Here is a 57,671-nt window from a genome sequence, read left to right on the forward strand (position 1 = left end):
AACTCGTCGAGGTTCGACGCGACAATCGCGACATACCGCAGTCGCTCCAGGAGCGGCGTTCTCTCGTCTTGCGCGACGGCGAGGACGCGCGTGTTGAAGGCCAGCAAACTCGCGTCCCCATCGAGCAGGGCAAGGGTCTCGCGCGTGGTCGCCTCGGGGCGTCGCACCGGCGGCACGCGGGGCCCCGTGTCGGAGAGCGGCGTCGACACCAGCCGATGCAATACATCGGATCGCGCCAGCGTGGTGAGCGCCGCCAGCGTCGCGGTGTCGGCGATCTCGGGCGTGCCGATCCTCGCAAGCACTTCCTCGACCGGCAGCCAGGCGACCGACCCCGCGCCGACCGACCGCGTCGACTGGTCCACGCGTGTGCACGTCCAGATCTCGAGCGCCTTGAGCCGACCCTCACCCGTGGTGGTTGCGAGCAGATGGAGGTCGCCCACACTCGTACCGAGCGCGCGACGCATCAGATGGCGGCAGGCGTCTTCGCCGCTCCCTTCGGTGATCGGCAGCTTCCATCCGGCACCTTCGCGAAGGACGGCGACCCGCGTGCCGTCGATCGCTACGACCGCCACCCAGCGGCCACTCCCCACGCGCCGGGCGAGTGCCTCGCTTTCGAGGGCGTCGCGGAGTTGCTCGCCACGGTGCCGCCGATCGAGCGTAAGCGACCGCAGCGCGAAGGAATCGCGGAGAGCGCTCCCGACGTCGTCGCGCGTCGGTCTCCCGGCCTTCACGACGTGGAGCGACAGTTCGTGAAAAGCGCGAGCGAGTCCCGACGCTCGCACCGTGATGGTGTCGTAGGCGAGCGCAAATCGGGCCGGGCGCCACCATCCCGCCGCGGTCGCGAGGCGCGTGAGCCGCTCCACCTCCAGTTCGAGCGTTGGCGCGAGCCACGCCGGATTCACGATCGACCGCAGGAGGCGAGCGGGTTCGCTGTCGCCGCCAATACCGGCGCGCTCGTCGCCACCCGGGAGGTCGGCCATCACGTGCCGCAGACTCGCTGCGCCATCGTGCTCGGAGACGATCGTGACCAGGAGCCGATGTCGGCCCTCGGAGTCGTGACGCACGAGGCAAGAAACTCCGCGACCCTGCAGCGAACCATCGTCGCTGTCAAAATACACGTCCCGGTGGAACGCCCGGTGCGTCGCCGTGATGCGGAGGTCGAGCGGCCCCGTTGCCGTCGTCAGGCGTTTGAAGACCTCGACGCTCGGCACGTCCCAGCGGCCATCGTCCCCAACGTCCGGCAGCGGGGGCAGCGTCATCGCAGTTCGACGCCGACCGTCCTCGGCACCGCCTGCAGCGCGTCCAGCAGCTCGCCGCGGCCCTCGCGACGGACGCGCACCCGGTAGGTGAGTGTGGTCGTGCCCTGCTCCGCTGGTGTGATGCCCCGAAGCTCCCAGCGACGCGTCCGCGCTTCCATCACCTCTTCCAGCGCCGATCGTGCCTCGGCGCCGTCCGTCGTGCGGATCCGGAGCGTGGCGTTGAAACGATCTTCGCCGGCCTGCACCTGCTGCTCGGCGGTGATCTGCAGCTGACGGCGCCAGGCCCGTGCCGCGGAGGCGAAGACCTCGTCGCCGGCCTCCGGCGGCACTTTGCGCTCGCGCACCGGCGCCACGCGTGGCAATCGCGCGAGCGTGCGCCATCCCCTGCGCTTGCCCTCAACCGGGCGTCGGGCGAAGTCCAGCCACCACAGGACCGTCACGCACACCGCAAAGATCGACGAGGTGAGAATGCCGATCATCAGCGCACCGAGCGACGCCGAGATGCCGATGCTGACGGCAACAAAGATGTAGACACCGTCCTTCACGTCATCGAGGGAATTCCGGAAACGCAGCACTGCCACGATCCCGGCCAGGCTGAACGCCAGGGCGAGGCTGTTCTGGATCAGCATGACCATGCCGGCGACCGCCACCGGCAGCAGCACGAGGATGTGCACCATCGACTGCGAGAAGCCGCGCCGCCGTCGCGTCAGCGAATACACCCACGCCAGCGGGAGGGCCGTCGCCAGGGCACCGACCAGTACCAGCAGCGTCGTGGTGACCGTATGCTGCAGCCCTCCGAACGCGGGGCCCGCAGTGTCCGCCCGGAGCGCGGCCCCGGACGGCAACGCCGCGAGATCCTGCGGGCGGGCCCCGGCGAGCAACTCGCGCACGGCCGGGTACTGGCGCCACGCGAGGAACCCGATGAGCGTGCCAACCGCATAATAAGCCACGATCGCCAGCAGGCGACGCGCCGCGACCGAAAGGCCTGGGGCGGTCTCGCTCTCGGCTCGACTCATGTCAGGAAACTCCAACGACCAGCAGTCGTCGGCAAGGCCCGGACGAATCAGGAACGCCGGAGCGGGACAGGCGGTGAAACCCGTTCCGCGTCACGCGCGGCGACCCACTGCCGAGCATCCCGCATGAGTTCCGTGACGCCTTCGGGTACGGGCGCGGACACGGGACCCACCAGCCTCCCGCGTGGACGCAACGCCACCACAAGCGCCGACAGCATCACCGCGGTCACGCCCTCGCCAGCGATCGCGCCACGCAGGCAGTCCGGCGCTAGCGGCAACCGTTCCGTCGCATGGACGATCGAATAGCCCGGGCCCGCGGGCCCACCCACCGGGTTCACCAGCAGGAGCGAGACGCCAGCGCTGTCGTCCAGCACTGTGGCCAGCGGCGCCGCATGTCCCTCCAGGACGACCACGCCGCCTGGCTCAACCAGGTCGAGCTGTGCGCGCGCGCGCCACGACTCCGCCTCAGGCGCCTGGAGGGCCCGCGGGAGGGAGGGCATCAGCGCGCGCCCGCCTCCGGTGAAGTCCACACCGCCTTCCGCAATCAGGTACTGCGTACGACAGATCGGACAACCTAACGATCCGGCCACCACGTGGCGCCCGTGAACCTCGGTCACGGCGGCCACGAGCCACGTGGACTCGTGAGGTTCCGGGCAACGGAGAATGTCGACGAGTTCGATGTACACGCGGGCTCGAAGGGATCGGTGAAATGTCGACGACGCGACCGGTGGGCGCCATCGCCCGACCGATGCCGTCGGCGGAAGTCGAACGGAGCGTGACGCCGCAACCGCTGCGCCGGCCCGAAGCACGACCGTCACGACGCCAGGTCGTGATGAACACGATCACCAGGGAACCCGCCGACCCCCTGCGTCGACATCGTCATTTTCGCGAATGGGAGAGTTTGGGTCCGAGGATCGCAGCGACACATGTCACCCGTCGTCAACCCTCGTCAGGCGTGCCCCAGCCTCACCTCGGACACGCTCACGTGCCGCGGGCGTGTGAGCGCCCACAGCACCGCGTCGGCCACGTCCGCCGGACGCAACATGTCGCTCAACGTCGGCAGGCCCTCGCGCCCTTCTCGGGGGATCGCGTCCCACAGGGGCGTATTGACGGGCCCGGGAGAGATGAGCGTGGCACGCACCCCGGTGCCACGGAGTTCGACGCCAAGCACTTCGTGAATGCCTCGCGCTCCGTACTTGGTGGCCGCATACGCACCGTTCTCCGGCAACGCGTCATGGTCCGCGACCGAACCGATCATCACCACGTCGCCGCGGCCACGTGTGCGCATGGCCGGCAGGAACTGGTGCAGGAGGCGGTACGGAGCCAGCAGGTTGACCTGGACCATGTGATCGGCGTCGGTCAGCGAGAGCGAGCCGACCGGCCCGATGGCAAAGGCACCGGCATTGTTCACGAGGATGCCCGGGTCGCCGAGTGCGCCTCGCACCGCGTCAGCGACCCGGGTCACCTCGTCGCCTCGGGCGAGGTCAGCGGCAAAGGCGAGCGCGGATCCGGGCAGCGTGCGCGTGAGCGTCGCCAGTGCCGCGGCGTCGCGCGACACCAGGGCCACGCGCGCGCCCGCCCCGGCGAGCGCGCAGGCGATGGCGGCGCCAATCCCCCGCGAGGCGCCGGTCACGACCGCGACCTCCCCCGCGAGGGCATCCGCCATGTTATCGGTCGTTGGATCCGGCGTGGGCGAGCCGGAGGAACTCGTCGCGCGTCTTGGCGTCGTCGCGGAACGCGCCGAGGAGTGCGGAGGTGATCGTCTTGGAGTTCTGCTTCTCCACCCCGCGCATCATCATGCAGAGGTGGTACGCCTCGATCACCACGCCCACGCCGATCGGCCCGAGGATCGCCTGGATCGCGCTCGCGATTTCGCCCGTGAGGCGCTCCTGCACCTGGAACCGCCGCGCAAACATGTCGACGATGCGCGGCAGCTTGGACAGGCCGACGATGCGACCGTTCGGAATATAGGCGATGTGCGCCTTGCCAAAGAACGGCAGCAGGTGATGCTCGCACATCGAATACAGCTCGATGTCGCGCACCATCACCATGTTCTGGTGGTCCTCGGCAAAGATCCCCTCCCCGACGACGTCTTCGACCCTCATGTGGTAGCCCTGCGTCAGGAACCGCATGGACTCCACCACACGATGCGGCGTGCGCTGCAGGCCCTCGCGTTGCGGCTGCTCACCGAGCAGTTCGAGCTGCCGGCGGACCAGATTCTCGAACTCCAGGCAGGCCGCGCCGGCAAAGGCGCCGGGCTCGTCGTCGGCAGGTGGCTTGATGTGCCAGGGCATGGAAGGCTCAGGTGTCGTCGCGCCCATCATAGTCGACATAGTTGTGTTCCGTCTCCCACAGGCGCAGCCGCGTCAGCCGCGCCGGTCGCACGTGGGGCTCGATCGCCCGCCAGCAGGCGACGACCAGGTTCTCGGACGTGGGGTTGATGCCCCGCAGGAACGGCACGTCCAGGTTGAGGTTCCGGTGGTCGAGCTGGTCGATCACCTCGCGCGACACGACGTCACGCAGCACGCCGAGGTCCATCACGTAGCCGGTCCGGGCGTCGATCGGACCCGTCACCGACACGTCGAGGGTGTAGTTGTGCCCGTGCCAGTTGGGGTTGTTGCATTTTCCGTAGATCCGCGCATTCTCCTCGTCGCTCATCGCGGCACTGTGAATGCGATGGGCAGCGTTGAAGCGCAGGCGACGCGTGATGGTGACGATCGGCACGAGCGACCAACTGGCTTGCGTCGGCTGGAGTTCCCGCGGTCTCCGCGATCCGTATCACCGGCCATCGCGCGATGGTAAGTACGGGCCATCCCACCTCGCGAGGCAGGCCGTCGATGACAAACGGGCCTCGCCGCTCGTCGACGAGGCCCGCCAAGGTCGGAACGAAGAGGTTTTTTTGAAGCCCGAACGATAGGAATAAGACCCGCAACCAGCCTTCCGCCTTCCCCGCACTGGGGCATGACGTCAACCAATCTGTTGGGCCCCTACGCTGAGCTTGTTGGCTCAAAAAAGGGAGTCTCTTCGCCCCTGTTACCTGGCCCCGAATGTACCGGGGCATACAACGCCGGTCAATCTGACTAACATTCAGCCCATGGATCTCGGAATCGTTGCGGCCCTCGTGATGCTCGCCGTCTGGGCCTTCGCCACATTCACGACTACCGCCCCCGGTTGGATACATCTTCTCCTCAGCGTTGGCGTGTTCCTGCTCATCTACCGGATCGTGGTGCTCGGAACCGCGCGATCCGCCAGGGACAAGGGGGACCGGTCCGGCGCGCCTCCGGCATGACGCCCCCTTGCCTCACGAGTGCGAGCACGGGACTTGCGCATTGTGGTGTCGATCCGGTGTATTTGGCCACATCCGCGTCGTGAGGTAGGTCGTAGGAGACATGGCACTGCACCTGAGTTTTCGGGCCGAGCTGGCGAACCAGGTCTTGCTTCGCCTCAAGCGATTCGATGAGGCCGCCTGGTGCGACGCCGAACGCCTCGCCGAGGCGCGGCGCGAGTACTTCGACCTCGCCTACACCCTCGCCCACGACGCCGTCAACCTCCTCATCGAGGAGTTCGGGCCCGACCTCCGGCTCGTGCTGGATGCCAGACTCGGCGACGCAGACGCCTTGTTCAGCACGCTCCCCACCGAAGAGTCGCTCGAGACGCCGGCGCCACGCTGGCGTGTCGCCCGCGCCACGGTGCTCGCGGTGTACCTCCGCGACTCCCGCGGGTTCAACCTCGGCGCGTTCCAGGCCCTGTTCGCGCCCGTCGCTGCCCGCATAGACCTCGGGGAGCTCGAACGCACCGCGCTCGCGTCCCTCGGAGAGGAAACCGGCGACTTCCAGGTGGTCAAGCGCTACGAGCCCCCCGCGATCATTCCGCAGCCCGACGCAAAGAAACGCGCCTGAGCTGACCAGCCGGAGTCAGATCTCCCAGTTGCTGAACACGACGCTGCCGTTCGCCGCACGACGCTCGGAATATCCGTCGACGGCCATCCGCAGGTCCGTCCAGCGCACTCGCGCACCCCGCTCGATCAACCGACGGTACACGCCCTCGTAGTCGCTTTGCACACGCATCGCCACGCGCCGCGTGCCGGTGCGTCTCACGGCGTCCGAAAGGCTCACCGCCATCGCCTCGACGACGTCCTCCGAGCGGAGCACCATCTTGAGCACCCGCAGCTCGTCGCGTGAACGCCCCTCGACGAGCGAAGCGGCGTGGAACAGCGCGAACCCTTCGAGGCGCGCGCCATCCCGCACGACGACGACATCGCCCAGACCCAGGTCGAGCGTGAGGTCCAGTTCGCGGCTGAAGTCGTAGCCGGGGAGCGCGAGAGTGGTGAGATCACGGCACGCCGCCACGGCCTTCACGCGATCCGCCGGTGGCAGGCTCCCGATCAGCGACACCGGCCGGTCGCGCTCGGATGCCTCGAGCGTGAGCGTGATCGTCAGGCGGCCCGGCAGGAACCCAAGCGACGAATAGAAGCCGATGTTGTCCATCGTGCGCGGCATCGTCTCGAGACCGATCACCGAACACCCGTTCGCACGCAGCCACGCGATGCCCTCGCGCACGATCGCCTTGCCAAGCCCGGATCCCTGCCACTCGGGGCGGACCGCAAGCGGGCCCATCCAGCCTTCGACTCCGGAACGGTGCGCCACGTTGAATGCCACAACTTCGCCATGTTCATCGCGCCACAACATCGCCCCGTCGCGAGCGTCTTCGATGGCGTAGCGCCAGATCGCGGGGTTCAGCTGCGGCACGCGCACGCCGACCATCCCGTCCTGGCGGTATCGTTCGGTGAACGCGTCAGAGAACACGCGGTTCACCGCGTCGATATCCGTGACGCCGATGCGATGCGGGCCGCTCACCGCCCGCGGCGGATTCCAGGGCCGCGCGATCGTCATGCGTCAGCTCCGGCGCCTTCGAGCAGGTGGCCGAGTTCCTCGGGATCCGCGGACGCCGAGGCCGCGCGCACCACCGTGCTCCCCGATTCCTCGTCGTACTCGAGGCGGATCTCGTGCGCGAGCCCACGGACCACGTTCACGTGCGTGATGAGGATGACCTGCTCAAAGCGATCCTGCAGGCTGCGCAAGAGCTCCACCACGTTGAGCTGGCGCCACTCGTCGAGCGAACCAAACACCTCGTCGAGCACAAGGAGCGTGAGCCGCTGGCCCGTGCGCTCGGCGATCATCTGCGAAATGGCGAGTCGGAGCGCGAGGTTGGTGAGGTCTTCTTCGCCGCCGGAGATCACCGGCTTGGGCCGCCCGTCTTCCAGCACGACGATGTTGTACTGGTCGTCGAGCTCGAGTTCCGAATAGCGGTGTCCCGTCAGCTCGGCGAGGAATGCACTGGCCAACTCTGAGAGTTCAGGGCGCAACGCGTGGTTGAGGTCCGTGCGCAGGTCGGTGTAGGCGCGATCGAGCTCCTCGTGCAATCGCTTGTCGCGCAGCAGCGCCTGCTCCATGTCCCGGGCCCGCTGGAGGTCGGCGACGGCCTTGGCGGCAGCGTCCGCGTCGCGTTGGGCGGCCCTGAGTTCCCCGGTCGCGGCCGCGAGGGCCACCTCAGCCGCACGCGACGCTGCCGCGGTGCGTTCCTGCAGGTCCCGCACCTGGGCGTAGTCCTGCTCGGAGAACCGCAGGGCGGTCCGCGCCGACGCGAGGTCGAGCACTCGCGAGCGCAATGCGTCGATGCCGGCCCGCACCCGCGCGAGATCGGCGAGCAGTCCGGGTTCCCGTTCCAGCAACGTCGAGAGCCGCGTGGCCTGCTCGTTCAGTGGCGCCAGGCGGTCGATGTCCTTTTCGAGCGCCTTGTGACGTCCCTCGTCGTATCCACCGGGGATGGCCGCCAACTCGCGCGACCACTGCTCGTATTGCTGTTCCTTGCGCGCCAGCTCGCGCTGCAGCTGCGACAGCTCCTGCACCTCGCTCTGCACACGGGCGAGCTGACGCTCCAGCTCACCGGCCTCGCGGGCGCGCTCGCGGCGAAGCTCCTCGACGCGCTGCAGCTCGGGCGGAATCTGCTCCAGCTGCACGAGGCGTGTGCCGAAATACCTCCCGTCCACCGTGATCGTCTCCATCTGCTCATCGAGCTGGTCGAGCACGGTGCGGAAGTTCTCGCCCAACTTGCGTGTGCAGGTAGGGCAGGCGCCGTCTTCGCCCAGTTCCATCACGCGGTCGCGCTGCTTCTTGAGTTCCGCGTATTGCGCGCGCAGGGCGTCGCGCTTGGTCTCCGCCTCCTGCGTGTCGCGCACCCAGGCGGTGCGCATGCCTTCGATGCGGCCCAGGGCGTCCTCCACTTCCCGCCGCTTGGCTTCGAGCGCCACCGTCACCGCCTCCTCCGCCTGGGGCGCGCCGGCGATTCGCGTCCGCCGGTCGCGCCTGAGCGCGAGCTCGTCGGCCAGTGCCCGCGACGACTCCGTGAGCGTCGCCCGCTTGCCCTCCTCTCTCGCGAGTTCCTCCAGCCGCGCGTACTCGGCCGCGAATGCCGCGAGGGGCGCCAGTTCGGTCGAGAGTCGTGTAAGCTCCTCGCGCGCGGCTCCGGTCGACTGCAGCTCACCCGTCAACCGATCGTGATCGCGCTCGTGCGCCGCGAGTTCGCTCTCGGCGACGCGCAGCTCGCCGGTCAGTTCCGCATGACGTTCACGCGCCCGTTGGGCCTCCGCCCAACCCGGTCCGATCTCGGCCAGGCGCTGCGCGGCCCGTCGATGCGCATCTTCGGCCGCGGCCAGCCCGCGCTCCGCCTCGACGCGCCGCGCCGAGGCATCGTTGAGGCCACGCGTGACCGCGTCCACGTCGGGCATCGCCGCGCGAACGCCCGTGAGCTCGGCGGTCAACAGGCGCCGCCGATCGCGCACCGCGTCCTGCGCCACACGCAGCTTCTCGTAGCCGAGCACGCGAGACAGAAACTGGGCCCGCTCCGAGGGGCCCATCGCCGACATGACGTTCAGTTCCTTCTGGCCCGTGAAATAGGTCTGAAAGAACTCGGTGCGTGAAAGGCCGAGTCGGCGCTCGAGCAGGCCGGTGACCGCCGAGAGCGACGTGGCGATCGGCTCGTTGCCGCCATCGAGATACAACTCCGCGTTGCTCAGGCCGCGGACGACGCGATAGCGATGGCCGCCGAGCTCGAAGTCCAGCTCCACGCGCACGCTCGATCGGGGCGGCGCCTGAATGAAGCGGATCGAGTCACGGGTGCCCCGCGCGGCCGGTTGCCCGTAGATCGCCCAGGCAATCGCCTCGAGAACCGTGCTCTTGCCGGCGCCGTTGGGGCCGACGATGCCGGTGAGCCCAGTGTCGAACTCCAGCCGCGAGGAGGCATGCTGCCGGAAGTTGGTGAGTTCCAGCGAATTGATCCTCACTCGCCCTCCGGACTGATCGCGGCCACGTTCGCCGCTTCTTCACGCGCGTCCGCGTCGCGCAGGTAGCGCATGCCGAGGTCAACCAGCGCCTGGCGCTCGATGTCGGGCGCCAGCGGACGACTCCAGAGCCGCTCCTGGACCATCTCGATCAGGGATGGACGCCGTCCGGTCGCGCCGGTCACCGGGAGTGCGCGCAGCAGTTCGGGGCGGCGCGTATCGAGATGGAAGTGCAGCGCGCGGCGCCGCAGGTCGCGCAGCATCCGATGATCCAGCTCGCGGGCCACGTGCCGCGGGATGTCGCGGATGACCTGGCGCACGATGCGGTCGTCGACACCACCCTTGAGGGCCTTCACGTTGGCGGTGATGGCCGCGTCGACGTCAGCGGCGGTGAGACCGTTGGCGACGATGACCGGCAGGTCGATGATCGGCCGCGCCGGCTCGACCTTGTGGAATGTCCGCTTTCGCCGCTCGAGGTCGTACTCGATGAACCCCTTCCCCGGGAGCTTGGCCGCCTTCTCCTCGTGGTACTCGCCCCAGATGTTGACGCTGGTGTACTCCAACGATCCGCTATAGCAGGCGTTGGGCGCGAGGGAGTGGAACACGTGGTGATGCCCGAATGCGCAGTAACTCCACTGGGCGAACTTCACCTCTTCGGGCGCGACGTTGAGGGCGGCTGGCTCGCTGTAGCCGTAGGTATTTGGCAGGCTGCCCGGCATGTCGCCGTGCATCACCAGCACATTGTGCGACATCGTCGGGTCGATCTCGAACGCGGGCGGCGCCCCCGGTACGTCGGGCACCGCCAGCACCGAGAGACTGCGCTCGGCGAACGTGAGCCGCCGGGGCTCGGTGTCGACCACGTGAATGCCGAGGGGACTGAACAAACGCAGGATGCAGCCCGTTTCGACCGCCCGCGGCGTGTCGTGGTTGCCGGCCACCATCACGATGATCGATTGCGGCAGTGCTCTCGTCAGGCGCGACAGCTGCTGGAACGTGTGCAGGATCGCCGGGTTCGGCGGGCGCACATTGTGGAACACGTCCCCGGCAATCACCACCAGGTCGGGCGCCCGCTCGATGATCCGGTCGATCGTGCGCTGAAACACGCCCGCCACGTCAGCCTCCCGCTGGTTCATGCCCGCGGGGGTCTGGCGCTGGAACTGGCGGATCCCGAGATGCAGGTCCGAGAGGTGGATCAGGCGCATGCCCTGAAGCTACAGCACCCGCATCCACTGGGTGATCTTCACACGAACCCGCCCGGCCGCGGCGTCCTTGCGACCCGTCGTCACCGACTGCAGGTCCACCACCGACCGCGCCTCGGCGATCCATCCGCGCCGCAGGTCGATCGTGATCTTGCCGCTCACATCGCCCGCCGTCTGCACGAACCCTTCGGCCGCGCCCCCGGCCAGAGGCGCCGATCGCATCAGCCGACCGCGCACCGACAGCATGGCGTATTCACCGGACTTCGAAACCGAGTCGAGCCGAAACGTCGCGTTCAGCGTCGCCGTCCCACGGCCACCCGGAACCGCCGCCAACGGCAGTTCCACCGCACGCACCCAGGACGCCCCGGGCAGCAGGCGCTCCTTCGGCAGGGTCGCCGGAAGCTGGCTGAACAGGCTCCCCACGGCAGGGCCGGCAAGCTGCCCGCCGTCGCCCATGGCCGTACTGCCGTCCGGCTCCACGCGAAAGCGGAACCGCTGACCCTGGAGCGCCCGTGCCGCCCGCAGGGTCGGCGAGGTCGCATACGCCTCGGAACTCGTTATGCGCACCGAATCGGTCAGCGCGAGTACCCGCGCCCCGTCGTCGTCGGTCGATTCGACGGCGATGCGTGCGAGGATTACCAGCGACGCCGCGTCACCGGGCTCGGAGCCTTCGTCACGCGCGGCGCGCGAGATCTCGATGGTCTGGTCGAGCCGCACCCTCAGCGTGTCGCCGGCGCGCGGTCGGAGCTGCAGGAGGATGCCCTGCCCCGCGAGCGGTGCCGCGGCAACGACCGACAGGAACGCGGCGAAGGCAAGGCCGGCCCGACGGCGCATCAGAAGCCGTACGGGTCGTCCGCGGGCGTGGCGCGAAGCGAGGGGCCCGGGGTTGGCCGCGCCTCGGTGGGCGGAATGCGGCGACCGAACTGCTCCAGAAAGAACGCTTTCACGTGCCGCGGCCGCGTGCGCAGTACGGCGTCACGCGCCTTCACGATGTCGGCCTCGTCGTACAGCGCAAAGACCTGTTCGATCGACGCCATGGTGAGCGACGGGTCGACCTGGCGCAGGGTGCGCAGGATGCCGTCCGCGAACGGCACCTCGGCGGCCGGCGGAAACCGGCGCGCCCCTTCCCGCCCGGTGAGTACCGCCGGCCGCGGGAAGCGCACGAAGATCGGCTGTGCAAAGTGAGGATGACGCACCATCAGCTGCCCCTTGTCGAGCGTGGCCAGCTTGATTCGCGTGGCCGGTGACAGCACGGCATACCCCGGAGTCGCCAGTTCGTCACCGTCCATTCGCCCGTACACCGCCGTGGCCGAGTTCCCGACGACCCGACGATGGACCTGCGAGCGGAACTGCTGGGCGCTGAACAGCACAAGACCCAGGTACCGACCACGCTCGGCGATGTCGAGCAGCATCTTGCGGACGTAGGTCTCTGGGCCGTCCCCAGGGGCGTACTTGTTCAGTTCGTCCACGAACACCACGAGGTGATCGACACCGAGGCTGCGGCGCTCCAGGTGTTCCCTCAGCTTGGAGACGATCCGCGCGAAGACGAGGTCCTGCGCGTCGTCCTCGACGTTGGCCACGTCGATCACGTACACCGCCCGGTCCTCAAAGCTCCCGAACGGCAGGTCGCTGGCGTGACCGTCGTTGGTCACCAGCCCCTGGCAGCGCGTCGCGATGTTCGTGAGGCGATTGCGCACCTTGCGGATGGTGGCAATGTGGTGCGTCCGCCAGGACTCGTGGTTCCTCGCTTCCATGGCATGGATCACGTCCTTGAACCAGCGATCCAGCTCGCCGAAGCTCTGCACCCGATAGACCTGCGAGCCCAGCGCATCGTCCTGGAACTGCATCCCGACCACGCGCGAGGAGATGAAATCGATCAGCGCGTCGGCCTTGGCATCCACGTCATCCTTGTTGAGCAGCACCTCGGCGTACTGCAGGACTTCGTTGAGACCCCAGGTGAGCGCGGAGACGTTGTGCTGCAGCTGCTCGTTGGATCGCAGCGTATTGAGCGCCGCACCGCTCACCGTGTACGGGGCGAAGTACTTCACGTTGGTGAACGGCGCGGCGGGAACGCCAAGCCGCTCGTACATCCTGACGTCCTCGTCCGGCAGCTCGGCGGCCTGGTCGAGGAAGCAGAGATCGGGGCCCTTCACGTTGAAGCAGACCGCGGCCACGCTGCCCTTGGCCGCCGGAAAGTGCGCGAAGATCGAGGCCAGCAGCCACTCCACCGCCGAGGTCTTGGTCGCCAGTCCCGAGACGCCCGTGATGTTCAGGTGCGCGGCCTCGGGGCCAAGCAGGAACTCGGCGTCGAGGTAGACCGGCGACTCGGTGCCGCCACCGCGGTACACGCCGATCGGGATGCCCGTATTGGTGCCCTCCTGCAGGTACGCGTCCATGCGGAGCGCGACCTGCACGTCGGCGTCGGTGGTGAGGTACACGGCGCCGAACGGCACGGGCTGGAGCGGCTCGTCCGGCACCTGCCGGAGCACGGCGGCCGTGTAGATGCGGATCTCGGCGCGTTGCGTGTGTGACACCGCCGCCTTCGACGGGTCGGCGTCATACCCAAGGACGTCGTGCAGCGGCGAGACGAGGTCGCTGTAGCTCTGTCCCTCGGTGACCACGCCATAGACCTGCGGAATCGTGTTGTTGACGGGGTCCCGGCCTTCGACGCGCACGATCGTCCCGATCCCCACCGGCGAGTCCAGGGAGGTCCAGAAATGAAACTCGTGCGGCGTATTCGGCCGACGCTCCGTGGCGACGACGCGACCGAGCAGAGACAAGGCGTGATCGGTTGGAAGGTGAAGCGGCGCGACGACTCACGCGCACGCAGGAGGGCCCCCGCGCACCCGCCCCGGCGCCGCACCGCTCGCGGTAAGCTAAGGGAGCCGACGGACGTTCGCGTGATGCGTCGGGCCCGAACGAACGGGTGGGCCGGCGCAAAGGTCTCGCGACCCTCACACCGGCCCACCCGGGCCCCTCCCCCAACCTCTCGAGTCGGCTTCTTCGCAGCCTCGCTACGGCGCCGACTGCAGGCGTCGGAAGAACTGCGCCACGCCCATGGTGTTGAACACCGCCGGATCGAGCTCGTAGAACTCGTTGTCCAGGTACCTGCCTGTCAGTGGGAAGTACGGCGGCGAATCCACGTCGAGACATGCGTCCTTCACCCGGTTCTCGGCAAAGCCCGTGTTGGACCCCGAGAACGTCGCGCTGATCGCGCGCAGGATCACGCCACCCGCCTGCGCGATGCAACCACCGGACGTGACGACCGTATAACCGGCCACCGGCGTGCACTGCCGGCCGGCGCTCGGTCCCGAATTGAACGACTCAACCCCAAACGTGGCGTTGGTATTGGAGACGCCGCTCAGGGTCACGGCGTGAAGATGGAAGTCCTGGTTGTCGTCCAGGAACACGGTGGGCGCACCCGATCCGTCCATCGTCCGCGGACGATTCAGGTTGTTGTTCGCGATCATCAGGTTGTTCCCCGTGATGATGCCCAGGAGGTTCTGGCAGATCGGCAGCGACGCGGGGTTCGTGACGTAGGTGAGGTCGTCGATGAACGTGCCGCTGCCGGAGATGTAGAGCGTTGCCCGGCCCCGGAACGTTCCGGACAGGAAGATGTCGCCGTTCACGTAGATGACGCCCTTCGACGTAAGGTTCTGCGTGCGGTGCACGGGCCAGAGCCTCGGCTCCTCGATCAGCTGTCGGCGCGTGACACCCGCCGTGAAGAAGCTGGACGAGTAACCGGGCCACGCGCGCCAGGTGCCCGTCTTGGTAACGGCGGTAAACGTCGTGTCTTCGCCGCCGCGCTTGGACGCGTCAGGCAGCGTGTCGATCGACTGGTTGGCTGCGGCCGGGAACGCGCGCAGCAAGCCAGGCCGTTCGGTCGGCATCAACCGGGGATCGCCGGCGGGATAGCAGCGCCCGGTCGATGTCGCGGGCGCGGTCTGCACGCGCATCACCTGCGCCTTGCGCGCCGAGTAGCGCCACACGCTGTCCATGAATCGTTTGGCGCCCACCAGGTTGCCGGCGTGGATGCGCGAGGGGATCAGCGCCGTCGGGATCGCGCTCAGCGTATCGGCCAGCCACTTGTACCGCACGTCGACCGTATCGAACGCGGCGAGCGGAACGAACGTCTGCCGTGCGGGATTGCCCATCGGCACCCAGAGCCCGCACTGGTTGTTGATCGCGCTCTTCTGCAGCGAGGTACCACCTCCCACATACGCCTGGAACGTGGTCCCCGACGGCGTGCTCATTCGGAGCAGCGTGGTGTCCGTGCCACCGGAGACGAACGGCGCCACTGCGGAGCCGTTGGCCCACGGGTTGTTGGTACCGCCGCTGCGCCCATCGAACACGCGGAAGTAGCCCTCGGCAGCGCCGGTGAGCGCCCCGTCGCCATCGAGATCGACGGCCGTGAACTCCAGGCGGCTCCCGCCGGTCGTGCCGACGTACGCGGCCGGCGTGAGGCTCAGGCTCGCCGACGACGCATAGCCCGGCATCCAGGACAGGCGCGCAACGCTCGGAAAACGAATGACCGGGTGCGCGTTGATCTTGGCCGACTGATACTGTCCCGTGCCGTTCACGGTGCCGACTGCGCTCACCGTATCAGTGTGAATCACGCCAGGCGCGGAGCCGCAGTTCTTCCAGTTCTGGTTGGAGTGCGAGCGACCACGCAGGATTTCACCCGTGGTGTAGCACGCGCCCGTGGCCCAGGTGTCCACGAACATGGCATAGCGAGCAAAGTTCTCGGCCTGCAGTTCGAGTCGCCGCACGTGGCGCGCGCCGCCGTTGTCGTAGGCCACCGCGACCAGCTCGACGAATCGCCCGTACTGACCGGTCGAGTTGCCGCCCGGGCCCACGTAGAGGTCGACGAGCACCTTGGGCACCTGCTGACCGCCGGCGTCCGTCACCACCTGACCGTTCATCAGCTGGAGGTACAGCGAGTCCGGCAGGACGAGCGTCGAGTCCTCCGTGACGCGCGACTTGCCGATCGCCAGCGCCCATTCGGCCGCGTAGCGATAGTCGCGCTCGCGGTCATAGAGCTTGGTGAGGATCGTGGTGCTGCTGCCCATGTAGATCGCCGAGATCGCCAGCCCGCCAAGGGCGAGCGTGAAGATCATGGTGAGCATCAGGGCCGAGCCGCGGCGCGCGCGCGTGACGCGCCTGGACGCCGAGGTCGGAGTGGCGGAGGTCTGCATGGTGTGCTCCATGGCCTAGTGAATCACGGTGCCGCTGGTCATGATCGTCGAGTTGGCTGGCGAGCAGTCCTGCGCCGCGACGCCATACTGGAACGTGTCGCCGACCTGGATGTCGAAATCGTCCCACGTGTAGGGACCGCCGGCCTTGCCAACGACGGCCACCGGCTCATCCCACGGGTCACCCACCTTGCGGCGGAAGATGGCGTAGCGTTCGACATCCTTTTCGCCCGAGGCCTCGTCACCCGACGCGTTGAACGTGAGGGTCACGTGGTCGGTGACGCCGGGCGTCACCACCACGACCGAGGCCGTCGGAATGCTGGGGTTGAGCGGGACGTCGCCACAGGCGTTGCGCTGCGACAGGCCGATGTTGGCCAGGTTGGTCTGCGTGCTGACGTAGCGCTCCCACGCCTTGGGCTGGTTGTTCAGGTCGTAGCCGTGGAAGATCCCGCGCACCGACAGCGTGACGGTGCGAATGGAGTCGGCGACGCTGCCGGCGGCGTCCCACAGGATGGGCAGTGACGCCGTCGGGATCGAGTCCACGATGCCCGTGGAATAGATGCGACGGTACACAAACAGCGGCGTGCCGGCCGGCACGCGCAGGCCGCGGGCGATCACCTGCACCGGACCGTCGTTCACGCGGCGGAACAGCACGTACTCGTCCGTGGCCGGCGTCGCCGTGGAGTCCACCGACGCCCAGTACGACACCGTTTCCGCGGTGCTGAGGAGCCCGTTCTGGTCGCGATACACGTAGTCCGGATAGTTCTTCGACGAGAGCGGGAGCTGGATCATGTTGGTCCCCGGCAGCGCCGTCGTGAGGCTCGGCGGCACGTTCGGGTCGTAGTAGACCGCATTCATGTCGACCGTGTCGTTCGCCACGAGGTTCGTGTTGAACGTGACAGCGAACGCGGCGGCCTGTACGATCTTGGGCTGGTTGCGCGGAATGCCGGCGACCGGCTGCATCGGCGTGACCGCGATGCCGATGTTGCGCAGCTCGCGATCGACGGTGTTCTGGGCAAACCGCGCCGTCTGCTGCGCGTCGGTGCGCGCGAGGTTCTGCTGCAACTGCCGCATCTGCAGCGTGAAGAACGGCACCGCCGCCGCAAAGACGGAGATGGTGAGCGTCATCGACAGCAGCAACTCCGCGAGGGTGAATCCCTCGCGAGCGCGCCGGGCGGGTACTCTGCGCGTGAGTGTCATCAGAACCTGGCGATGGCGGAGGTCTTGCGGATCGGCTTGGCCATGGTGGCGCGGTTCACGGATACCGTGATGGTCTTGAAGTCCAGGGCCGGCGTCTGCGTGCGTACGATCAGGGTCTGGCGGACGAACACGACGCCACTGACCGTGATCGCATGCGAGCCGGCCAGCGTGTCCATCGTCGTGTAGTTGCGCTCGGCCTTGATGCGCTCGATGCGTTCCGTCGCGATGTCGAGGGCCGTGTTCTGCAGAGACGTCTTCTGGTTGGTGCTGGCGAACTTCCGGCCGTATTCGGCCATGCCGAGCAGCGCGGTGCCCAGGATCGTGAGGGCCACCATCACCTCGAGCAGGGAGAGTCCGCGGCGTGGGCTGGTCGCAGGGCGCATCAGTTGGTCCTCTTCCAGGTGGTGCCGTCGTAGCGATAAGCCTCGGTCCGTCCCGAGGCCTGCGCGACGCGCACAAGGCGGTAGTCGAGCGTGGCGCCCCGACTCGAGGTCAGGTAGATGTCGAGATCGGTGGCCGTCGCACCGTCACGCAGGAACTGGATGGCCTTGAGGCCGCCGATGTTGCAGAGGCCAGGACCCACGAGGGCCCCGCTCACCGCCGTGCCACCAAAGCCCGTGGGCGGGACCGAGAACTTGGCGCCGTCATCGAGCGGGCGAACCGTCTTGCGTTCGGCCGGATCGGCCATGCAGTCGTTGTCCGCGTCCTCGAGGATCTCGAGCGTGTTGTTCGCAAGGTTGAAGCCGACGACCACGTTCGTCTGTCGCATGATCGCGTTGCGATGGGCGCCCTGCATCACCGAGCGCACGGTCCGCATCGCGGCCTCCGCGCGGAACTTTTCGTAGTTGAGGCGCGGTACGGCCCAGCCAGCGATCAGCCCGACCATGATGAGCACGACCACCAGCTCGAGGAGCGTGAAGCCCCTCCGCGAACCGGTCAGTGCCGCCGCCCTCCCTCGTGCTCGTTCCATACGCCCTCCGATGCAGTGCGGACCGTGCCTCAACCGCCGTCGGGCCGAGCCGGGCGGGCCCGGACACGGCGCCGTGTGTACCAGACGAGGCACCGGGCATCAAGTTACGGGCAGCCGGCGGGGCCGACTGTCACGCGCAAGGTGGGGAATGTCACGCTGTTAGCTGCATCACGAACGCGCCGGAATGCGTCATCGGGACGCAAACGCCGGGCAGCGAGGTCACACTATGGATGTGGCACCGGTCACGATGCCCGTGTGCCTAACGACCCATCGTCGCCCGCAGAAACTCCTCGCAGTTCCGGATGCCGTAGGACATCGTGTCCCATCGACCGTCCGGCAGGGCTACCGGCGAACGCTCGGCGACCACCCAGGCCGAACGCTCGTCCGCGAGCGACGCGCCGCCGCGCTCGAAGTCCGCGAGCGGAATCTCGACCCGCACCAGGCCCCAGAACGGATCGCGCTGCCGCGCGTCCCGCAGCCGCAGGTACCAGGTCGCCACGGGTCGACGTCGCCGGTGCTCGACGATCAGCACCGACGACCGCTCGGCCTCGCCCAGTCCAAAGACGGTCGCAAGGTCCGACTCCGCGACGTAGAGCGTCTGGTGGCTCTTCACGACGCCCACCGCGCGGGCGGACGCGTGCACGACGTCGCTGGTCGGCAAGCCGCCGTCGAGGTAGACCGTGCCCTCGCCCGCCGCGCAGAAGTCCGCCGCAAGATCCCGTTCGATCACTTCACGATCCTGCGTGACCGCGTTCGCCGCGTCCTGCAATGCGCGCAGCGGGTGGACCTCGCCGCCATCGCCCGCCGCCTCGGGCGCGACCTCGCGCGCCTCGACACCACTCGACGCCACCGCCTCGCGCTCGTTGGTCGACAGGCGGGACCACGGCGCGTAGAGGGCCGCGCCCTGCCGCGGCGCCCCACGCCACGTGACGAGTCGGCCGTCGATCCGCTCGCGCACCACGGCGGCCACGCGGCCGTACACGACGGGCATCGTGCCGATCCATGCCACCTCGCGGCTCCGTTGCACACCATCGAGGAACGCGGTGAACGCCGCGGGAACATCGCGCGGCACCGCGTGGGCGCGCAGGCGCACTCCTTCGAGCAGTCGGGCCGGCCGGGTCTCGGGGCGCTCGATGCGAGCCAGCGCGATCTCGAGCGACGCACCGCTCTCTTCCACGCGCCGAAGCGACGGCATCCGCTCCAGCAGCCGCTCGAGCACGGCTCGCAGGGATGCCGGCGCCGTCACCATCGCAGGTTCGATCGCGCGCGCGTCAGTCGACGCCGATGTCCCACGCCTGCTCGAGGTCTTTGCGTGAGTAGGCGCGGAACGCGGTGAGCGTCTGCGTGCGCGTGATCCCCGGGACTGCGGGAAACTGTTCGGTCACAACATCGGCGATCTGCTGGTACTCCGCCACGCGGACGATGGCGACGAGATCCCACTCGCCGGAGACCGAGTAGACCTCCTGCACACCCTCGATGCCAGCGATCTCACGGGCCGTGTGCGGAATCCGCTTGGGGTCCGCCTTGATGAGGACGATGGTGGTGATCATGGGCGGAGATTCAACGGGTGACAAGCAGAGAGTTGCATGGAGGCGCGGCGGGCTCGGTCTACTGCATCGCGCGCCAGAGGGCGACGGCGCGGCGAACGCCCTCGACCACATCGCGTTCGGGGGCCGCGTACGACGCACGGACCCACTCCGGCGTCCGGAACGCGGCACCGGGCACCATGGCCACCCCGTGCTCTTCGAGCAGGCGCCTGGCAAAAGTCGTCCCGGCGTCAGGATCGGCGGGACAGGCCGCCGACACGTCGAAGTAGAAGTAGAAGGCGCCGTCCGGGCGCACGATCGGCAGCGTGGGCTCGGTGGCAAAGACGGCCATCCCTGCGTCGCGACGCAAGCGATACTGCGCGAGCATGCGCGCGATCTCCGCGTCCGAACGCTCGGTGTTTCGCAGCGCTTCGAGCGCGCCGTGCTGCGAGGCCGCGGCCGTGTGGAACGTTGCATGCGACTGGAACGCGCCCATGGCTTTGGAGACCTCGCGCGGCGCGATGGTCCAGCCCACGCGCCAGCCGGTCATCGCGTACGCCTTGGCCACGCCATCGATCACCACGAGATTGTCGCGCGACGTCGCGACGGCGAGCGCGCTCGTCGCGGGGCCGTCAAACGCGATGCGGCGGTAGATCTCGTCCGAAAGCACCCACCACCCACGCGCGTGCGCAAGCGCCAGGATGTCGCGCAGCTCGTCGGCGGTGTAGACGGCGCCCGTCGGGTTGCACGGCGAGTTGAGCATGAGCCCGCGCGTCCGGGGCGTGGCGGCCGCCTCGAGGTCGGCGACCGTCACCTTCAGGTCGCGCTCCCGCGCGCCGCGCACCTCGATCGCTTCCGCACGCGCCAGCTGCACGATCTCGTAGTACGAGGTCCACGAGGGCGTCGGCACAAGCACTTCGTCCCCGGGGCCAAACAGGACCGTGCAGGCGTTGAAGATCGACTGCTTCGACCCGTTGGACACCACCACGTCGAGCGCGTGCACGTCGGCTCCCGCGGGCCCCTGCGCACGCGCCTGCGCGGCGATCGCCTCACGCAGCGGGAGAATCCCTTCGGTGGCCGTGTAGCGTGTCGCCCCGGCGTTGAGGGCCGCCGTGGCGGCGTCCCTGATGAAGGCCGGCGTGTCGAAGTCGGGCTCGCCCGCGCCAAGATCGATGATCTGCCGGCCCTCCGCCTTGAGCGCCCGCGCCCGCTGGGACACGGCGATGGTGGCGGATTCGCGAAGGCGCGCGATGTTGCTCGACGGAACGAAAACCGGCGACATGTTGGGACTCTCACGTGAATGCCCGCCGGGATCCCGGGGGCAGGACGGGCCGGGAACCTCCCGCCGATCCGCTTGGCCCGGACAACTCCGGAGCCCTCGCAAATTGAACGGGTACGCCCCGGTTTGCTATACTTCCTCTCGTGGAGGGCACGGAATCGCGCGCCCTCACTTCCTGATTGACAAGAGAGGCTATCGTGGAGCAGGACCTTCGGGATGAAGGAGCCGCGCGGAGCGCGCACGTCGTGCATGTGCTCCCATCGGATGACCATCGCATCGACGCCATCGTTCGCGCTCAGGTCGAGCGCATTGCTGTTTCAGACACGGAGGGGCCGACCCTCCGCACCCTCGTCCTCGTGGGGTCGGAAGTCGCCGCGACACACCTCGCCGGCGCCGTCAATGACGGACTCGACGCCTCAGGCGCCCTGCTGATCCCGGTCGCTGATCGTGCCCGCGCGCCGCGACGCCTCGCGGCGGGCGCGCTCGCCGCTGTTACCACGCCGGGGATCGCGCGCGAACTGCTCCGCCAGTCAGCGCTCAAGCTCGATGCGGTCGATACCGTGGTTCTCGTGGACCTCGATCGACTGGTGGCCCTCTACCTGACCGACCTCGACGACCTCCTCGCCGAGCTGCCGAAAGGCGCCGATCGCATCGCCACAGCCGCCGACCTGGGGGCGGATGTCGAGGCGTTTCTCGAGCGGCACGCGCGGCGCGCGCGTCGCATGCAGTACGACGGCCCGGTCTCATCCGCAGCCACGCTGCACTACGTGGTGGCCGACCGCAGCGGCCGCGACGCAGTGCTCGCCCGGCTGCTCGATTCCCTCGATCCCGAGCACGCGACCGTCGTCGCTGCCGAAGAAGACGCCGAGGCGGCGTGTTCGGCCCTCGCCCATCTCGGCTACGGGCCGGATGACGCCATGGTGGCCTTTTCCGACGGCGATGTCCCCGAAGGCGAAGGACTCGTGGTGCTCTACACCGCGCCGACCGAAGCCAGCGACCTCGCCACGATCCTCGAGACCGAGCCCGGCCACGTCGTCGCCCTCGTGGCGCCGGATGAACTCACGGCGTTCCTGCGCGTGTTCGGCCAGTCGGTCACGGCATCGCTTCCGCAGGCCAAGGTCGTGCGTGCGGCGTCCGCGATGCACACGCTGCGTGAGGCGATCCGTCACGTCCTCGACTCGCACTCGCTGCACCACGAACTGCTGGCGCTCGCGCCGGTGTTCGACGAGCGAGATCCCGCCGAAGTCGCCGCCGCGCTCCTCGTCCTCCTCGAGCGTGCCGCCGCGGCGCCCGGTCGCACGCCGTCACACGCCGAACCGGCGACGGCGGCCGCACCAGCTCAACGCACCGACCGCGAGCGAACGGAGCGAGCAGCCCCTCGTAGTCGCGAGCGCGAGCCGCGCTCCGCGCCTGTGGCCGCCGGCAACTTCACGCCCGTGTACGTCAACGTCGGCGTCCGTGATGGCGCCAAGAAGGGCGACCTCGTGGGCGCCCTCGCCAACGAGGGGGGCATTTCCGCCGAATTGCTCGGTCGGATCACCATGCGCGACACGTTCAGCGTGGTCGAAGTCGATGCATCGGTGGCCGAGCAGGTCATCGAGGGAATCACCGGCAAGACCATCCGCGGGCGCGTGGTGAACGCACGCGTCGATCGTCGCCCCGAAGACCGGCCGGCCCGACGCGACGACCGGCGGCCTTCCGATCGCCCGGCGCGCCACATGCCCGGCGCGCGCGGTCCGCGAGATGACGCACCGCGTTCGCGCGGCCGCGGGGGCTTTGGCGACCGTCCACGTGGCGGTCCGCGCCGTGACGCGGGCGATCGCCCGCGGCGGCCCCGCGGGGGCGATGACGCCGGCCCACGCACCTTCCGCGAGGAACGCCCGGCCCGCGGCCCACGCGCCATCGGCGAATCGCGCGAGTGGGGCGAGCGCGGTGAGCGCCTCCGAAACGCCCGACGGCCGCGTCGGGGCAACGACTGATGAGTTCGTTGCAGCTCACCGGCGGCTGGATCGAGGTGGTCGCCGGTGTGATGTTCAGCGGCAAGACCGAGGAGCTGATGCGGCGCGTGCGGCGCGCCGTCATCGCGCGCAAGCGTGTCCAGGTGTTCAAGTCGCACCTGGACGACCGCTATGCGGGGCTCTTTGCGGTGTCGAGCCACGATGGTCGTTCGGTCGATGCCATTCCCGTGGACTCGTCCGCACAGATCGCCGCACGCATCGACCCGACCGCACACGTCGTCGCCATCGACGAAGCCCAGTTTCTCGATGAGGGCGTGTGCGACCTGGTGACGAGCCTTGCCACACGCGGTCGACGCGTGATCGTGGCCGGTACCGACACCGACTTCAGGGGTGAACCGTTCGGGCCCATGGCGCGGCTCATGGCCATCGCCGAGCTGGTCGACAAGCTGCACGCGATCTGCGTGCTCTGCGGTGCGCCAGCGTGCAGGAATCAACGCCTGATCGACGGACAACCCGCGGCCTGGGACTCTCCGGTCATCATGGTGGGTGGGCACGAGGCGTACGAGGCCCGATGCCGCGCGTGTCACATTGTTCGCCGCCGCGACGAGGGACAGGGACGCCTCTTTTAGTCCTGGATGGGGTTCCACGTCACGGAGGAGCGGAGGCAGGCCGGGCGAGGACGAACATGCCCTCGTCGTGTCGCCGCTCACAACTGGTCGAGGCGCATGGCGAACGTCGCCGCTTTCGGCCATCACGGGTTGCATGGCGCGATTTCGGCCGTTGGTCGCCGACCCCTCGGTCAAAGCGTCCGCTTGACGAAGCACCGGCCTCGCGACGATCGCCAAACGACGAACGGCGTTCGGTGACTCCACGTGCGGGCGGGCCGTCTATTGCGGTACTGCCTCTGGCACGTCACGCCGTCGCCTGCCGCCATGGGACTCATCGCCGCGCTCGTACCAAATCCGGCTCGACTCTTCCGGTTGCGCTCGGCCATTCGTGGCCGGCACACGGTGGAGCCGTGTGCCGATTGGCTCGACGTGTTCCGATTGTGCGAGACGCAGCCGGTGCACCTGGCAATCCTCGACCTGTTTGCCACCGGTGAGATGAGCCTGGAGCCGCTGCGTCAGCTCAAGCGCCGGTTCCCGAGACTCGGAACGCTCGCGTATGTGGACGTGACCGCCGAGCGCGCGAAGGACCTGTTCGACGCGGGCCGCTCGGGGATGGACGCGCTGATCGTCGCCAACGTCGATGACGACGCGCAATCGATCGCCAGCATCCTCGAACAGGCCGAGGCACGCGGTGTTGCCGGCCTATTGCGCGCGACGCTGGACACGCTGCGGCCCACCGTGCGCGATGCGGTCCTGCTCGCGGTGACCCGCGCGCACGAGCATCTCACGCCCGATGAGCTGGCGCGCCGGCTGTCGCTCAGTCGCCGCGTGCTGGCCAAACACCTCGAGCACGCGAACCTCCCGTCACCTCAGCGGCTGATCACCTGGGCACGACTGCTGGTCGCCGCCAATCTGCTCGAGGATCCCGAGCGGAGCGCGGACAACATCGCGCTTGCGCTGCACTTTCCGTCGGGCAGCGCGTTCAGGAACACGTGCCAGCGCTACCTGCGCGCCACGCCGTCAGAGATTCGCCGACACGGCGGGGCGAACTGGGTCCTCTGCCGGATGCTGGAGGACTCGGGCGTCGACGTCGAGGACGCCGCGGGCGCCGAAGACGCCGCCTAGGCGTGCCCATCGCCCGCCACCACGCCGTGGAGTAGCTTAAGCGGGCTGGCAGGTCAACACATTGCGGCAGGCTCCACCCCCGTCGGTCTCGCCGTGCTCCTGGTCGCCCTCACTGGCAACATTGCGAGCGGCAAGTCGCTCGTTTCTGCGCTGCTGCGCGAGCGCGGCGCTGCGATCGTCGACGCCGACGTTCTTGCGCGCGAGGCCGTCGCGCCCGGCACTGCGGCCATACAGGCGATCCGCGCACGCTGGGGCCCGGGCGTGATCGGTGCCGACGGCGCCTTGGACCGTGCGGCGCTCCGCGCGATCGTGTTCTCCGACCCGGTGGAGCGCGAAGCACTGAACGCCATCGTTCATCCGGAGATCGAGCGGCGACGCAACCTCGCCGTCGAAGCCGCGCGAATCCGCGGCGTCGCGATCGTGGTGTGCGACATTCCGCTCCTGTTCGAGATCGGCCAGCAGGATCGGTTCGACGTGGTGATCCTGGTCGATGCCCCCGAGGATCTGCGCTTTGCGCGTCTCACGGCGCGCCGTCAGCTCGGCGACGAGGAGGCGCGCGCCATGATGAACGCGCAGATCCCGGCGGCCGCAAAGCGCGCGCGCGCCACGATCGTGGTCGACAACGACGGATCGCTCGCCCAGCTCGAAACGCGGGTCGACGCGGTGTGGCAGGAGCTCGTGCGCCGCGCCGCGGCGCAGTGACAACGCGCGGTTTCTTGACAGGGACTTTGACGCGCCGGTAGACTTCGCGCTCCACCTCTCGCACGCGACAGGACGCTACCGTGGCCAACATTCCGGGCGATCTTCACTACACCGCCGATCACGAATACCTCAGGGCGACTGCCGACCCCAACGTGTTCATCGTCGGCATCACGCACTACGCACAGGACCAGCTCGGCGACATCGTCTTCATCGAGTTGCCAAAGGTCGGGGCGAAGTTCGGCGCGCACGACGCGTTCGGCACCATCGAGGCCGTGAAGGCCGTCTCCGAGCTCTTCTCGCCCGCTGCGGGCGAGATTGTCGAGGTCAACAGCGCGCTCGACGGCGATCCGTCGGCCGTCAACCGGGACCCGTACGGCGACGGCTGGATGATCAAGCTGCGCACCGCCGGTGCACCGGCCGGCGTGATGGACGCGGCGGCCTACAAGGCGCACACCGGCCAGTAGCCCTGACCGCAGACACACCCGGCTGAGTCGCCGAGTCGACTCATGGCCAAAGCGGCCCCGGTTTCCGGGGCCGCTTTGGCGTTGTCAGGTTCGCTGGCACCAGCACCGCTACGTCACGTCATGTACTCCTCGATTGGCGGGCAGGCACACACGAGGTTGCGGTCACCGAACGCATTGTCGACGCGCGACACGGCCGGCCAGAACTTGCGGTCGCGGGTCCACGGCGCAGGGAACGCCGCACGCTCACGCGAATAGCTCCGGTTCCACGTATCAGAAATCACGACCTGCTGCGTGTGCGGAGCATGCTTGAGCGGGTTGTCGTCCTTGTCGAGCACGCCGGCGGCGATTTCGTCGATCTCGCCACGGATGGCGATCAGCGCGTCGCAGAAGCGGTCGAGTTCGGCCTTGGACTCCGACTCGGTCGGCTCGATCATCAGGGTGCCAGCCACGGGGAACGAGACGGTCGGGGCGTGGTAGCCGTAGTCCATGAGCCGTTTGGCGATGTCCTCGACTTCGACGCCGCTCGCCGCCTTGAGCCCTCGCGGGTCGACGATGCACTCGTGGGCCACGCGACCGTTGCGACCCTTGTAGAGCACGGGGAAATGCGGATCCAGCCGGAAGGCGACGTAGTTCGCGTTCAGGATGGCGATCTTGGTGGCGAGCGCCAGGCCCTCGCCGCCCATCATCTGGATGTAGACGTACGAGATGGGCAGGATCGACGCCGAGCCCCACGGGGCGGCCGCGACGGCGCCTAACGATGTGCGGCCTTCCTGCGCAACGACCGGATGACCGGGCAGGTGCGGCGCGAGGTGCGCCGCGACGCCGATGGGGCCCATCCCCGGGCCACCACCGCCGTGCGGAATGCAGAAGGTCTTGTGCAGGTTCAGGTGGCAGACGTCGGCGCCAATGTCACCGGGTCGGGCCACGCCCACCATCGCGTTCATGTTCGCGCCGTCCATGTACACCTGCCCGCCGTGCGTGTGCACGATCGCGCATACCTCCTTGATCCCTTCCTCAAAGACGCCGTGCGTCGACGGGTAGGTCACCATCAGGGCCGCAAGGTTCGCGGCGTGCTGCTCGGCCTTGGCCCTGAGGTCGGCGAGGTCGATGTCGCCGTTCGCCGTGCTCTTCACCACCACCACCTTCATGCTCGCCATCGCCGCGCTGGCCGGGTTCGTCCCGTGCGCAGACTGCGGGATCAGGCACACGTTGCGGTGGGACTCGCCGCGCGACTCGTGGTACTTCCGGATCACCAGCAGGCCGGCGTATTCACCCTGCGAGCCAGCGTTCGGCTGGAGCGACACGGCGGCAAAGCCCGTGATCTCGGCCAGGTCGCGCTCGAGCGTGCGAAACATTCCCGCGTAGCCCGCCACCTGCGACGACGGCGCGAAGGGATGAAGCCGCCCGTGCGTCCCCCACGTGACGGGAAACATCTCGGCCGTGGCGTTGAGCTTCATGGTGCACGAGCCCAGCGGGATCATGGAATGACATAGCGACAGGTCCCGCGATTCCAGCTTGCGCAGGTAGCGCAGCATCTCGTGCTCGGCGTGATAGCGCGAGAACACCGGGTGCGTGAGGAATGCGCTGGTCCGCGCGAATCGCTCGTCGTAGCGCGCATCGACGCCGCTCGACAGGTCGCCCACGTTGAACGCCGGTGCCTGACCCCCATTGAGTGACGCCAGCAGGTCGTCGAGATCCGCGCCGGAGACGGTCTCGTCCAGCGCGATGCCGATCGACGTCGCGCCGAGGACGCGGACGTTGATGCGACGGGCTTCGGCCGCCGCCACCACCTGCGCCGCGGTGCGCCCCTTCAGGTCCACGCGAATCGTGTCGAAGAACACGTCGTGCGCCACGGTGTGGCCAAGACGCTCGGCCCCGGCGGCAAGCAGCGATGCGTTGCGGTGAACCCGTCGCGCGATGCGCGTCAGTCCCGCTGGTCCGTGCCACACGGCGTACATCCCGGCGATCACGGCGAGGAGCACCTGGGCCGTGCAGATGTTGCTCGTCGCCTTCTCGCGGCGGATGTGCTGCTCGCGCGTGCCCAGGGCCATGCGCATGGCCATCTGCCCTTCCGCATCACGTGACACGCCGATGAGGCGCCCCGGCATGAGTCGCTTGAACTCGTCCTTCGTGGCGAAGAACGCGGCGTGCGGGCCGCCAAATCCCATCGGGACCCCAAAGCGCTGCGCACTCCCGACCGCCACGTCCGCGCCCCACTCACCCGGTGGCGCGAGCAGGGTGAGCGCGAGAAGGTCCGTCGCCACGATCACGAGCGCGTCGGCCGCGTGCGCGCGCTCGCAGGTGCTGCGGTAGTCGTCGACCTGTCCGTCGGTCGCGGGATACTGCAGCAACACCGCGAACGTCTCGGGGCCAAAGTCCGCCTGCTTTCCGTCGCCGACCTTCACCTCGATTCCCGACGCCCACGCGCGCGTGCGCACGATGTCGATGGTCTGCGGGTGGCAGCCGGCATCGACGAAGATCGTCTCCTTCCCTTCCTTCCCCTTCACGCCGTAGGCCAGGTGCATGCCCTCGGCGGCGGCGGTGCCTTCGTCCAGCATCGACGCGTTGGCGATTTCCATTCCGGTCAGGTCCATCACCATCGTCTGGTAGTTCAGCAGTGCCTCCAGACGGCCCTGAGAGATCTCGGCCTGGTACGGCGTGTACGCGGTGTACCAGCCCGGATTCTCGAGGATGTTGCGCTGGATCACCGGCGGCACGAGGGTGTCGTGGTAGCCCATGCCGATGTACGAGCGAAAGACCAGGTTCTTGCTCGCCATCGCCTGCAGCTCGTCGAGCACCTCGTGCTCGGTGCGCGCCGGACCCGTCGCGAGCGCACGGCGGAATCGGATGCCGTCGGGCACGGTGGCGTCGATGAACGCGTCGAGGCTGTCGTACCCAAGCGCCGCGAGCATGGCCTCGACGTCTTCCATCGACGTGCTGATATGGCGGCGGACGAAGGTGTCGGACTCGGTGAGGTAGTGGCGAAGGTCGGGCATGCGCGCGGGGTCGCGAAGGGACCGGAAAGGGAGAGAGCGGGAGAAATGCCGCGCGGAAGTTAGCCCGGTGTTCGGGCGACCGCGACGACGCGCCTGGGCGCTATGTTCCCGCATGCGCTGGTCGTTCCTGCATTCCACCCCGCTTCCCGGCGCCATGAACATGGCGGTCGATGAATGGTTGCTGGACCGGGCGCGGCGGACCGGCACGGGCACGGTCCGCGTGTACAGCTGGTCGTCGCCAACGATCTCGTTCGGGCGCCACCAGGCGGCCCGGCGCGGCTTTGATGGTGAGCGTGCGCGACGGGCCGGCCTCGACGTGGTGCGACGGCTCACCGGCGGGCGCGCCGTGCTGCATCACCGCGAAGTGACCTACGCCGTGGCCGCCCCGGTGCACAGCGGCGTGGACCTTCGCGACGACTATGCGGCCATCAACCGGCTCCTCGCTGATGCCCTCGGTGCCCTTGGCGTCGCGGTCGCCATCGTGCCAGCGGGCAAACGCATGCCGGCGCCGGGGAGTGCGCCGTGTTTCGAGCTGCCCGCGCCCGGTGAACTCACCTTTCGGGGCCGGAAGCTCGTCGGCAGCGCACAGGTGCGTGACGGCGACGCCTGGATGCAGCATGGTTCCATTCTGGTGCACGACGACCAGCATCGGCTGCGCGATGCGGCGCTCGGCGCGCTGCCCGTCACCGAAGCGGCGACGCTGAGCGACGCACTCGGCCGCGAGGTGACGCCCGCGGAGTTCGCCGACGTGCTGCGCGAGGTCGTGCGCGCCACCTGGGATCCGGACGTCGACGCCCTCGACGCCGACCTGGCGTGCGAGGGCGCGCGGACGCGAGAAAGCATCTACCGGAACGACGACTGGACATGGCGTCGCTGACGAGCCTCGCTCGTCAGGCACCCTGGGCGTACACTTAGCCCGGTATGACGGCGTTCCTGCTGCGGCGGATCCTGATGGGCGTGGCCACGGTGTTCGCCGTGACGACGCTGACGTTTGTCCTGCTGCACGCCGCGCCCGGCGAGCCGTACGCCGCGATTCTCGAGGACGCGCGCTTCGACCCGGCACAGCGCGCGGCATTCCGGGAGCGCCACGGCCTGGATGATCCGGTCCCGTTGCAGTATGTGAAGTACCTGGGCCGCGTGGCGCGCGGCGACCTTGGCGAGTCCTTCGTCAGTCGCCGGCCCGTGATCAGCGTGATCGCCGAACGGCTGCCGCGCACGCTGCTGCTCATGGGCACGGCGCTGGCCCTGGGTGCCGCGTTAGGCGTGGCCGTGGGCGCGTGGCAGGCGAACCGCGAAGGATCGCCCGGAGACCGCGCCACCGGCGCACTCACCGTCGCCCTCACCTCCGTCCCCGACTTCTGGATCGCCATCGCGCTCCTGCTGACGCTTGGCCTCGAACTTCGCTGGTTCCCCATCACCGGCATGACGGACGCGGCCATGCACGACTTCATGTCGCCGCTCGGAAAGGTCGGCGACATCGCCTATCACCTCGTTCTGCCGGCCCTGTCCCTCGTCCTCATCGTCGGCGCGGTCGTTGCGCGCTTTCAGCGGAGCGCCGTGCTCGAGGTACTCCCCGAGGACTACGTACGCACCGCACGCGCCAAAGGGGTCGCCCCACGGCAGCTCCTCTATCGCCACGCACTGCGGAACGCGCTGCTCCCCACGATCACGCTCATCGGCTTGTCGCTCCCGGCACTCGTCGGCGGCGCCGTCTTCGTCGAGCGTATCTTCGCCTGGCCCGGGATCGGCGACCTGGCCGTCGCCTCGATCGGTGGCCGCGACTATTTCGTGGTCCTCGGCGTCACGCTGATCGGGAGCGTCGTGGTCGTCGTGGCTGGCATCCTCACCGACCTGGCCTACGCCGCCGTCGATCCGCGCACCGGGCATGGCTGATACGCCGGCGGTGGCCGCCTTCGCCATCGCGCCGCCGCGCACTCTCGGCGCCGAAACCGTCGGCACCGCGCGTGACTACTGGCGAGCCATCACCGACGACACCGCGGGTCGCGCGGCCCTGGGGTTCCTTGCGCTGCTCGGCATCCTCGCGATCGCGGCGCCCTGGATCGCCACGTACGACCCGACCACTCCGATCGGGCTCGAGACGCTCAAGCTCAAGCCGCCCTCGTGGTCGCATCCGCTGGGGACGGATGCCATCAGTCGCGACGTGCTGAGCCGGATGCTCCATGGCGCGCGCATCTCCCTGCGCATTGCCCTCCTCGCGGCGGGCCTCTCCGGCATCGTCGGGCTCGTGTGGGGGGCGGCGGCCGGCTACCTCGGCGGCACCGTGGATGCGGTGCTCATGCGCCTGGTGGACATGATGCTCGCCGTGCCGCGCGTCCTGCTCGTGCTCACGCTGATCCCGCTGTGGCCCGACATGTCGACCGATGGCCTGATTCTCGTCCTCGGACTCACCGGGTGGTTCGGCGTCAGCCGCCTGGCGCGGGCGCAGGCGCTCGGCGTCAGGCATCGCGACTTCGTGCATGCGGCGCGGGCGCTCGGCGCTTCACGACTTGTCGTACTCGTCAGGCATGTGATGCCACACGCCATCGGTCCCGTGCTGGTGGCGACAACCGTCGGCATCGGTCACGTCCTTGTCCTCGAGGCCGGTCTCACCTACCTCGGACTGGGAGTGAGGCCTCCAACCCCTTCCTGGGGAAGCATTGTGGCCGAATCGTGGGAAACGCTCCAGATCGCGTGGTGGCTCGTCGCGTCGTCCGGCGCGGCCCTCATCGGCACGTCCCTCGCGGTGAACGCGATTGCCGACCGCTTGCGCGTCGCAATCCACCCGCGCCAGCTTCCCGGCCGATGACCGCCTCCCCGGGGCCCGCCCCGCTCCTTCGCGTCGAAAACCTCCGCACGTTCTTCCACACGCGAGGAGGAATCGCGCGCGCCGTCGACGGCGTGTCCTTCGAGGTGATGCCCGGGGAGACGATCGGGATCGTCGGCGAGTCGGGCAGCGGCAAGTCGGTGACCGCGCTCTCGCTCCTGCGACTGATCGATCCACCGGGTCGCATCGAGGACGGCAGCCGCATCGTCTTCGAGGGCCGCGACTTGCTCGCGGCCACGGAAGAGGAGGTGCGCCGGGTGCGCGGCAACCGCATGTCGATGGTGTTCCAGGAGCCGATGACGGCACTCAACCCCGTCTTCACGATCGGGGACCAGGTGGCCGAGGTGGCCCGCGTGCACGACGGCGCGTCGCGGAGGGCGGCATGGGAACGTGCGGTCGAGATGTTGTCGCTGGTTGGTATCCCCTCGCCCCGCGAGCGCGCCTCGCAGTACCCGCACGAGATGTCGGGTGGGATGCGACAGCGCGTCCTGATCGCGATGGCGCTGGTGATGAACCCGGCACTGCTCATCGCCGACGAGCCGACGACCGCCCTCGACGTCACCATCCAGGCGCAGATCCTCGAGCTGCTCGCCGACGTGCAGCAGCGCTTTGGCACCGCGATTCTCCTGATCACGCACGATCTCGGCGTGGTCGCCGAAGTGGCGTCGCGGGCGCTGGTGATGTACGGCGGACAGGTGGTGGAACGCGCCCCGGTGCGGGAACTGTTTTCGGCGCCCCGGCACCCGTACACACAGGGGCTGCTACGCGCGATGCCGCGCGTCGGCATGGGACGCGACCGGCTGGTGACGATCCCGGGCACGGTGCCCGCGCCGACCGCATGGCCGACGGGGTGTCGCTTTCGTGATCGCTGCCCGCTCGCCTTCGACCGCTGCGCCACGGAGCACCCCGGCCTCCCCGACGGCGCCCATGCCGCCCGTTGCCACCTCGCCGAGACCGGTGCGCCGGTCGCGTTCGCCGAGCGCGCATGAACACCAGTCCTCCGGCAGCCACGCGCATGAGCGCCGGTCCTGCGGCCGCGCGCGCGCCGCTCCTCTCGGTTCGCAACCTCGCGATGCATTTCCCGGTTCGCTCCGGATTGTTCGGGCGGACCACCGGCGTGGTACGCGCGGTCGACGGCGTGTCCCTCGATGTGTTCGCGGGCGAGACGCTCGGTGTCGTGGGCGAGTCCGGCTGCGGCAAGACCACGTTGGGGCGCTCGATCCTTCGCCTGATCGAGCCTACCGCCGGCACCATCGAGTTCGATGGTGTGGACTTTCGCGCCCTCAAGGGCGCCGCCCTCCGCCGCATGCGGCGCCACCTGCAGATCATCTTCCAGGATCCCTTTTCGTCGCTCAATCCGCGCCTCACGGTGGGCACGACGATCAGGGAGGGCCTGCTGGTGCACCGCATCGCCGAGGGCGCGGATGCCGACGCCCGCGTGGCACGTCTGCTCGACGAAGTGGGTCTCCAGCCGGCGTACGCCACGCGATACCCGCACGAGTTCTCCGGCGGCCAGCGACAGCGCATCGGCATCGCGCGCGCACTCGCCGTCGAACCGCGTCTCATCGTCTGCGACGAGCCGGTGTCGGCGCTCGACGTCTCGGTCCAGGCCCAGGTCATCAACCTGCTCAAGGACCTGCAGCGGGATCGCGGACTCGCCTACCTCTTCATTGCGCACGACCTCTCGGTGGTGGAGCACATGGCCGATCGTGTGGCGGTCATGTACCTCGGGCGCGTGATGGAGCTGGCCCGTGCGGCCGACCTCTACCGCGAGCCGCTGATGCCGTACACGCAGGCGCTGCTCTCGGCGGTTCCCGTACCCGATCCTGAGCGATCGCGCACACGAATCGTCCTGGCGGGCGATCCTCCGTCGCCGGCCAATCCGCCGTCCGGCTGCGTGTTTCACCCTCGCTGTCACCACCCCGCAAAGGACGCGAGCTGCGGCGTCATCGTGCCTCCGCTCGAGGAGAAGGCGCCGCAGCACTGGTGCGCCTGCATCAAGCAGCCGCCGACCATCGTGCCCTGGGAGACCCAGGAGCGTGCGGGCGCCAGCCATCGTCCCACGCGACACCTTCCCGAGCAGGCCATTCATCACCGTGTGTGACGGGCGAGACCCGCGGCGGCCCGGTGCCCGCCCGCCTCGCCCTCTCCGCCCTTGCCGCGCCTAACGCCGATGCCTCCGACCCCCAGCCAGCCCCCCGCCGCCGATCCTGCGTACGCCCCCTTCACCGGCGACCGTGGCTTCTTCGGTCACCCGCGCGGGCTCTCGACGCTCTTCTTCACGGAGATGTGGGAGCGCTTTTCGTACTACGGGATCCGCCCGCTGCTGGTGCTCTACATGACGGCAGCGGTAACGAGCGGCGGCTTCGGGTTCGAGCGGGCCGAGGCCTCGTCGATCGTCGGCATCTACGCCGCCTCCGTTTACCTGGCCTCACTCCCGGGCGGATGGGTCGCCGACCGATGGCTGGGCCTGCAGCGCGCCGTCTGGTTCGGCGGCATCTTCATCGCCGCGGGGCACCTCGCGATCGCGCTCTCCATCGTCTTTGCCCACAGTGCCTTCTTCATCGGCCTGGTGCTCATCGTGATGGGCACCGGGCTGCTCAAGGGGAACGTGGCGGCCATCGTCGGTGAGCTGTACCCGGCCGGCGGCGCCCGTCGCGATGCCGGATTCTCGATCTTCTACATGGGGATCAACTCCGGCGCCCTCATCGCGCCCATCGTGACCGGGTTTCTCGGCGAGCGGGTCGGCTGGCACTTCGGCTTCGGCGCCGCGGGCATCGCGATGTTCATCGGCCTGTTCGTCTTCCGCGCACGCGCCGCAGCTACCCTTGGGCCGATCGGTCGAGACCCGTCGGGCACGCCGGCCCAGCAGGCGCGCGTGCGCTCCATCACGCTCCTCGTCGCCGCCCTCATCGCGGGCCTCGTCCTCCTCGGCCTCTTCGGTGTCGTGCGCTTCAGCCCCGTGGCCATCGCCTCGAACATGACGACGGTGATGCTTTCCATGTCGGCGCTGTATTTCCTCTACCTGTTCTTCGGGGCCGGACTCACCGGCGAGGAAAAGAAGCGCATTCTCGTTGTGGTGGTCCTCTTCATCTTCTCGATGATTTTCTGGGCCGCCTTCGAGCAGTCCCCGACCTCGCTCAACCTGTTTGCGCGCGACTTCACCGAACGGCAGCTCGGCGGTTGGGAGATCCCGGCCTCGTGGTTCCAGTCCATCGAGCCCTTCTTCGTGGTGACGCTCGCACCGGCCATGGCCGCGCTCTGGATCTGGCTCGAGAAGCGCGGGTTCAACCTCTCCAGTCCCTCCAAGTTCGCCTTTGGTCTCGCCTCAGCAGGCATCGGCTTTGTCGCGATGCTCGTCGCGGCCAACGCCGTCCTCGCCAGCGGTGGCGCGCTCAGGGTCTCGCCCCTCTGGCTCGTGTTCTGCTTCTTCACGCATGGCGTGGGCGAACTCGCGCTGTCGCCGGTGGGACTCAGCTCCATGACGAGCCTCGCACCGCGACGCCTGATCGGTCAGATGATGGGCGTGTGGTACACCTCGATTGCGCTGGGCAACCTCTTCGCCGGCATTGTCGGCGGCAGTGTCGACCCCAGCCAGCTCGAACAGGCCCCGCTGCTCTTCAAGCGCACCGCGATCTCGCTGTTCATCGCCAGCGCCATCCTGCTCGCCCTGGTCATCCCCATCCGTCGTCTCACGCAGGCGCGAACCGGGTCCGGCTCGCAGGGCGGTTGAGCCGGCGTCAGGTCACGGCCACCGATGGATCGACTGGGGGACACCGCGCTCACGCGCGGAGAGAATGTCGTTCGGTACGCGCCAGAACGACTGCGTACGATCTTCGCTCGTCAGGCGGAGTTCAAACCTGGCGCCATCGCGGCGGTCGGTCGGGAAGGCAAAGTCCACGCGCCACATGCGCTGTGACTTGGCCGGTACCGCCAGGATGAGCGACGCGCCGACGGACTGCCGCATGCCGCTCGACACACCCAGGGGGACGTCGCCCGCCACCACCGATCCCACATCGGTGAACAGCCCGATGGCCGCATTTGCCGTCCCGCCGATGCTGGCCACGCGCCAGCGTTCTTCCAGGCGCCCGACCATCCTCGTGCCCCCCGCGAGCCAGCTGTCGGCATAGCCACGCAGGCCGCCGCGCCGATCCCCGAGGGCGAGTTGCACCGGGATCCGCGCGTCCGGGACCGATGACCAACTCAGGTCTGCCGTAATCAGGTGGCGAGGATGTGGCTTGACGTACCACGCCGCGCGGCCGCTGCTCAACACGTCCTCCCAACCCGTCACCGCCCGTCGCCGTGCCTCGAGTTGCGCCTCGACCGCGGCGTACATCCCGCTCCACGCCACGCCAAGGAAACTCTCCGCCCGCGCAAAGGTCTCGTGGCGAGCGATACCCCGCGAGGTCGGCAGGCTGCGGCCCAGGGTCCCACTCACCTGGATACCGGTGCGCAAGTCCTGCGACCCGCTCAACGCGTCGAATCCATCGACGCGCCGGAAGCGGAGGCGCCGGAATCCAAGCAGCGCGTTCAGTCGCACGCTCCGCCACGGCGCGTACACGCCCTCGAGGTCGGGAACCGTCTCCGGCACGATCCCGTTTGACGTGATCACCACCGCGCCTCGTCCCGGCTCGACGTCCTCGACGGAAAACTGCAGGCCGACGAGTCCGCGGCGACCGGGCGGGCCGAAACGGGTGAGCGCACCGGCGTCCATGAACTCGCGTTTCACCCGCAGCACCGCCGCGAGCGTGTCGGGACGACGAAATGGCGAGTAGTCGCTGCTCTGCCCCATCGAGACGCGCCACGCCACGCGCTGGACCTCGGTCAGGAACGGGTCGCTCACGCGCGCCGTCCACTCGCTGCCCACCTCGCGACGCGCCCAGCGCAAGTCCAGCTGGTAGGGTCGCTCGAACAGCTGGTAGTTGGTGTAGCGCATTGCGTACGAATCGCGGTAGTACCCACCGCTCCGCCACTGCCCCGACGTGTACACGCCGTTCCCCAGGAGGTTGGCGTTCCCGAGGGTGAGGCGCGACACCCAGGGCGCTTCGCTCGTGATGCCAAGGTTCCCGACCATCGACGGCTCGTCGACGGTCACGACCTCGAGCCGCACGCCGTCCCCATCCTGGTACGCCGTGACCGTGGCATCGGCAATGAACGGCATCGCACGAAGCAGCCGCTCGCTCTCCGACCGCCGCAGCGCTGAGCACCGATCGCCCTTCCTGAGCAACAGGTAGTTGCGGATCACCGACGGCGACGTCGGCGTGTGCAGTCGCACCAGGAGCGAGCCGAGGGTGCGCGAGCGCGCGAACGCGCCACCGTAGTCCGGCCCTTCGGACCGCACCACCACATCCGTGACCAGTTGTCCGGCGCAGCGCGCCTGCGACCGCGTGCCCTGCGCCTGCACGAGCGCAGGAGCAGCCACGCAGGCGACGACGACGACGCCAAAGGTTCGCAGCCTACAACCCCATCTTCTTCTTGAGTTCCGCCAGTCGCGCATCGGCCTCGGCTTCGTTCGCCGCGCGCCGCTGTTGGCGGTCCAGGTGCCGGAGGTCGCGATCAAGGGCAGCATCGGCCATGCCGAGCGGATCGAGCGTCTCGTCCACCACGCCCGTGCGGAGCCCTGACCCCACACCGGCCTGCGCCGCCTTGAGCTGTGCCGTCATTTCCTCGACCTCGCGCTCCGCCATCGCCAGCTCGCCAAGCGCTGCGTCGAGCTTGCGCTCCAGGACACCGACGCGCTCGAGGTGCTGCGCCTCGAACCGCGACGCGATGGTCACCGTCTCCGCATCGCCGATGCCCTCGGCGAGGGCCTTGCGGCGCACGACGGTGTCGAGCTCCGCCCTCTCGCGCGCGAGCCGTCCCTCGGTGGCCTTCACTCCATCGCGCAAGCCGTCCAGGGCCACCCTGGCCTGGATCAGCGTCTGGCGCATCTCGTGCAACATCGCACGCCGGGCTTCGGGAGCGACGTTGCCGTTCAAGAGTTCCTGGAAGGCGTGCCGAATGTCGTCGAACATGCAGGAATCTTACCCCGCGTCGGGCGATCCGCGCATCCGCCGCGGCTCAACTCCAGCCGTCACGCACCTGCCTCAGGAGCCGGTCCGTGCTGTGGTGGTGCGGAAAGAACACCCGGTCGGAGAGCCCGTTGAGCGCCACCCGCAGTCGGGGAAACCGATCCGCTGCGCTCTCGAACAGCTGCGCCACGCCGTGTTCGGAGGCCAGGCGGTGCTGGGCAGCCATCTGGTATCCGCGTCGGCCCATCTCGTCGAACCAGGCAAGGTCCGGGCTGCCGCGCCGGTGGTGCTGCGCCTCGATGCGATCGGGAAACAGGCCCGCGAGCCAGAGCGCGTAGTGTCCCAGGTGCGCCCGCACGAGAAATGCCCGCATCGGGTCACTGCACTCCGCGTCGGCCGCGAGACCGGCCAGCGAGTCGTAGCGAACGTCGTCGTGCTCGCGGATGCGGTTCGCCCGATCGTGAACCCCGAAATGCAACACGATGCTGGACACGAAATCCGCGAGGCCGCGATCGCCTTCGTCCGCGTCACGTAGCGCGCGTCGCACGAGGACGTGGATCAGGAGGGGCAACGAGGCGTGGGCCGCGGCGGGTCGCTCGAGCAGGGCGTCGGCGAGGCGCGGGTCGTCGAGGATCGCGTCCAGTCCCTTTTCGCGCAGCGTCGCCTCGAGCGTCTCTCGCTCCGCGCTCACTCCCTGCGCCAGGAGCGAAAGCGCGAACTGCGCGTCGTTCCTCGTCAGGCGCTGCCGCATCGTCCCGAACATCACGCGACCCTCCTTCCGTGGGTGCCTGTCTCTCTGACGGGCATACTCCCTCCGAGGTATCGACGTTCCGTCGGGTGACTTGAGGCGCGGCGTTGCCGGCCCCCCGGGCGGCAGGCACCTTTCGCCCCGATGTCCATGCGAATCCTGCACATCGACAGTGGGCGCGAGTGGCGTGGTGGCCAGCGGCAGGTCTACCTCCTGGCCCGCGGTCAGCGCGCTGCCGGGGACGAACCGATCGTGATCGGCCAGCCCGAAGGTCCGCTCGTCAGGCGACTGCGCGGGGTGGGCGCAGCGGCGAGCGCGGTGCGCATGCGCGGCGAATGGGATCTCGCGGCGGCCCGTCGGATCCGTGCCCAGATCCGCGGCTGGCGTCCGCACATCGTGCACGCGCATGATGCGCGGTCGCATGCCCTCGCGATGGCGGCGCTCATCGGTGTGCGCGGCGTGCCACTCGTGGTCACGCGCCGAGTGATCAACGCGCCACGCGGTCGACTCAAGTACGGTTCGCGCGTCGCACGCTTCATCGCCATCTCCGCGGCCGTGCGCGAGGCCCTCGTCACCGCGGGCGTGGATCCGCGACGCGTCGATGTGGTGCACTCGGGCGTGCCCGCTCCGCGTGTTGCCGCCGCGCGTGACTGGCGTGTTGAGCTGGGCTGGCCCGCCGACGCCGTGGTCTGCGGCATCGTGGGTGCGATGACCGCCGAGAAGGGCATCGGCATCCTGCACGACGTCGCGGCCCGCCTTCCCGACGATGTCCGTGAACATGCCCGCCTCGTGCTCCTTGGCGGACACGCCAGGGGCCGCGAGTCCATCGAGGGACTCGAAGCGTTCCGCGCGGGGTTCGTCGACGAGATCCACGCCGCCATGGCCGGCCTCGACATCCTGTGGCACCCGTCGAGCGCCGAGGGCCTGGGCACCAGCGTGATCGATGCCATGGCGCTGCGCGTGCCTCCGGTCGCCTTCGCGGTCGGTGGACTACCCGAGTTGGTCGACAACGAACACTCGGGACTCCTCGTCCCCGCAGGAAACGTCGCCGCATTCGCGGCCGCGGTCGCGCGCCTCGTCCGCGATGCGCCCGCCCGGGAGCAGCTCGCGGCCGCTGGGCCCGCGAGAGCCGCGGAGTTCAGCGTCGAGCGCATGATCGAGGGATCGCGCGCCGCTTACGCCCGGGTGCTGTAGCCCCAACGGGGCAATGCGCGGCATCGCGCGTTGCCCCGTCACCGCGCACGCGGTCGGCAAAGGCCTGCACCCGGGCGAGGGGCACCATCGGGGCAGCGGAGCGCATTCACGATGAGAACCCGGGCTTGTATGGTCCGGAATCGATGGTTCGGATGCCGGGGCCGGCGAACGACCCGGAGACGGATGCCCGCGACCGGCAGGGTTGCCTGAATCCCGGCGACCGGAACGGGGTATGACGCCACCACCGCCCCGCTAGCTTTCGGGCTCCCGCGACGCGACCACCGCCGTGCTCTACATCTGCATCCCGGTCCACAACGAGGCGCCGACCATCGGGGTCCTCCTCTGGAAGATTCGCGCGGTCTTTCAGGAGTATTCTCGCGAGTACGAAATCCTCGTGTATGACGACGGGAGTACCGACAGCACGGCGGAAACGCTCGCCGGCTACGCGCGCGCGCTCCCGCTGACCGTGCTCGGTGGTTCCACCCGCGTGGGATACGCGGGCGCGCTCGCCGCACTGTTCCAGGCCGCCTCGCAGCGCACGCGGTACGCCCGCCGGGACGCGGTGATCACCCTGCAGGGCGACTTCACCGATCCGCCGGAACGCATTCCGGAGTTTGTTCGACGCTTTGAAGGCGGTGCGGACATCGTCGTCGGCGAGGACAACGCCGCCGCTGGCGCCCACCCTGCACCGATCCGGCGCATGCGGCAGCTCGCCCCGCTGGCTCTGCGGGCCTTCGTGAAGACGCCGGGCATCAGCGACCCGTTCGGTACGTTCCGCCTCTATCGCGTGTCGGTCATTCGCGATGCGCTCAAGGCGCCTGGCAGCACGCCGCTGGTTCAGTCCATCGGATGGGCGGCCAACGTCGACCTGCTGCTCTCGCTCGTCCCGCACGCCCGGCGCGTGGAGAGCGTGCCACTCGAGCCACGGTACGACCTGCGGCCGCGCCAGACGCGCATCCGACCGTTTGCCGACGCCTGGAGCCTGCTGCGCTTCAGCCGCGCGGCGCGTGCCCGTTCGCTCCCGGCCCTGCCGGCCCGGGAGTAAGGTGCTGCGGCGCGCCCTGGCGACCCTCGCCCTGCTCGTGCCCGTGGAGTCGCGCGCGCAGGCGATCGGCGCTCCCCCCGCGGCATCCTCCGTGCCGTTCCAGGTCGGTGAGCGGCTCGCGTACGAAGTGCGGTTCGGCAAACTCCGGGTCGGCGAGGGCGTCATGGAACTCATCGACAGCGAGTCGATTCGCGGCCGCGACACCTGGCATACGCGATTCCGCATCCGTGGCGGCGTCCCGTTCTATCGCGTCGACGACGTGCTCGAGAGCTGGATCGACAAGGCAGAGTTCCACTCGCTCCGGTTCGTGCAGGACCTCGAAGAAGGCGGCCGCCTCCGCGAACGCCGCTACGAGTTCTTCCCCGACCGAAAGGTCTTTCGCGAGAACGACGGAGAGGAAGAGCCCAGCGTGGAGCAGCCCCTCGATGACGGGTCCTTCCTCTACTTCGTGCGCACGCTGCCGCTCGAAGTCGGCGCGACCTACACGTTCGACCGCTATTTCCGCCCGGACCGCAACCCGGTGGTGGTCAAGGTCCTCGGGCGGGAGCGCGTGAAGGTGCCGGCGGGAACGTTCGAGACACTCGTCCTGCAGCCGGTCATCAAGTCGAAAGGCGTCTTTTCCGAGCGGGGCGAAGCGCGCGTCTGGATATCGGATGATCCGCGCCGCATCATGGTGCAGATGAAGACCAAGACGAAGATCGGCTCCCTCAACCTGTACCTGACATCCGTCCGCCTGACGACCGCACCGACAGGTTAGGCTCCGGCCCGGCCGAAGCCGACCTCTCGCGCGTCCGCACCATTCCGGTCACGCGCCGTCCCAACAAGGTGAGCGCGTCCGAGTTCGCGAAACCCCCGGGCGTGCATCCGGGATTCGTCGACTTCCTGGACGCCCTGCCCGACATCCTCGTCGCGCGCGACTTCCGGCGCGTCGCCGCGGCGGTCGTCGACGCGGTCCGCCGGGAACGAGGCGTCATCGTCATGCTCGGCGGTCACGTGGTGAAGACCGGGCTCTCGCCGATTCTGATCGACCTCATGCGCCGCGGCGTCATCACGCACCTCGGGATGAACGGGTCGGCCGCGATCCACGACTACGAAATCTGCCGGTTCGGCGCGACCTCAGAGGACGTGGCCGCGGGCCTCCGCGACGGCACCTTTGGGATGGCCGAAGAGACCGGCCGCGGCCTCAATGACGCGTTCGTGCATGGCATGAAGGCGGGATGGGGAATGGGCGAATCCGTGGCCCGCGCGCTCGACGCGGAACCGACGCTCGCCAACGGCGACCTCTCGATCCTCCGAACGGCACACCAACTCGGGATCGCCACCAGCGTGCACGCCGCGCTCGGCGCAGAAATCATCCACCAGCATCCCAGCGCCAGCGGTGCAGCCATCGGCGATACCAGCCACCGCGACTTCCGCCGCCTGGCCGCCTCGATCACCAGCCTGCACGACGGTGGCGTCGTGCTCAACATCGGCAGCGCCGTCATCATGCCCGAGGTCTTCCTCAAGGCGCTGACGATCGCTCGCAACCTGCATGAGGGTCGCCCGACCGGGTTCACGACCTGCGACCTCGACATGAACCGCCACTACCGCCCGCGCGTCAATGTCGTGCAGCGCCCGACGCAAGCCGGAGGAGCGGGCTACGAAATCACCGGACACCATGAGATCATGGTGCCGCTGCTGGCGTGGGCCATCGTGAGCGGGCTGGAGTCCAGGGTCTGACCCGGCGCGCGGGAAGGAGGCTCGTGCGGCTCGACTCCCGCTCCCGCGCCCGTCAAACCCTCGGCATCGCCGCGAGTGGACAGCCAGGGCCGGCCTACTCGCTCACCCCGGCCCCCGGCTTCGCCCGCGTTGCCCGGTTGCCTAACGCGATCCCCGTGCGGAGCATCAGGTCACCCACGCGCGCCAGCTTCTCGTAGTTGATCAGCGCCGCTTCGTCGGTGACCTGGTGGTATTGGTCGTGGAGACCCGACGTGAAGAACACGATCGGGATGCCCTTCCGGGCGTAGTTGAAGTGGTCGCTGCGGTAGTAGATGCGCTCCGGATGGGTCGTCGTGTCCCACTCGCGATTGAACGTGAAGGGCTGCGGCAACGCCGCGTTGACGGAATCGACCACCGTGCCCAGCACCGCGCTCTGGCCGTTTGGCGCCGCACCCGGCCCCACGAGGTAGAGCGAGTCCGTGCCGTTGCGGCCGATCATGTCGGCGTTGAGCTGTGCGACGATCGAGTCCAGCGGAACCGTCGGCTTGTCGGTGAACGCCTCGGACCCGAACAGGCCCTTCTCCTCGCCAACGTGCCACACAAAGAGCGCCGAGCGCTTCGGCCGCGGGCCCTGCAGCCACGCGCGCGCGATCCCGAGCAGCGTCACGCTCCCCGAACCGTCATCGTCTGCCCCGTTGTTGATCGAGTCACCGTTCACCGGCGCGCTGATCCCGATGTGATCGTAGTGCGCACCGAACGCCACGTACGTCGCGCGGAGCGCGGGGTCGCTCCCGCGCACGATACCCACCACGTTGTATCCGTTGAAGCGCGACGCGGTCTCGCTGTAGCTCGCCTTGAGTCGTGTTCCGGACGCCAGGGCCCCTCGGCTCGCCGGCCAACCGGCCGGCATCAGCACCGAGCCGAGCCGACCCACCGCGACCATCGGCAACGGCCGGGGCCCGTCCGCCGCGAGCGGCGTGCCCTTGTCGAGTGCGATCTGCGTCCCTGCGAACTGCGAAGCGGCCTGATGAAATGTCGAGTCGGGCAGCAACAGGACCACCGCGGCGGGCTGGCGCCCGATCGCGAGTCCGAGGCGGTTGAACAACGACTGCGGATTCGCCAGCGCCTTCGTCTGCTCGGCGTCGAGGCCAGGAGGTACGGCGCCCGCGATCACCACCACCTTGCCCGCCACCTGCAAACCGGCGTAGTCGTCGCGCTGGAGCTTGGGATCCACCAGCCCATACCCCGCAAACACCACCTCGGCGTCGACCGTGTTCCGCGGGAGCGGCGCGCCGGGCCCCAGGGACGTGAGAAAAGCGAAATCCCTCCCGAGCGATAGCGTCGTCGTGCCACCGGCCGAGCTCACCTGGATCGGGCCCGGCGTAACCACGGTGCGGTGCATGGGCACGCGCGCGAAGTAGCCGCTGTCACCGCCGGGCTCCACTCCGATCTCCTGGAGTCGCGCGGCAATCCAGCGGGCCGCCTTGTCCGCGTACGGCGTCCCGGTCTCGCGACCACCGAACGAGTCACTCGCAAAGACGGTGAGGTCGCGCCGCAGCTCCGCGACCGAAAGGCCGCTGGTCGCGGCGGCCGGAGCAGCCGACGGCGTCGAGGGCGCCCCAGACGCGCAGGCGGCGGCGAGGCAAAGCACTGCGGGTGACGCAAGGCGTGACAATCGCATGTCCGGATGAGACCGAAGGGGAAAACGAAGGCCGACCCTCCTTCGAGGGTCGGCCGTTCAAAGCTAGTGAGGTGCGGCGTTCGCTCGGGACTAGATGGAGGCCGTGCCCGACCACCGCTCGCGCAGGCGCCGGGCCGTGTCCGGACTGACGATGCGCACGACGAGATAGATCATCGCTCCGACCAGGGCCACCCAGATGGCCATCTTGAGCAGGGTCAGGAGCAGAGCGAAGAAGATCCCGAAAACGCCGAAGAAGAGCTTGAGCAGGAACAATCCGCCGACAGCGAAGAGCCCGATCATGAAGATGGTGCGCAGCATGGTCCCGTACCTCAGGTGCAAGTCCTGCTTGGGTGTACGCGCCGCCGCGCGCGATGGTTTCAGGGCTCGGCGGCCGGACCGGCGGCGGGCCGGCCCCCTCAGGAACCCCGGTGATAACCGTCTATTCCTGAGTGAAAGGGTTGTGCCTACACGCCCGAGTGCGCGCCCGGAGCTAGATTCACGCCCGACCCAGTGGTCCGGCCATCCGGACCGATCCGGACATCTTCCCAACGCGGGACATGGCAGAATCGCTCTACCAGATCATCGGCCGCCACCGAAAGGAACCGCTCCCTGAGCGGAAGCCGAGTTGGCTCAAGGTCCGGGCACCGGGCGGAGCGAACTACGTACGGCTCAAGGGCCTCATGCGCGAGCTGAACCTGCATACGGTCTGCGAGGAGGCCCACTGCCCCAACGTGGGCGAGTGCTGGGAACACGGGACGGCCACGTTCATGATCCTCGGGGACGTCTGCACGCGCAACTGCGGCTATTGCGCGGTATCCCACGGGCGACCCCCGGTGTACGACGTCGAGGAGCCCAATCGTGTCGCGGCCGCGATTGCGGAGATGAACCTGCGGCACGCCGTCATCACGTCGGTCGATCGCGATGACCTGCCCGACTATGGCTCATGGATCTTTGCCGAGACGATCCGGCAGATCCACGCCCGCGTTCCGGGCTGCTCGGTCGAGGTTCTCGTTCCCGATTTCCAGGGCGACGAAACGGCGATCCGCGCGGTGCTCGACGCGGCGCCAGAGATCTACAATCACAACACCGAGACGGTGCCGCGCCTGTACAAGCGCGCTCGGCCCGGCGGTCGCTACGAGCGCGTCCTGAACATCTTCCGGTTTGCCAAGCGAGCCGCGCCACACATCCCCACCAAGACCGGCATGATCCTCGGGCTTGGCGAGGCCATCGAGGAGGTGCTGGAGGTGATGCGGGACCTCCGCAGCGTCGATGTCGACATCCTCACGTTGGGGCAGTACCTCCGGCCATCCAACGATCACCTCCCGCTCGACCGCTATTACACGCCCGCCGAATTTCTCGAGCTGCGACAGGCCGGACTCGCGATGGGGTTCCGCCACGTCGAGTCCAGCCCGCTCGTCCGCTCGAGCTACCATGCCTGGGAGCAGGTCCAGGCCGCAGGAATGGTCGCCGAGGAAGCGTAGGCTCCCCGCGCGACCACGCACGAATCCTGACAGCATCCGGTCCGGCGACGCCCGACGGCAATAGGCCGCAGCTCGTCGTCCGGACTTCGCTCCTCCGCTGCGCTCGCATGCAGCGGGCGCCCCGAACGATGGCACGCATCACACCGCACATGGCGAAGAAAAGACCCGACCCAAAGCCTGAGCCCACGCTCGGTGACACGGACGCTCCCACGCGCCGGACCCTTCTGCGCTCCATGCTCCTCCAGCGCCGCTTCGAGGAGCGTTGCGCCGAGGCTTACGCGCTCGGCCGGATCGGCGGCTTCTGCCACCTGTACATCGGGCAGGAGGCGACTGGCACGGGCGTGATTTCGTTGTTGCGCCCCGACGACTACGTCATCACCACCTACCGCGATCACGGACAGGCGCTCGCGCGCGGCATCTCAGCGCGTGCGGTGATGGCGGAACTCTTTGGGCGCAGCGATGGCTGCGCGCGCGGCAAGGGCGGCTCGATGCACCTGTTCGATCGCAACACGAACTTCCTCGGTGGTCACGGGATCGTGGGTGGGCACGTCCCGCTCGCGACCGGCGTCGGCTTCGCGATCAAGTATCGCGGCGGCGACCAGGTGTGCGTGTGCTTCATGGGCGAGTCGGTCGTGAACACCGGCGCGTTCCACGAGGCGCTGAACATGGCGGGTTTGTGGAAGTTGCCGGTGATCTACGTGATCGAGAACAACCGCTACGGCATGGGTACCGCCCTCGAGCGGGCGTCGGCGATCCATGACATCTACCAGCGCGGTGCCGCGTACGACATGCCGCGTGGGGTGATCGACGGTCAGGACGTGCTGGCCGTCCGCGCGGGGACGGCCGAGGCCATCCGTCGCGCGCGCACGGAGTCGATGCCGACGCTGCTCGAGATCCGCACCTACCGCTTCATGGGCCACTCGATGTCTGATGCCGTGAGCGGCACATATCGGACGAAGGCCGAGCTCGACGAGTACCTGCAGCGCGATCCGATCAACGTGCTCCGCACGCACATGGAAGACGCCGGCGAGATCGACGACGCAGGGATGGCCGCGATGGACGACGAGGTGAAAGCCGAGGTCCAGGACTCCTGGGACTTCGCCGAGGCGAGCCCCGAGCCCGCCCCCGAGAGCCTGTACGAGGATGTCCTCGTGGAGACTACGACCTAACATGCCAGTCATTACCTACCGCGACGCCCTCAACCAGGCCCTTCGCGAGGAGATGCAGCGCGACGATCGCGTGTTCCTCATGGGCGAAGAAGTGGCCGTGTACCAGGGCGCCTACAAAGTCTCCAAAGGCCTGCTGCAGGAGTTCGGCGAGATGCGCGTCGTCGACACGCCGATCACCGAACTCGGGTTCGCCGGGGTGGGCGTCGGCGCGGCGATGGTTGGCCTGCGACCGGTCATCGAGTTCATGACCTGGAACTTCGCGCTGCTGGCGCTGGACCAGGTGGTCAACGCCGCCGCCAAGATGCTCTACATGTCCGGCGGCCAGTACCACATCCCGATCGTGTTTCGCGGCCCCAACGGCGCCGCGCTCCAGCTCGCCGCCCAGCACTCACAGGCGTGGGACTCCTGGCTGGCCCACATCCCCGGCCTCAAGGTGGTGTCGCCGGGAACACCGTACGACGCCAAGGGGCTCCTCAAGAGCGCCATTCGGGACGACAACCCGGTGATGTTCCTCGAAGGCGAGATGATGTACAACTGGAAGGGCGAGGTGCCCGCCGAAGAGTACGTCGTCCCGATCGGCAAGGCGGACATCAAGCGCGAAGGCGACCATTGCACGGTGGTCACCTATGGAAAGCTGGTGACGCTTGGCCTTCAGGTCGCTGATGCCCTGGCAAAGGAAAACATCAACGTGGAGGTCGTCGACCTTCGGACGATCCGGCCCCTGGACGTCGAGACCGTGCAGGCTTCGGTGCGCAAGACGAATCGCTGCGTGGTACTCGAGGAAGGCTGGGAGTTCTGCGGCGTCGGCGCGCAGGTGGTGGACTATGTCCAGCGCGACTGCTTCGACGATCTCGACGCCCCGGTCGTGCGCGTGCACCAGGCGGACGTACCCATGCCATACGCCAAGAATCTCGAGAAGGCCGCGAAGCCTGATCTGGCCAAGACCATCGCGGCCGTGAAGAAGGTCATGTATCTGGACGGGTAGAGGGATGGACGCGTGGACGGGCGGATGATTTCGGATCCGTCCTTCCGCCCGCGTTCATCCATTCGTTCGTACGCCCGTCTATCCGTCCGCCGTCACTCATCCGTCCATAGTCATGGCTACCAAGGTGTTCATGGAAGCGCTCTCTCCCACGATGGAAGAGGGACGCCTCGTCAAGTGGCTCAGGAACGAGGGAGACGCCGTGAAGAACGGCGATGTTCTGGCCGAGGTGGAGACCGACAAGGCGATCATGGAGCTCGTGGCGCGCGGCGATGGGGTCCTGCGCAAGCGGCTCCTCGCGGAGGGCGCGACGTCAGCCGTGGGGGCGCTCATCGGCGTGATTGCGGCGCCTGGTGAGAACATCGATGCCCTGGTGGGGGGCACAGGTGGCGCGGCGAGCGCGGGCGGCGCAGTGAGCGCGCCGGCGGCGAGCACCGCAGCCGTGGCGCCGGCGTCCGCCGCAGCAGCCTCCACCGCCGCCGCAACAGCCAACCGGGGGGCCCCCCCCGTAGCTCAAGCTACGACCGAACCCGCCACCGAGCGCAATCATCCTGTCCCCGCTGTAACCGATTCCCCGCTGGGGCGGCCGCGGTCCTCACCGCTCGCGCGACGACTCGCCTCCGAACGTGGGCTCGACCTCGGTGGCGTCCAGGGCTCGGGACCCGGCGGCCGCATCGTGAAGAAGGACGTCGAGGCCGCGGCTGTTGCCCCTGCCCGCCCGACCGCAGCTGCCGCTTCCCCGCTCGCAACCGTTGCACGCGCCGCGACCGGCGAGGCCTACCGCGACGTCCCGCTGACCCAGATCCGCAAGACCATCGCGCGCCGACTCAGCGAGTCCCTGGGCCCGATCCCCACCTTCTTCCTCACCGCTGAATACGACATGGAGCGCGTCGCCGAGATGCGGAGCGCCATGGCGGAACTCGGGAGCGAATTCAAGGTCTCGTTCAACGACATCGTGCTCAAGGCGGTGGCCACCGCGCTCGCACAACATCCGGAATGCAACGCCCACTGGATGGGCGACCACATTCGCTACTGGAACCGTGTCCACCTCGGCATGGCCGTCGCTGTGGAGGACGGGCTCATCACCCCGGTCATCTTTGACGCGGACACCAGGAGCCTGCGTGACATCGCGGCAGCGTCCAGGGACCTGGCCGCGCGCGGCCGCGAGCGAAAGCTCAAGCCCGACGAATACACGGGCTCCACGTTCTCCGTCTCGAACCTCGGGATGTTCGGCATCGACCAGTTCACCGCCATCATCAATCCGCCCGAAGCCGGCATCCTCGCGATCGGTGGCATCGAGCAGAAACCCGTCGTGCACGATGGCGCGATCACCATCCGGCGGCGCCTCCGCGTCACCATGAGCTGCGACCACCGCGTCATCGACGGGGCCACGGGCGCGAGGTTCCTGCAGACCCTGCGCCGCCTCATCGAGAACCCCTTGATGCTGGTGTACTGAGAACCGGGCACCACGCCGCAGCCCGACCGTCGAGGGAGGTGGATCCGCTCTTACGCACCCGACGGGTGATGTGATCCGCGTCCCGGTAGCTGGCGGCAACGCGGCAACGCGGCCGGCCCAGCCCGGCGCCGCCAGCCATCTGCGCTAAGGCCGTTCGCGCCATCGCTCGAATCGTTACAGCAGCGGTTGCCAGGGTCACTCAGGCGACGTCTTCCGTGGTCGATAGCCCCCACGGATGCCCGGCTCAGCCGTTCGAACGCTTCTTGCCCCACGACTCGGCGCTGCGCTTTTCGGCGCCACCCTTGTCTGGCTCCTTGCCGCGTGTGGCGGGAGCGAAGGCGAGGGCGTTCCCACTGGCTCGAACGCGCCCCGGACGGGCTCCCTCGCCTTGGTCATCGCTGGCCTGCCCGGCACCGCGTCGGCGTCGGTCACCGTGGCTGGGCCTGGAGGCTTCACGCAGAGCGTTGCCGGCTCCACAACCCTGCAGGGCCTCGCGGCGGGCCCCTACACCATCACGTCGGCCGACGCCACGCACGGGAGCGATCGCTACGTGCCGAGCGCGACCTCGGCGTCGGTGGTGGTGTCGCACGGCGCGACGGCGTCAGCCACCATCACCTACGCCATCGCGTCCGGCTCCATCAATCTGACCCTGAGCGGCCTACCGGTCGGCGCTGACGCCGCCGTGCGGCTCACCGGGCCGAACGGGTTCAGCCGGATGGCGACCTCATCAGGCGTGATCGGCGGCCTCGCGCCTGGATCCTACTCCCTTACCGCCGCGCCCGTCGCCGCAGGCGGACACACCTGGACGCCCGCGACCATCTCCGCGTCGCTGCAGGTTGAAGCCAGCGCCACGTCGGTACCCGTGTCCGTCTCGTACGACGTCTCCACGGGTGCACTCACCGCAGGTATCTCCGGACTCCCCGCCGGCCAGGCGCCGTCGGTCCTCGTGACCGGACCCGCCAGCTTCGCCAGGACCGTCGCCGCCGGCGAATTGATCACGAACCTTACGCCGGGCACGTACACGCTGACGGGCGCCCCCGTGAGCGTCGGCGCCGATCAGTACCGCGTTCCCGCCGCGCTGCAGGTCGTCGTTGGAGCGTCGACCACGCCCGCCACGGCGCAGCTGGTGTACGCGCTCGCGAGCGGCCGGCTCTCGATCGCGTTCGCGGGCCTTCCGCAGGGCGCGAACGGTTCGGCCGTCGTCACCGGCCCGTCAGGCTACGAGAAGACCGTGACGGCCGCCGAAACGATCACCGGACTGGCTCCCGGCATGTACACCGTGACGCCATCCGACGTCGTCGTGAGTGGTGTGACGTTCGGCGTGGCGGCCGGCGCGCAGCCCGTTGCCGTCTCCGCCTCTGCCACGCCGGCGACGGCCTCCCTCACCTACGCCATCACGAAGGGCGCGCTCCAGGTGATCGTGCTGGGCCTCCCGCAATCCCTGTCCGGGTCCGTGATCGTGACCGGGCCCGGCGGCTTTGCCGACACGCTGTCTCGCACCACGGCGCTCGTGGGCCTTGCGCCTGGCACCTACGCGTTGACGGTCCGCAACGTCAATGCGGGCTTGCACGTCTACGCGGGCACGCCAACGAGCAGCCAGGCGGTGGTCACCGCGTCGGCGACCGCGGTTCAATCCACGGTCACCTACACCCTCGCGTCCGGCCTCCTCGATCTGACGGTGAACGGGCTGCCTAACGGCGTGCTCGGCAACATCACGCTCAGCGGACCGGGTGGATACTCACAGGCCATCACCGGCAGCCAGCTGATCTCCGGCCTCGCTCCCGGCGCGTACACCATCACAGCCGGCACCACGCAGGGCGGCGGCACGATCTACGCCGGCAGCCCCGGCACGCAGCTCCTCAACATCGCCGCGTCCACATCGGCCATCCAGGCAACGGTGACGTATCGATCCGCCAGTGGATCACTCAACGTGACCATCAATGGCCTGCCCGGTGCGGTGAACGCCGACGTGCGCGTGACGGGCCCGGGCGCGTACAGCTCGACGCTGACGGCGACGCAGCTGCTGAGCGGCCTCCTGCCCGGCAACTACACGGCGACAGCAAGCCCGGTCACACACTCCGGCGCCACCTACACGGCGTCGCCTGCGTCGGCTTCGGCCACGGTCACCACCGGTGGGACCGGGAGCGTATCGCTCACCTACACGCAAACGGGCGGGCCACCACCGCCACCGCCGCCCTTCAACCTCGTCATCGACGGCATGCACGTGCAGCAGGTGGTGCAGTCCTACGCCGGCACCGTGCCACTCGTGGAGGGCAAGGACGGCCTCCTCCGCGTCTTCGTGAAGGCCTCGGCGACCAACACCGCGGCGCCCACGGTGCGCGTGCGCTTCTACAACGGCGCCACGCTGCAGTCGACCGTCAGCATCAACCCGCCGGTCAGCGCCGTGCCGACCTCGGTTTCGCAGGCGTCACTCTCGGCGTCTTGGAACGTCGTCGTGCCGGCGGCGCTCATGGTCCCCGGCCTTCGCATCCTCGCCGACGTCGACCCGACGAACACCGTGACCGAGTCCGCGGAAAACGACAACTCCTGGCCCACGTCCGGGACGCCGCAGACCATGGACATACGCGCGGTCCCGTCGTTCAACATCCGCTTCGTGCCGGTGACCCAGTCGGCCAACAACCTGACCGGCGGCGTCACGGCCGGGAACGTCGGCTCGTACCTCTCGTGGACGACGAAGCTTTTTCCCACGGGGACCGTCAACGCCGACGTGCGCGCGCCCTACACGACGAATGCGCCCGTGCTCCAGGGCGGCGACGGCAACGGCGCCTGGTCGCAGATCCTGAGTGAGATGAACGCGCTCCGCACCGCCGACGGTTCGAGTCGCTACTACGCCGGCATCGCCCGCGTGACGTACTCGTCAGGCATCGCCGGCCTGGGCTACGTGCCCGGCCGCGCCACCCTGTCCTGGGACTACCTGCCCTCCGCGTCCGAGGTCGTTGCCCACGAGCTTGGACACAACTTCGGCCGCTTCCATGCCCCCTGTGGCGGCGCGGGCGGCCCCGATCCCTCATACCCGTACGCCGGGGGTCTGATCGGCGTCTATGGCTACGACGTCGCCTCGTCGTCGCTCAAGGCGCCCACGCTGTCCGACCTCATGGGGTACTGCAACAACAACTGGATCTCGGACTACACCTACGTCGCGGTCATGAACCACCGGATCGCGAATCCCTACGTCGCGGCGGCGCGCGCCGTGGCCACCTCGGCGCCCAGGCGCGGCCTGCTGGTCTGGGGCCGGATCAGCAAGGGCCAGGTGATCCTCGAGCCGGCCTATGAGGTGAACACCGCGCCGTCGGTGCCCACCGGTCGTGGGCGCCATCGCCTGCAGGCCTTCGGGCCGCTCGGGCAGACCCTGCTCAACGTCGCCTTCGACGGTGAACGCGTCGCGGATGCCAACGACCCCACGATGGAGCACTTCGCCTTCGTCCTCCCGCTCGATGTCCTTGGCGGCGTTGCGCCGACCCGATTCCGCGTGACCGCACAGGGCCGCAGCGCCGAGCGTCGATCCACCGGTGCAGACCTCAGCCTGCGCGAAGCGCCCGCCGCCGAACGGCGCGGCAGTCGCGAGATCCGAGTGAAATGGTCCGATCGCGAGGTGGCCGGCGTCATGGTGCGCGACGCGCGCACCGGCGAGATCCTCTCCTTCGCCACCGGTGGCGACGCCGCCATCGTCACCAGTGCGCGCGACGTGGACCTCGTGCTCTCCGACGGCGCCCGTAGCACGGTCCGTCGAGTGCGCGTGCGCTAGCCAATGGCGTAGGGTTCCCGGAAGACGCGAGGGCGCTTGTCCTCCGCTTCATCCCGAGCGGCGTTGGCCGCGGCCGGGACGCGCTCACCCGGCACTCATTCGGGTCGATCAGCGAGTAGATTTCGGCCGTTCCGCACGACCTCAGGGGCCTGTGCGCCCCGCTGAAATCCGACTCGAATCGATCGAATGGCCTCCTACGACGTCATCTTCATCGGCGGCGGGCCCGCCGGCTATGTCGGCGCCCTGCGTTGCGGGCAGCTCGGCCTCTCCACCGCCGTCATCGAGCGCGAAGGCCTGGGCGGCACCTGCGTCCTCTGGGGCTGCATCCCCGCCAAGGCCCTGCTCGAAAGCGCATCGCTCGCCAACAAGGTGCGCCACGCCGCGGATTTTGGCGTCAGCGTCGGCGACGTGAAGTTCGACTATGGCGTCGCCATGAAGCGCTCCCGCGCGGTGAGCGCCCAGAACTCCAAGGGCGTCGAGTTTCTCTTCAAGAAGAACAAGGTCACCTGGATCAAGGGCACCGGAAAGCTCGTCAAGGGCAAGTCCGGCGTCGCAGTCTCGGTCAGGGGCGCTGACGGCAAGGAAGAGGTGCACGAGGCGAAGAAGGGCATCGTCATCTCCACCGGCTCGCGCGTGCGCGGCCTGCCGCAGGTCGGGCTCGAGCTGAACAAGACGACGGTGATTTCGTCCGACGAGGCCCTCGTGCTCGACAAGGCGCCGAAGGCGGTCGCCGTGATCGGGGCCGGCGCCGTTGGCTGCGAGTTCGCCGACGTCTTCAATGCGTTCGGCGCCACCGTCCACCTCGTCGAGGTGCTGCCCAACATCCTGCCCCTGGAGGACGCCGACGCCTCGGCCGAAGTGGGCCGCGCCTTCAAGAAGCGAAAGATCAACGTCCACACCGGCGCAAAGCTGTCGAACGTGAAAGTCGGCAAGGACTCCGTGAAGCTTACCATCGAGGCAGGCGGGGCGACGTCCGAGATCGAAGTGGAGAAGGTGCTCGTCGCGGCCGGCCGCGCGCCTAACGTGGAAGACGTGGGGCTCAAGGATGTCGGCGTACAGCTCACCGAACGCGGCTTCATCAAGGCCGACCCGATCACCTACGAGACCAGCGTGAAGGGCGTCTATGCCATCGGCGACGTGATCGGTGCGCCCATGCTCGCCCACAAGGGCCAGCGCGAGGGCCACATCCTCGCCGACCGGCTCGGCGGACAGCACGCGCACCCGCTCACGTACACCAACATCCCCAACGCCACGTACTGTCACCCCGAGGTCGCTTCGATCGGTCTGACGGAGCAGGCGTGCAAGGAGCAGAAGCTCGACTACAAGGTCGGGAAGTTCCCCTTCTCCGCCAACGGCCGGGCCCGCACCTCGGGCGAAACCGAGGGCTTCGTGAAGATCATCCGCGATGCCAAACACGGGGAAATCCTCGGCGCGCACATCGTTGGCGCCCACGCCACGGAACTGATCCACGAGATCGTGGTGGCTCGCGAAAACGAGTTCACCGTCGAGGAGATCGACCTCGCCATCCACGCGCACCCGACGCTGTCGGAAGCCGTGGCCGAGGCCGTGCTCGACTCGATGGGGAAGCTGTTGCACGCGTGAGGCCAGGCGGACGTGCGGACGACGAAGGTACAGACGACGAACGTGCAGACGACGAGCGTGCGGACGATGAACGTACGAGCGGCGGAGGTGCGGAAGGCGGTGCGAACGGCGGATGAACGAGCGGCGGAGGTGCGGAAGGCGGTACGAACGGCGGCTGAGCGAACGGCGGAGGTGCGGAAGGTGGTGCGAACGGCGGATGAACGAGCGGCGGAGGTGCGGAAGGCGGTACGAACGGCGGATGAACGAACGGCGGATGAACGAACGGCGAGTGAACGGATGGCGGATGGCGGATGGTGGATGGTGGATGGTGGTTGCTGGACGGCGGATGGCGGATGGCGGATGGACGGACAGGCACGGAGACATGGAGTGCCGCACCAGTCCCCCGTGCCGTCATCCCGGACAAGTAGCCATTCAGAGCCGATGAGGAGCGACAGCAACGCACGGGGCAGATCGATTTGTTCTCCCCCGCTTCACACGGCTCACCGAGCGCGATGCGGGCCAGGCTGGTGAGCATGGAGCGAGTGCGACCACAAAGCCTGATCCACAGTCGTTAGGGCCGATGGACGAGTCGAGACAGCTGCTGGTCGTCGAGCTCGGGCTTCGGGCGTATGCCGAAGCCCTCGAGATCCAGCGCGAGGCCGCGCGCAAGCGCATCACCGGCGAGATCGACCAGGACATGCTGCTCCTCGTCGAACACCCCCACGTCATCACCCTCGGCCGATCGACGAAGCTCGTGAACCTGGTCGCTTCGCGTGAAGACCTCGAAGCGCGCGGGATCGAGCTGTTCGAGGTCGAGCGCGGTGGCGACGTGACGTATCACGGCCCAGGGCAACTGGTGGGCTATCCCATCATCGACCTCAAACGCCACCGCCAGGACCTGCACTGGTATCTCAGGCAGGTCGAAGAGGCGCTGATCACCGCGCTGCGCCGCTTTGGGATCGAGGGAGCGAGGAGCCCGGGCTTTACCGGCGTGTGGGTCGAGGGCGGCTTGGGCGGCGCGACCGCCGCGCCCCGGTCTGAGGGTCAGGAGGCGATCAGCCCACGGGCACGGAAGATTGCTTCGATCGGCGTCCACGCCCGCGATTGGGTCACGTGGCATGGCTTCGCGCTCAACGTGACCACTGACCTGGCCCGCTTCGACGCCATCGTCCCTTGCGGCATCACCGACGTGACCATGACCTCGATCGAGCGGGAGCTGCCGCACGACAGCGCCGTGGACATGGTCGCGACGCGTGAGCGCGTCGTCGAGGCCTTTGGCGAGGTGTTCGGGCTGCAGCCGCGACCATTTCCCGAGGGGCTGAACCTCGGTCGGAGCATGGGGTAAGTCCACCCGCCGGCGATATATTGGACGCGCGGCCTACCGCCGACTTCAGGTCCTCTTCTCGCACCAACATGAGCCCTTCCCCACGCCCCCGCTCCGGTTCCGTCGTCCTTGCTGCGCTCGGTTTGCTCGCGCTCACGGCGTGCCAGGACAAGCGCCTTCGCGAGCTCGACGTCGGCATCTCGCGCGACTCCGCCATCCGGATCCTCGCCGACGGCTCGCTTGGCACCGCCGACACGATCCCCAACATCTACCGGCACAACCGATACTTCATGCAGGGGCGCGAGTTCGACGTGTATCTCTTTGACGCGGAGAACCGGAAGGCGTGGACCGACCCGGAAGTCCTCGACAAGGATCTGACTCCGGTGGTGGTCGTCGATGGGAAGGTCGACGGGTGGGGCTGGGGACACATGGACGACGTCACGTCGAAGTACGGGATCCGTATTCGGGCCGGAGACGTGGTCCCGACGACGACGGTCACCACGCCGGCGCAGCTGCCCGGCGATTCAGGTGCAAAGGTGGTTCCGGACAGCGGAGCGACGTCCCGGTAGAGCACGCAGCCAAAGAGGTACCAAGGGGCGCGGCCGACCACGAGGCCGCGCCCTTTTTTCTTGTTCGAGCGCGAGGTGCGATGCGCTTTTGCGCGCGCGCCTCGGGGTTGAGCCGCCGCCTGCGGCGCCGGCGAGTCGCGCTCATCGACAGCGGCGCTTTGAGGGTGCTGCGCTGCGCGCGCGTTGCGGGGTGAGCCGCCGCCTGAGACTCCGGCAGGTCGCGCCCGTCAAGTAGCGGCACTTTGAGGGTGCGATGCGCTTTGCGTGCGTTGCGGGGTGTGCCGCCGCTCGAGACTCCGGCAAGTCGCGCCCGTCGAGTAGCGGCACTTTGCGGGTGCGCCACGCTTCGTGGGCGCGGTGCGGGGTGCACCCGCGGTTGGAGACTTCGGCACGTCGCGCGCTGCCGAGCAGCGGCGCGTTGGTTCGGACAATCGCGGGCGGTGTGGCCCTGAATGCACAACGGGCCCCGCCTTTCGGCGGAGCCCGTTGTTTCGAGCTTCAGGCGTTGAGCTGCGTTAGCAGTTCGTGCCCTTGACGCAGGAGCCGGTCGAGAGACCGTCGCCAGCCGTGGTCATACCCACCGCGCGGATGACGTCACCCGCGGCAACCGCCGGGGAGACACCGCTGAGCGTGTACGTCCAGAACCGGTTGGAGCCCTGGTCGAAGATCGTCGGGTTGGTGCCCGGGACCGCGTCGACCTTTCCGAGGTACACCCAGCGGCCTTCGCTGCCGGCCGTGGAGTAGCGGAAGAACCCAACCTGCGGGAACGGCACGTTCGTGATGACCGTGCTGGTGAGGGCGCGGGCCTGGATGGCGCTGCCCGTGGTGCCCACACCGAAGACGAACCACTTGCCACCGGCGCCGAGCGAGGAGATCGGCGAACCGGCCGGCACCTGACCCGCGAGGATCGGGGCACCGAAGAAGGCTGACACGAACGGCGGCGTCGTGTAGACCACCGTGCTCGGGGTGTAGGCGCGGATGTCATAGACCTGCGCGACCACACCGATCGGCTTGTAGTTCGCGTTGTTGGCCACCGGCGGGAGCGAATCGAGCGTGGCGACCGAGTCGATACCGCGGAGGAAGTTGATCGGCAGCGTCAGGCCAGCAGCGCCGAACGGAGCCAGACCACCAACCACGCTGGACAGCGGGGCACCCGAGAACGGCGCCTTGTAGTCCGTGAAGAACGCACGCGGGAAGTACAGGGTGTCGGCACCAGCGCCGTCAGGACCGGTCATCGCCGGGTAACGGACGCCGAGGGCGCCATCGAGCACTTCGAGTTCGTCCGTCGCATTCGGCACAAAGGCAACCGAAG

General features: G+C 68.5%; 50 protein-coding genes (2 of these 50 only partly in view). 25 read left to right on the forward strand and 25 right to left on the reverse strand.

From position 1 onward, the window contains the following. The 6 genes from ppk1 to IT361_14760 all read right to left on the reverse strand — a co-directional run. A protein-coding gene (gene ppk1 / locus IT361_14735; GenBank protein ID MCC6318932.1) for a polyphosphate kinase 1 crosses the window boundary here: on the reverse strand, window positions 1-1,259 show its 5' end (the start). Its footprint begins 1,900 nt before the window's first position; only the first 1,259 of its 3,159 coding nucleotides appear in the window; it begins with the start codon at window positions 1,257-1,259; its stop codon lies beyond the left edge, outside the window. After that, entirely contained in the window at window positions 1,256-2,275 is a 1,020-nt protein-coding gene (locus IT361_14740) for a DUF4956 domain-containing protein (protein MCC6318933.1), read from the reverse strand. The genes ppk1 and IT361_14740 overlap by 4 nt, the downstream gene beginning before the upstream one ends. A 47-nt stretch (window positions 2,276-2,322) precedes the next feature. After that, window positions 2,323-2,958 (reverse strand): hypothetical protein, encoded by a 636-nt coding sequence (locus IT361_14745; GenBank protein ID MCC6318934.1) that lies wholly within the window; start codon window positions 2,956-2,958, stop codon window positions 2,323-2,325. A gap of 263 nt (window positions 2,959-3,221) precedes the next feature. Then, on the reverse strand, window positions 3,222-3,938 hold the full coding sequence (locus IT361_14750) for an SDR family oxidoreductase (GenBank protein MCC6318935.1): 717 nt from the start codon (window positions 3,936-3,938) through the stop codon (window positions 3,222-3,224). Window position 3,939: 1 nt separating this feature from the next. Next, a complete protein-coding gene (folE, locus tag IT361_14755; GenBank protein MCC6318936.1) occupies window positions 3,940-4,566 on the reverse strand; it encodes a GTP cyclohydrolase I FolE in 627 nt (208 codons plus the stop codon). A gap of 7 nt (window positions 4,567-4,573) precedes the next feature. Then, window positions 4,574-4,996 (reverse strand): 6-carboxytetrahydropterin synthase, encoded by a 423-nt coding sequence (locus IT361_14760; protein ID MCC6318937.1) that lies wholly within the window; start codon window positions 4,994-4,996, stop codon window positions 4,574-4,576. A gap of 370 nt (window positions 4,997-5,366) precedes the next feature. Here IT361_14760 and IT361_14765 point away from each other — a divergent pair, with 370 nt between their 5' ends. After that, window positions 5,367-5,561 (forward strand): hypothetical protein, encoded by a 195-nt coding sequence (locus IT361_14765; GenBank protein ID MCC6318938.1) that lies wholly within the window; start codon window positions 5,367-5,369, stop codon window positions 5,559-5,561. Window positions 5,562-5,661: 100 nt separating this feature from the next. Then, window positions 5,662-6,171 carry a hypothetical protein gene (locus IT361_14770; GenBank protein MCC6318939.1) on the forward strand — a complete coding sequence of 170 codons (510 nt, stop codon included), beginning with the start codon at window positions 5,662-5,664 and terminating at the stop codon, window positions 6,169-6,171. Window positions 6,172-6,186: 15 nt separating this feature from the next. Here IT361_14770 and IT361_14775 read toward each other — a convergent pair whose 3' ends face one another. The 12 genes from IT361_14775 to IT361_14830 all read right to left on the reverse strand — a co-directional run bounded on the left by IT361_14775 (window position 6,187) and on the right by IT361_14830 (window position 20,980). After that, entirely contained in the window at window positions 6,187-7,164 is a 978-nt protein-coding gene (locus IT361_14775; protein MCC6318940.1) for a GNAT family N-acetyltransferase, read from the reverse strand. Beyond that, complete coding sequence (locus tag IT361_14780) at window positions 7,161-9,614, reverse strand: SMC family ATPase (protein ID MCC6318941.1); 2,454 nt, start codon at window positions 9,612-9,614, stop codon at window positions 7,161-7,163. The genes IT361_14775 and IT361_14780 overlap by 4 nt, the downstream gene beginning before the upstream one ends. Further along, window positions 9,611-10,813 (reverse strand): metallophosphoesterase, encoded by a 1,203-nt coding sequence (locus IT361_14785; protein ID MCC6318942.1) that lies wholly within the window; start codon window positions 10,811-10,813, stop codon window positions 9,611-9,613. The genes IT361_14780 and IT361_14785 overlap by 4 nt, the downstream gene beginning before the upstream one ends. A 9-nt stretch (window positions 10,814-10,822) precedes the next feature. Further along, window positions 10,823-11,644: a hypothetical protein gene (locus IT361_14790; protein ID MCC6318943.1), complete on the reverse strand. Its 822-nt coding sequence runs from the start codon at window positions 11,642-11,644 to the stop codon at window positions 10,823-10,825. After that, window positions 11,644-13,590 (reverse strand): ATP-binding protein, encoded by a 1,947-nt coding sequence (locus IT361_14795; GenBank protein ID MCC6318944.1) that lies wholly within the window; start codon window positions 13,588-13,590, stop codon window positions 11,644-11,646. The genes IT361_14790 and IT361_14795 overlap by 1 nt, the downstream gene beginning before the upstream one ends. Before the next feature lie 234 nt (window positions 13,591-13,824). Continuing rightward, on the reverse strand, window positions 13,825-16,005 hold the full coding sequence (locus IT361_14800; protein ID MCC6318945.1) for a hypothetical protein: 2,181 nt from the start codon (window positions 16,003-16,005) through the stop codon (window positions 13,825-13,827). A gap of 15 nt (window positions 16,006-16,020) precedes the next feature. Next, a complete protein-coding gene (locus tag IT361_14805) occupies window positions 16,021-17,202 on the reverse strand; it encodes a hypothetical protein (GenBank protein ID MCC6318946.1) in 1,182 nt (393 codons plus the stop codon). Continuing rightward, window positions 17,202-17,585, reverse strand: a complete 384-nt coding sequence (locus tag IT361_14810) for a prepilin-type N-terminal cleavage/methylation domain-containing protein (protein ID MCC6318947.1) — start codon at window positions 17,583-17,585, stop codon at window positions 17,202-17,204. Before IT361_14810 ends, IT361_14805 begins: the two co-directional genes overlap by 1 nt. After that, window positions 17,585-18,172 (reverse strand): prepilin-type N-terminal cleavage/methylation domain-containing protein, encoded by a 588-nt coding sequence (locus IT361_14815; protein MCC6318948.1) that lies wholly within the window; start codon window positions 18,170-18,172, stop codon window positions 17,585-17,587. The genes IT361_14810 and IT361_14815 overlap by 1 nt, the downstream gene beginning before the upstream one ends. Before the next feature lie 259 nt (window positions 18,173-18,431). Continuing rightward, complete coding sequence (locus tag IT361_14820; GenBank protein ID MCC6318949.1) at window positions 18,432-19,421, reverse strand: hypothetical protein; 990 nt, start codon at window positions 19,419-19,421, stop codon at window positions 18,432-18,434. Between the two features lie 22 nt (window positions 19,422-19,443). Then, window positions 19,444-19,722 carry an Lrp/AsnC ligand binding domain-containing protein gene (locus IT361_14825; GenBank protein MCC6318950.1) on the reverse strand — a complete coding sequence of 93 codons (279 nt, stop codon included), beginning with the start codon at window positions 19,720-19,722 and terminating at the stop codon, window positions 19,444-19,446. Window positions 19,723-19,780: 58 nt separating this feature from the next. After that, window positions 19,781-20,980, reverse strand: coding sequence for a pyridoxal phosphate-dependent aminotransferase (locus IT361_14830; protein MCC6318951.1), 1,200 nt, complete (start codon window positions 20,978-20,980; stop codon window positions 19,781-19,783). Window positions 20,981-21,174: 194 nt separating this feature from the next. On the opposite strand from IT361_14830, the gene IT361_14835 reads away from it, so the two are divergent. The 5 genes from IT361_14835 to gcvH all read left to right on the forward strand — a co-directional run bounded on the left by IT361_14835 (window position 21,175) and on the right by gcvH (window position 25,834). Beyond that, entirely contained in the window at window positions 21,175-22,956 is a 1,782-nt protein-coding gene (locus IT361_14835; protein MCC6318952.1) for a DbpA RNA binding domain-containing protein, read from the forward strand. Further along, complete coding sequence (locus tag IT361_14840; GenBank protein MCC6318953.1) at window positions 22,956-23,564, forward strand: thymidine kinase; 609 nt, start codon at window positions 22,956-22,958, stop codon at window positions 23,562-23,564. The genes IT361_14835 and IT361_14840 overlap by 1 nt, the downstream gene beginning before the upstream one ends. A 303-nt stretch (window positions 23,565-23,867) precedes the next feature. Next, the gene (locus tag IT361_14845) at window positions 23,868-24,668 is read left to right on the forward strand and encodes a helix-turn-helix domain-containing protein (GenBank protein ID MCC6318954.1); all 801 of its coding nucleotides are present in this window, start codon (window positions 23,868-23,870) and stop codon (window positions 24,666-24,668) included. A gap of 93 nt (window positions 24,669-24,761) precedes the next feature. Further along, window positions 24,762-25,370: a dephospho-CoA kinase gene (locus tag IT361_14850; GenBank protein MCC6318955.1), complete on the forward strand. Its 609-nt coding sequence runs from the start codon at window positions 24,762-24,764 to the stop codon at window positions 25,368-25,370. 80 nt (window positions 25,371-25,450) lie between these two features. Continuing rightward, entirely contained in the window at window positions 25,451-25,834 is a 384-nt protein-coding gene (gcvH, locus tag IT361_14855; GenBank protein ID MCC6318956.1) for a glycine cleavage system protein GcvH, read from the forward strand. A gap of 113 nt (window positions 25,835-25,947) precedes the next feature. On the opposite strand, the gene gcvP is transcribed toward gcvH, so the two are convergent. Then, entirely contained in the window at window positions 25,948-28,830 is a 2,883-nt protein-coding gene (gcvP, locus tag IT361_14860) for an aminomethyl-transferring glycine dehydrogenase (GenBank protein ID MCC6318957.1), read from the reverse strand. A 112-nt stretch (window positions 28,831-28,942) separates the two neighbouring features. On the opposite strand from gcvP, the gene IT361_14865 reads away from it, so the two are divergent. The 6 genes from IT361_14865 to IT361_14890 all read left to right on the forward strand — a co-directional run bounded on the left by IT361_14865 (window position 28,943) and on the right by IT361_14890 (window position 35,387). After that, window positions 28,943-29,707 (forward strand): lipoate--protein ligase family protein, encoded by a 765-nt coding sequence (locus IT361_14865; GenBank protein ID MCC6318958.1) that lies wholly within the window; start codon window positions 28,943-28,945, stop codon window positions 29,705-29,707. Between the two features lie 44 nt (window positions 29,708-29,751). Next, window positions 29,752-30,723, forward strand: coding sequence for an ABC transporter permease (locus IT361_14870; protein MCC6318959.1), 972 nt, complete (start codon window positions 29,752-29,754; stop codon window positions 30,721-30,723). Continuing rightward, entirely contained in the window at window positions 30,716-31,636 is a 921-nt protein-coding gene (locus IT361_14875; GenBank protein ID MCC6318960.1) for an ABC transporter permease, read from the forward strand. The genes IT361_14870 and IT361_14875 overlap by 8 nt, the downstream gene beginning before the upstream one ends. After that, entirely contained in the window at window positions 31,633-32,643 is a 1,011-nt protein-coding gene (locus IT361_14880) for an ABC transporter ATP-binding protein (protein ID MCC6318961.1), read from the forward strand. The genes IT361_14875 and IT361_14880 overlap by 4 nt, the downstream gene beginning before the upstream one ends. A 26-nt stretch (window positions 32,644-32,669) precedes the next feature. Next, the gene (locus IT361_14885) at window positions 32,670-33,758 is read left to right on the forward strand and encodes an ATP-binding cassette domain-containing protein (GenBank protein MCC6318962.1); all 1,089 of its coding nucleotides are present in this window, start codon (window positions 32,670-32,672) and stop codon (window positions 33,756-33,758) included. A 69-nt stretch (window positions 33,759-33,827) separates the two neighbouring features. Next, window positions 33,828-35,387, forward strand: a complete 1,560-nt coding sequence (locus IT361_14890; protein ID MCC6318963.1) for a peptide MFS transporter — start codon at window positions 33,828-33,830, stop codon at window positions 35,385-35,387. 12 nt (window positions 35,388-35,399) lie between these two features. On the opposite strand, the gene IT361_14895 is transcribed toward IT361_14890, so the two are convergent. From IT361_14895 to IT361_14905, 3 genes are read right to left on the reverse strand one after another with little or no spacing between them, the layout of a single operon-like run. After that, a complete protein-coding gene (locus tag IT361_14895; GenBank protein ID MCC6318964.1) occupies window positions 35,400-37,076 on the reverse strand; it encodes a BamA/TamA family outer membrane protein in 1,677 nt (558 codons plus the stop codon). A gap of 34 nt (window positions 37,077-37,110) precedes the next feature. Beyond that, the gene (locus tag IT361_14900; GenBank protein MCC6318965.1) at window positions 37,111-37,668 is read right to left on the reverse strand and encodes a hypothetical protein; all 558 of its coding nucleotides are present in this window, start codon (window positions 37,666-37,668) and stop codon (window positions 37,111-37,113) included. 46 nt (window positions 37,669-37,714) lie between these two features. Beyond that, window positions 37,715-38,431, reverse strand: coding sequence for a hypothetical protein (locus IT361_14905; GenBank protein ID MCC6318966.1), 717 nt, complete (start codon window positions 38,429-38,431; stop codon window positions 37,715-37,717). A 132-nt stretch (window positions 38,432-38,563) separates the two neighbouring features. On the opposite strand from IT361_14905, the gene IT361_14910 reads away from it, so the two are divergent. The 4 genes from IT361_14910 to IT361_14925 all read left to right on the forward strand — a co-directional run bounded on the left by IT361_14910 (window position 38,564) and on the right by IT361_14925 (window position 42,371). Beyond that, window positions 38,564-39,607, forward strand: a complete 1,044-nt coding sequence (locus tag IT361_14910) for a glycosyltransferase family 4 protein (protein ID MCC6318967.1) — start codon at window positions 38,564-38,566, stop codon at window positions 39,605-39,607. 286 nt (window positions 39,608-39,893) lie between these two features. Next, the gene (locus tag IT361_14915) at window positions 39,894-40,652 is read left to right on the forward strand and encodes a glycosyltransferase family 2 protein (protein MCC6318968.1); all 759 of its coding nucleotides are present in this window, start codon (window positions 39,894-39,896) and stop codon (window positions 40,650-40,652) included. A gap of 1 nt (window position 40,653) precedes the next feature. Beyond that, window positions 40,654-41,409, forward strand: a complete 756-nt coding sequence (locus IT361_14920; GenBank protein ID MCC6318969.1) for a DUF3108 domain-containing protein — start codon at window positions 40,654-40,656, stop codon at window positions 41,407-41,409. Continuing rightward, window positions 41,376-42,371: a hypothetical protein gene (locus IT361_14925; GenBank protein MCC6318970.1), complete on the forward strand. Its 996-nt coding sequence runs from the start codon at window positions 41,376-41,378 to the stop codon at window positions 42,369-42,371. Before IT361_14920 ends, IT361_14925 begins: the two co-directional genes overlap by 34 nt. Window positions 42,372-42,465: 94 nt before the next feature. Here the strand turns inward: IT361_14925 and IT361_14930 are convergent, their stop codons facing one another. Both IT361_14930 and IT361_14935 read right to left on the reverse strand, forming a co-directional pair. Next, on the reverse strand, window positions 42,466-44,031 hold the full coding sequence (locus IT361_14930) for a M28 family peptidase (protein ID MCC6318971.1): 1,566 nt from the start codon (window positions 44,029-44,031) through the stop codon (window positions 42,466-42,468). Between the two features lie 90 nt (window positions 44,032-44,121). Next, window positions 44,122-44,349, reverse strand: a complete 228-nt coding sequence (locus IT361_14935; protein MCC6318972.1) for a hypothetical protein — start codon at window positions 44,347-44,349, stop codon at window positions 44,122-44,124. 239 nt (window positions 44,350-44,588) lie between these two features. Between IT361_14935 and lipA the strand changes: the two genes are divergently transcribed. From lipA to IT361_14975, 8 genes are all read left to right on the forward strand, one after another. Next, entirely contained in the window at window positions 44,589-45,512 is a 924-nt protein-coding gene (lipA, locus tag IT361_14940) for a lipoyl synthase (GenBank protein ID MCC6318973.1), read from the forward strand. Between the two features lie 128 nt (window positions 45,513-45,640). Then, complete coding sequence (gene pdhA / locus IT361_14945) at window positions 45,641-46,681, forward strand: pyruvate dehydrogenase (acetyl-transferring) E1 component subunit alpha (protein ID MCC6318974.1); 1,041 nt, start codon at window positions 45,641-45,643, stop codon at window positions 46,679-46,681. Next, complete coding sequence (locus tag IT361_14950; GenBank protein MCC6318975.1) at window positions 46,656-47,666, forward strand: pyruvate dehydrogenase complex E1 component subunit beta; 1,011 nt, start codon at window positions 46,656-46,658, stop codon at window positions 47,664-47,666. Before pdhA ends, IT361_14950 begins: the two co-directional genes overlap by 26 nt. A 112-nt stretch (window positions 47,667-47,778) precedes the next feature. Beyond that, on the forward strand, window positions 47,779-49,119 hold the full coding sequence (locus IT361_14955; GenBank protein ID MCC6318976.1) for a 2-oxo acid dehydrogenase subunit E2: 1,341 nt from the start codon (window positions 47,779-47,781) through the stop codon (window positions 49,117-49,119). A gap of 388 nt (window positions 49,120-49,507) precedes the next feature. Continuing rightward, a complete protein-coding gene (locus IT361_14960) occupies window positions 49,508-52,885 on the forward strand; it encodes a hypothetical protein (protein MCC6318977.1) in 3,378 nt (1,125 codons plus the stop codon). A gap of 186 nt (window positions 52,886-53,071) precedes the next feature. After that, on the forward strand, window positions 53,072-54,487 hold the full coding sequence (gene lpdA, locus IT361_14965) for a dihydrolipoyl dehydrogenase (GenBank protein MCC6318978.1): 1,416 nt from the start codon (window positions 53,072-53,074) through the stop codon (window positions 54,485-54,487). A 559-nt stretch (window positions 54,488-55,046) separates the two neighbouring features. Continuing rightward, window positions 55,047-55,811 (forward strand): lipoyl(octanoyl) transferase LipB, encoded by a 765-nt coding sequence (gene lipB, locus IT361_14970; GenBank protein ID MCC6318979.1) that lies wholly within the window; start codon window positions 55,047-55,049, stop codon window positions 55,809-55,811. Between the two features lie 68 nt (window positions 55,812-55,879). Beyond that, window positions 55,880-56,359 (forward strand): hypothetical protein, encoded by a 480-nt coding sequence (locus tag IT361_14975; GenBank protein ID MCC6318980.1) that lies wholly within the window; start codon window positions 55,880-55,882, stop codon window positions 56,357-56,359. A 515-nt stretch (window positions 56,360-56,874) separates the two neighbouring features. On the opposite strand, the gene IT361_14980 is transcribed toward IT361_14975, so the two are convergent. Further along, on the reverse strand, window positions 56,875-57,671 hold the end of the coding sequence (locus tag IT361_14980) for an Ig-like domain-containing protein (protein MCC6318981.1). Its footprint extends 2,584 nt past the window's final position; 797 of the gene's 3,381 nt are visible here — the last part of the coding sequence; its start codon lies beyond the right edge, outside the window — the gene reads right to left on this strand; it ends in the stop codon at window positions 56,875-56,877.

Source organism: Gemmatimonadaceae bacterium, from assembly GCA_020846935.1.
Taxonomy (GTDB): Bacteria; Gemmatimonadota; Gemmatimonadetes; order Gemmatimonadales; family Gemmatimonadaceae; genus RBC101.

Coding starts and splice junctions, on each gene's coding strand:
- IT361_14740 (MCC6318933.1), bottom strand. CDS start 2,275: ATGAGTCGAGCCGAGAGCGAGACCGCCCCAGGCCTTTCGGTCGCGGCG.
- IT361_14750 (MCC6318935.1), bottom strand. CDS start 3,938: ATGGCGGATGCCCTCGCGGGGGAGGTCGCGGTCGTGACCGGCGCCTCG.
- folE (MCC6318936.1), bottom strand. CDS start 4,566: ATGCCCTGGCACATCAAGCCACCTGCCGACGACGAGCCCGGCGCCTTT.
- IT361_14765 (MCC6318938.1), top strand. CDS start 5,367: ATGGATCTCGGAATCGTTGCGGCCCTCGTGATGCTCGCCGTCTGGGCC.
- IT361_14770 (MCC6318939.1), top strand. CDS start 5,662: ATGGCACTGCACCTGAGTTTTCGGGCCGAGCTGGCGAACCAGGTCTTG.
- IT361_14775 (MCC6318940.1), bottom strand. CDS start 7,164: ATGACGATCGCGCGGCCCTGGAATCCGCCGCGGGCGGTGAGCGGCCCG.
- IT361_14785 (MCC6318942.1), bottom strand. CDS start 10,813: ATGCGCCTGATCCACCTCTCGGACCTGCATCTCGGGATCCGCCAGTTC.
- IT361_14790 (MCC6318943.1), bottom strand. CDS start 11,644: ATGCGCCGTCGGGCCGGCCTTGCCTTCGCCGCGTTCCTGTCGGTCGTT.
- IT361_14800 (MCC6318945.1), bottom strand. CDS start 16,005: ATGCAGACCTCCGCCACTCCGACCTCGGCGTCCAGGCGCGTCACGCGC.
- IT361_14805 (MCC6318946.1), bottom strand. CDS start 17,202: ATGACACTCACGCGCAGAGTACCCGCCCGGCGCGCTCGCGAGGGATTC.
- IT361_14810 (MCC6318947.1), bottom strand. CDS start 17,585: ATGCGCCCTGCGACCAGCCCACGCCGCGGACTCTCCCTGCTCGAGGTG.
- IT361_14815 (MCC6318948.1), bottom strand. CDS start 18,172: ATGGAACGAGCACGAGGGAGGGCGGCGGCACTGACCGGTTCGCGGAGG.
- IT361_14820 (MCC6318949.1), bottom strand. CDS start 19,421: ATGGTGACGGCGCCGGCATCCCTGCGAGCCGTGCTCGAGCGGCTGCTG.
- IT361_14825 (MCC6318950.1), bottom strand. CDS start 19,722: ATGATCACCACCATCGTCCTCATCAAGGCGGACCCCAAGCGGATTCCG.
- IT361_14830 (MCC6318951.1), bottom strand. CDS start 20,980: ATGTCGCCGGTTTTCGTTCCGTCGAGCAACATCGCGCGCCTTCGCGAA.
- IT361_14840 (MCC6318953.1), top strand. CDS start 22,956: ATGAGTTCGTTGCAGCTCACCGGCGGCTGGATCGAGGTGGTCGCCGGT.
- IT361_14845 (MCC6318954.1), top strand. CDS start 23,868: ATGGGACTCATCGCCGCGCTCGTACCAAATCCGGCTCGACTCTTCCGG.
- gcvP (MCC6318957.1), bottom strand. CDS start 28,830: ATGCCCGACCTTCGCCACTACCTCACCGAGTCCGACACCTTCGTCCGC.
- IT361_14865 (MCC6318958.1), top strand. CDS start 28,943: ATGCGCTGGTCGTTCCTGCATTCCACCCCGCTTCCCGGCGCCATGAAC.
- IT361_14870 (MCC6318959.1), top strand. CDS start 29,752: ATGACGGCGTTCCTGCTGCGGCGGATCCTGATGGGCGTGGCCACGGTG.
- IT361_14875 (MCC6318960.1), top strand. CDS start 30,716: ATGGCTGATACGCCGGCGGTGGCCGCCTTCGCCATCGCGCCGCCGCGC.
- IT361_14880 (MCC6318961.1), top strand. CDS start 31,633: ATGACCGCCTCCCCGGGGCCCGCCCCGCTCCTTCGCGTCGAAAACCTC.
- IT361_14885 (MCC6318962.1), top strand. CDS start 32,670: ATGAGCGCCGGTCCTGCGGCCGCGCGCGCGCCGCTCCTCTCGGTTCGC.
- IT361_14890 (MCC6318963.1), top strand. CDS start 33,828: ATGCCTCCGACCCCCAGCCAGCCCCCCGCCGCCGATCCTGCGTACGCC.
- IT361_14900 (MCC6318965.1), bottom strand. CDS start 37,668: ATGTTCGACGACATTCGGCACGCCTTCCAGGAACTCTTGAACGGCAAC.
- IT361_14910 (MCC6318967.1), top strand. CDS start 38,564: ATGCGAATCCTGCACATCGACAGTGGGCGCGAGTGGCGTGGTGGCCAG.
- IT361_14930 (MCC6318971.1), bottom strand. CDS start 44,031: ATGCGATTGTCACGCCTTGCGTCACCCGCAGTGCTTTGCCTCGCCGCC.
- IT361_14935 (MCC6318972.1), bottom strand. CDS start 44,349: ATGCTGCGCACCATCTTCATGATCGGGCTCTTCGCTGTCGGCGGATTG.
- lipA (MCC6318973.1), top strand. CDS start 44,589: ATGGCAGAATCGCTCTACCAGATCATCGGCCGCCACCGAAAGGAACCG.
- pdhA (MCC6318974.1), top strand. CDS start 45,641: ATGGCACGCATCACACCGCACATGGCGAAGAAAAGACCCGACCCAAAG.
- IT361_14950 (MCC6318975.1), top strand. CDS start 46,656: ATGTCCTCGTGGAGACTACGACCTAACATGCCAGTCATTACCTACCGC.
- IT361_14955 (MCC6318976.1), top strand. CDS start 47,779: ATGGCTACCAAGGTGTTCATGGAAGCGCTCTCTCCCACGATGGAAGAG.
- lpdA (MCC6318978.1), top strand. CDS start 53,072: ATGGCCTCCTACGACGTCATCTTCATCGGCGGCGGGCCCGCCGGCTAT.
- lipB (MCC6318979.1), top strand. CDS start 55,047: ATGGACGAGTCGAGACAGCTGCTGGTCGTCGAGCTCGGGCTTCGGGCG.
- IT361_14975 (MCC6318980.1), top strand. CDS start 55,880: ATGAGCCCTTCCCCACGCCCCCGCTCCGGTTCCGTCGTCCTTGCTGCG.